The sequence below is a fragment of the Pseudomonas sp. PHC1 genome, assembly GCF_046487845.1.
Classification (GTDB): Bacteria; Pseudomonadota; Gammaproteobacteria; order Pseudomonadales; family Pseudomonadaceae; genus Aquipseudomonas; species Aquipseudomonas sputi.
Genome location: NZ_JBJXHJ010000009.1, coordinates 1 through 57,671 on the forward strand (window position 1 = coordinate 1; position 57,671 = coordinate 57,671).

A 57,671-nucleotide genomic window follows, 5' to 3' on the forward strand; every position below is an offset into this window, starting at 1 on the left:
GCGTCCCCTAGGGGACTCGAACCCCTGTTACCGCCGTGAAAGGGCGGTGTCCTAGGCCACTAGACGAAGGGGACACAAACCTTCTATACAACTGATCAGCGCTGAGAACTGATCGATTCAAGGCCGGTGTGGCCAGACCTTGAACTGTAAATTGGTGGAGCTAAGCGGGATCGAACCGCTGACCTCCTGCATGCCATGCAGGCGCTCTCCCAGCTGAGCTATAGCCCCGGACTTTTCGCCTCTCGGCGGAGCGACATCTTGCAACATCGCTTCTGTAAAACTGGCGTCCCCTAGGGGACTCGAACCCCTGTTACCGCCGTGAAAGGGCGGTGTCCTAGGCCACTAGACGAAGGGGACGCAAACCCTTCCATACAACCGATCAACGCTGAGTGTTGATCGCTTCGAAGCCGGCGTGGCCAGACTTCGAAGTGTAAATTGGTGGAGCTAGACGGGATCGAACCGTCGACCTCTTGCATGCCATGCAAGCGCTCTCCCAGCTGAGCTATAGCCCCTCATCGTTGATGTCATCGCTGAGGACGGGGCGAATCTTAAGGGCGTATCGAAAGGCTGTCAAACTTATTTTTGAAAAATTTCAAAATTTTTTGTCGGCATAACAATCACTTACCGCCCTCCCCCCGTAAATTCGGGGGAAAACGCCGAAGGACGGGATCAAAAGATCCTGGCCTGCGGCGCGTCCTGCAGCGTCAAACGCGATCAGGCGATAGTGCCCAACAGCTTTTCCCACTCTTTGTTTTCTTTCTTCGACACGCCGCCCAGCAGGTCAATCGCCTGGCGCAGACGGAAACGGGTCAGGTCCGGCCCGAGGATTTCCATCGCATCGAGCACCGACACCGAACTCGCCTGCCCCGTGATCGCGGCAAACATCAGCGGCATCGCGTCACGCAGCTTCAGCTCAAGGGATTCGACCACCGCCTGAATCGTCGCGGTGATGCTGTCCTTCTCCCACTGACGCAGGCTCTCAAGCTTCCACAGGATCAACTGCATCAGTTGACGCACCTGATCGCCCGACAGCTTTTTCGATTCGAACAGCTTGGCATCCGGGTTCACGCCACCGGCGAAGAAGAACCCGGCCAGCGGTGCAACCTGGCTGAAGGTTTCAACGCGGCCCTGAACGTGCGGCGCGATCTTCATCATGTATTCGGAATTGAACGCCCACTTCTGCACGCGAGCGGCGAACTCTTCCACCGGCAGATCACGCAGCCACTGGCCGTTGAGCCACGACAGTTTCTCGATATCGAAGATCGGCCCACCCAGCGATACACGCTTGAGGTCGAAATTGTCGACCATTTCCTGCAGCGAGAACTTCTCGCGCTCGTCCGGCATCGACCAGCCCATGCGGCCCAGGTAGTTAAGCATCGCCTCAGGCATGAAGCCCATGCGCTCGTAGAACGTCACCGAAGTCGGGTTCTTGCGCTTGGACAGCTTGCTCTTGTCCGGGTTACGCAGCAGCGGCATGTAGCACAGCTCCGGTTGTTCCCAGCCGAAGTACTCATAAAGCAGGATCAGTTTCGGCGCCGATGGCAGCCACTCTTCACCACGCAATACGTGGGTGATGCCCATCAGGTGGTCGTCGACCACGTTGGCCAGGAAGTAGGTTGGCAGGCCGTCGGTTTTCATCAGCACTTGCATGTCCATGCGATCCCACGGGATCTCGACATCGCCACGCAGCATGTCCGGCACCACGCAGACGCCTTCGCTCGGCACTTTCATGCGGATCACGTGCGGCTCGCCGGCAGCCAGGCGACGGGCAACTTCTTCCTTGGACAGCAGCAGCGCACGGCCGTCGTAACGCGGGGTTTCGCCGCGAGCCATTTGCTCGGCGCGCATCTGGTCCAGCTCTTCGGCGGTGCAGAAGCACGGGAAGGCATGGCCCATGTCGACCAGTTGCTGGCAGTACTTCTGGTAGATATCGCCGCGCTCGCTCTGCCGGTACGGGCCGTGCGGGCCGCCGACGTCCGGGCCTTCGCTCCAGTCGATGCCCAGCCAGCGCAGGGCGTCGAAGATCTGCTGTTCGGACTCGCGGGTCGAACGCAATTGATCGGTGTCTTCAATGCGCAGGATGAACTCACCGCCGTGCTGCTTGGCAAAGCAGTAGTTGAACAGTGCGATGTAAGCGGTACCTACGTGGGGATCCCCGGTAGGCGATGGCGCGATGCGAGTGCGGACGGTGGTCATGGCATGTCTCGAAAAGAATGAAAAGCAAAGAACGATCAAGCGGCGAATGGTAACAGGCGACACCCGCCCCGCTCCAGCGGGCAGGGCATTTAAGCCAAGGTTGCGTCTGGAACGCCCGTTGGCCGTGGTGAATGGCCGAATATCACCAGACGGCATTTACCGTTCATCGGCTGTATGCCAGATTCGCCCGCTGATAACTTTCCTTACAATTACTCGACTGCAGTTTGCCCATGCCTGTCCAACTCAAGCGTCGCCTGTTGATTTTCCTGCTGCTGGTCCTGTTGATTGCCGGGGGCTTTTTCGCCCATTGGTTTTTCAAGGGACGCTTTTATGAAAGCACCGACAACGCCTATGTCCAGGGTGAAATCACCCGCGTGTCGAGCCAGTTGAGCGCACGCATCGACGAAGTGCTGGTGCAGGACAACCAGCATGTGGAAAAAGGCCAGTTGCTGATCCGTCTCGAACCGAATGATTTCCGTCTCGCCGTCGATCGCGCCAATGCCGCCCTCGCCACCCGCGAAGCCGAACGCCTGCAGGCCCAGAGCAAATTGACTCAGCAATCGAGCCTGATCGCCGCCAGCGATGCGCAAGTGGCATCCACACAAGCCACCCTCGGGCGCTCGCAGATGGATTTGTCGCGGGCAGAAACCCTGCGCAAACCCGGCTACGTCTCCGAGGAGCGGGTCACCACCCTCTCCGCCGACGCCCATATTGCCCGCTCGCAAGTGGCCAAGGCCCAGGCCGATGCCCAAAGCCAGCGCCAGCAAGTCAACGCGCTGACGGCCGAGATCAAACGCCTCGATGCGCAGATCGCCAACGCCCGCGCCGACCTCGCCCAGGCTGAACTGAACCTGACCCGCAGTGAAATCCATGCACCGATCAGCGGCCTGATCGGTCAGCGTGCCGCGCGCAATGGTCAAGTGGTGCAGGCCGGGGCCTATCTTTTGTCGATCGTTCCGGACGAAGACATCTGGGTGCAGGCCAACTTCAAGGAAACCCAGATCGGTCACATGCAGCCGGGCCAGAAGGCCGAACTGGTCTTCGATGCCTATGGCGATACGCCGATCGAAGCCCGGGTCGACAGCCTGTTCGCAGCCTCCGGCGCGCAGTTCAGCCTGTTGCCGCCGGACAACGCCACCGGCAACTTCACCAAGGTGGTACAGCGGATTCCGGTCAAGCTGACCTTCAAGGCCGATAACCCGCTGCACGGCAAGATCCGTCCGGGCATGTCCGTCACCGCCACCGTGAACATCAAAGACGCCCCGGACAATGTCCGGTGATTCGCTGATCCGCCCGGTCGGCGAACCGACCCGGCGGGACTGGATCGCGGTGATGAGCGTGATGCTCGGCGCCTTCATGGCGGTGCTCGACATCCAGATCACCAACTCCTCGCTCAAGGACATTCAGGGCGCCCTGTCGGCGACGCTGGAAGAAGGCTCGTGGATTTCCACCTCTTATCTGGTGGCGGAAATCATCATGATTCCGCTGACCGCCTGGCTGGTGCAGTTGCTGTCGGCCCGGCGACTGGCGGTGTGGGTGTCGCTGGGTTTTCTGATTTCTTCGCTGTTGTGCTCGATGGCCTGGAGCCTGGAGAGCATGATCGTGTTTCGCGCCATGCAGGGCTTCACCGGCGGCGCGCTGATCCCGCTGGCGTTCACCCTGACCCTGATCAAACTCCCCGAACACCACCGCGCCAAAGGTATGGCGATGTTTGCCATGACCGCCACCTTCGCCCCGTCCATCGGCCCGACGCTGGGCGGCTGGCTCACGGAAAACTGGGGCTGGGAGTACATCTTCTATATCAACATTCCGCCGGGACTGATCATGATCGCCGGGCTGATGTACGGCCTGGAGAAGAAAGAAGCGCACTGGGAGCTGCTGAAAAGCACCGATTACACCGGCATTCTGACGCTAGGTGTCGGCCTCGGTTGTCTGCAGGTTTTTCTTGAGGAAGGCCATCGCAAGGACTGGCTCGAGTCGAGCCTGATCGTGACGCTGGGCAGCGTCGCCCTGCTGAGCCTGATCACCTTCGTCATCGTGCAGATTTCCAAACCCAACCCGCTGATCAACCTCGGCATCCTGCGCAATCGCAATTTCGGGCTGTCGAGTATTTCCAGCCTCGGCATGGGCGTTGGGCTGTACGGTTCGATCTATCTGCTGCCGCTGTACCTGGCGCAGATCCAGAACTACAACGCCCTGCAGATCGGCGAAGTGATCATGTGGATGGGCGTGCCACAGCTGTTCCTGATTCCGCTGGTGCCGAAACTGATGAAATTCGTCTCGCCGAAATGGCTGTGCACGATCGGATTCGGCCTGTTCGGGCTGGCGAGTTTTTCATCCGGGGTGCTCAACCCGGATTTCGCCGGGCCGCAGTTCAACCAGATCCAGATCATCCGCGCGCTGGGTCAGCCGCTGATCATGGTGACCATTTCGCTGATCGCCACGGCGTACATCCTGCCGCAGGACGCGGGCTCGGCATCGAGCCTGTTCAACATTTTGCGCAACCTCGGCGGCGCCATCGGCATCGCGCTGCTCGCCACCCTGCTGGATGCGCGCACCAAGACCTACTTCGATTACCTGCGTGAAGCGGTGGTGCCGACCAATCCGCAGGTGGCCGAACGCCTGGCCTCGATGACTGATCGGTTCGGCAGTGACACGGCGGCTTTGGGCAAGTTGAGTGAAATCGTTCATCAGCAGGCACTGATCATGGCCTACAACGATGCGTTTCATTTTGTCGGGATTGCGCTGGGAATCAGCATGTTGGCGATTTTGCTGACCAAGAAACTGCCCGCCGGACTGAAGGCCGGCGAGGCACATTAACCTTGAGCGGACGCAGAGCGTCCAGGGCTGCATTCCCACGCAGAACGTGAGAACGATCCGTCAGACGGCCAACAGCCGCTCACGCAGCTTGGCGATTTCGTCGCGCATCTGTGCTGCCGCTTCGAATTCCAGGTCGCGGGCCAGCTGGTACATCTTCTCTTCCAGTTGGCGGATGCGCTTGGTGATCTCGCTCGGCGAGCGCAGTTCGGCCTCGTACTTGGCGTTTTCTTCGGCGGCCTTGGCCATGCCTTTGCGCTTCTTGCTGCGCGAACCGGGCACGGTGGCGCCTTCCATGATGTCGGCGACGTCCTTGAACACGCCCTTCGGCGTGATGCCGTTGGCCAGGTTGAAGGCGATCTGCTTGTCGCGACGGCGCTCGGTTTCGCCAATCGCCCGCTCCATCGAACCGGTGATGCGATCAGCATAGAGAATCGCCCGGCCATTGAGGTTACGCGCCGCCCGGCCGATGGTCTGGATCAGCGAACGCTCGGAACGCAGGAAGCCTTCCTTGTCCGCATCGAGGATCGCCACCAGCGACACCTCCGGCATGTCCAGGCCTTCACGCAGCAGGTTGATCCCCACCAGCACGTCAAAGGTGCCCAGACGCAGGTCACGGATGATTTCGACCCGCTCGACGGTGTCGATGTCCGAGTGCAGATAACGCACGCGCACGCCGTGATCGGCCAGGTAATCGGTCAGGTCTTCGGCCATGCGTTTGGTCAGCGTGGTGACCAGAACCCGCTCCTCCACGGCCACGCGCTTGGTGATTTCCGACAAGAGATCGTCGACCTGAGTCAACGCCGGGCGCACTTCAACCTGCGGGTCGACCAGCCCGGTCGGGCGCACAACCTGTTCGATCACCCGCCCGGCGTGCTCGGCTTCGTAGTTGCCGGGGGTGGCCGAAACGAAGATCGTCTGCGGGCTCACGCCTTCCCACTCGTCGAAGCGCATCGGCCGGTTGTCCAGTGCCGATGGCAGGCGGAAACCGTACTCCACCAGCGTCTCTTTGCGCGAGCGGTCGCCCTTATACATTGCGCCGACCTGCGGCACGCTGACGTGGGATTCGTCGATCACCAGCAACGCGTCGGCGGGCAGGTAATCGTAGAGCGTCGGCGGCGCCGCACCGGCCGGACGGCCCGACAGGTAGCGCGAGTAGTTTTCGATGCCGTTGCAGTAACCGAGTTCGAGGATCATCTCCAGGTCGAAGCGGGTGCGCTGTTCCAGACGCTGGGCTTCCACCAGTTTGTTGTTGTTGCGCAGGTATTCCAGGCGCTCCTGCAACTCGACCTTGATCCCCTCGATGGCGTCGAGCAGGGTTTCCCGGGGCGTCACGTAGTGGCTTTTCGGGTAAAAGGTGAAGCGCGGCAGCTTGCGGATGACTTCGCCGGTCAACGGGTCAAATGCGGAAATACTTTCTACTTCGTCATCGAACAACTCGATACGGATCGCTTCGAGGTCGGATTCGGCCGGGTAGATGTCGATCACATCGCCGCGCACACGGAAGGTTGCGCGGGCGAAATCCATGTCGTTGCGGGTGTATTGCAGGTCTGCCAGACGCCGCACCAGCGCACGCTGGTCGAGCTTGTCGCCGCGATCGACGTGCAAGACCATTTTCAAATAGGTTTCCGGGCTGCCCAGACCGTAGATACACGACACCGTGGTGACGATGATCGCGTCCTTGCGCTCCAGCAACGCCTTGGTGGCCGACAGACGCATCTGCTCGATGTGATCGTTGATCGACGCATCCTTCTCGATGAAGGTGTCGGACGACGGCACGTAGGCTTCGGGCTGGTAGTAGTCGTAGTAGGAAACGAAGTACTCGACGGCGTTGTTCGGGAAGAACGACTTGAACTCGCCGTACAACTGCGCGGCCAGGGTCTTGTTCGGCGCCAGCACCAGGGTCGGACGCTGCACCTGGGCGATCACGTTGGCGATGCTGAAGGTCTTGCCCGACCCGGTCACCCCGAGCAGCGTCTGGTGCGACAGCCCGGCTTCGATGCCTTCGACCATCAGGCGAATGGCTTCCGGTTGATCGCCGGCGGGGTCGAAACGGGTGACGAGCTGGAATTCAGACATAAACACCTCTGGAATCGAGACGCGACGGGCAAACCGCAGCACCACGAGAAAGACCGCAAACGACCGATGTCGCGCAAGAAAAAACGAAGATTGTGCTGAATGTGGAGCCGATTGCCTCGCCTTTCAAGGCAAACGTCCTACATCCGGTAAAGTCTCCGACAGATCCATTCGACTAACGGTCGAGAAATAATCGGAAAAACTTACCTTAAAAGCCGAATCGCCTGTCGCCATCGATCGATGATGGCCTCTATACTAGCTCCCCGTTTGTGCACCGCTCTAGTGCATTCGGCTGGAGCGCGACACGTCCCTCCACTCTCCATTCAGAGCCGCCGTAAAAATGAGCCTGTTCTCCGCTGTCGAAATGGCACCCCGCGATCCAATCCTGGGCCTCAACGAAGCATTCAACGCCGATACCCGGACCAATAAGGTCAATCTCGGGGTGGGTGTGTACTGCAACGAAGAGGGGCGAATTCCACTCCTGCGCGCCGTCATCGAAGCCGAAACCCTTCGCGCCGCTCAGCACGCCTCGCGCGGCTACCTGCCGATCGACGGTATCGCGGCCTACGACCAGGCCGTGCAAAAACTGCTGTTCGGCAATGACTCGCCGCTGCTGGCGGCGGGCCGCGTTGTCACCACCCAGGCCGTAGGCGGCACCGGCGCACTGAAAATCGGTGCCGACTTCCTCAAGCAACTGCTGCCCAATGCCGTCGTGGCGATCAGCGACCCGAGCTGGGAAAACCATCGCGCGCTGTTCGAAACCGCCGGTTTCCCGGTGCAGAACTACCGCTACTACGACGCCGCCACCCACGACGTGAACCGTGCCGGCCTGCTGGAAGACCTCAATGCCCTGCCGAACGGCTCGATCGTCGTACTGCACGCTTGCTGCCACAACCCGACCGGCGTCGATTTGAGCCCGGCGGACTGGAACAACGTGCTGGAAGCAGTCAAGACCAAAGGTCACGTGCCGTTCCTCGACATGGCTTACCAGGGTTTCGGTGACGGCATCGCCGAAGACGCCGCTGCCGTGCGTCTGTTCGCCGAGTCCGGCCTGACCTTCTTCGTATCGAGTTCATTCTCCAAGTCGTTCTCGCTGTACGGCGAGCGCGTCGGTGCGTTGTCAATCATCAGCGAATCGAAAGAAGAAAGCGCCCGCGTACTGTCGCAAGTCAAACGCGTGATCCGCACCAACTACTCCAACCCGCCTACTCACGGCGCAAGCATCGTCGCCGCTGTGCTCAACAGCCCGGAACTGCGCGCTCAGTGGGAAGCCGAACTGGCTGAAATGCGCCTGCGCATTCGCGGCATGCGCGAGCAGATGGTTGCTCTGCTGGCGAAGAAAGCCCCGCAGCGTGACTTCAGCTTCGTCGGTCGTCAGCGCGGCATGTTCTCCTACTCCGGCCTGACCACCGAACAGGTTCACCGCCTGCGCAACGAGTTCGGCATCTACGCCCTGGACACCGGCCGCATCTGCGTCGCCGCGCTGAACCAGAGCAACATTGAAGCCGTGACGGACGCCATCGTTCAGGTCATCTGATCCGGCGCAGCACTGAAAACGGGAAGCCTTCGGGCCTCCCGTTTTTATTTGTCTGAAGAAATACCGCTACAGCCTCTAGACTGCACACAGACGATATTTCAGAGAACCGACATGAAAAACGATGACCTGCGCGCCGACCGCGACGATCTGGATGACTTCATCCCTCGCGCCCCGGCCAAACGCGGCAATAATCTGGTACTGCAAGTCGCTGCCGGGGTGTTTCTCGGCGGGCTGGCGCTGTGGCTGGTGCAACTGGGCGCGACGATGCTCTACGCCAAGCTGATGCTCGGCACCTTCACCTTCGGCGGTTAAACCAGCTCCGCTGCACGCTGAGTCGCCGCGTCGTCATAAACGACATAGAGCGATTCGGCGACCTGGCTTTTGATCGCCTTGGTGCTTTCCAGGCCGAGGACAAAACCTTCGGCCTTGCCGCCTGCGCGGTTCAGCTCTTCAGCCGTACCGGCCTGAGTGATCGCGTCGTAAAGCTTTTCGGCGTGCGGGCCAACGCCTTTGGGCAGACTGATTTGCGCGGTGCTCATGCGAACACCTCGACAGGACAATGGGTGAGGATGGGGCTATTCATGGCGCATACCTTTTCGGCGAATGGCCGGCAGCGCGTGTCACCACTTCCGGGCAGCCATGGTAGACCTCTGGTGGCCTTCTGGTAACCGCCAATTGCCGATAAAGCGCCGCCCGTCCTGACCTTTCCAACAAATTTACATCTCGCGCTTGACTAGTCTTTTTAAATCAGTAACATACGCACCAATTCCGCAATAGCTCAGTTGGTAGAGCAAGTGACTGTTAATCACTGGGTCCCTGGTTCGAGTCCAGGTTGTGGAGCCAAATACAGAACCCCTGAATCGAAAGATTCAGGGGTTTTTTGTGGGCGCTGAAAAAGCGGCGCCATAGAAAAAGGGCCGATCAGTTTCGCAACTGATCGGCCCTTTTCTATTCAGGAACAGCAGTCAGACGTGCTCGCTGCTCTTGGCATGCGCCTTCGGCGCGCCATGACCGTGGTCCGAATCCGGATCGATCACCGGCACTTCGTTGCCGTCGCAGTCATGCAGCTTGCCGTCGCTGAAGTAGTCGCCTTCACGCAGCGCCGCCAGATCGCGATAACGCAGGGTCCGCTCTTCTGCCGCCGCAAACACCGACTGCTGATCCGAGTTGCCCGCCGTGAAGTGGTTGAACGCCAGGTTCAACAGGATCGCCATGATCGCCGACGAACTGATGCCCGAATGGAAAATGGTCGCGAACCAGCTCGGGAAGTGGTCGTAGAAGTTCGGCGCGGCAATCGGGATCATGCCGAAGCCGATCGAGGTGGCGACGATGATCAGGTTGACGTTGTTGCGGTAATCGACCTTGGACAGCGTACGAATACCGCTCGCCGCCACGGTGCCGAACAGCACGATACCGGCACCGCCGAGTACCGAAGTCGGCACGGCTGCGATGACCCGGCCCATGAACGGCAGCAGGCCGAGGATCACCAGGAAGATGCCGCCGGTTGCCACCACATAGCGGCTCTTGATGCCGGTCACCGCCACCAGCCCGACGTTCTGGGCGAAGGCGCTTTGAGTGAACGAGCCGAAGATCGGCGCGAACATGCTCGACAGCATGTCCGCCCGCAGGCCGTTGCCCAGGCGTTTGGAATCGACCTTGGTGCCGATGATTTCACCGACCGCCAGGATGTCCGCCGAGGTTTCCACCAGGGTCACCATGACCACGATGCACATCGACAGGATCGCGGCGAAGTGGAAGGTCGGCATGCCGAAATGGAACGGTGTCGGGAAGCCGAACATCGGGCCTTGGGTGACGTTGGAGAAGTCCGCCATGCCGAGGAACACCGCCAGCACCGTGCCGATCACCATGGCCAACAGGATCGACAGACGCGAAATGGTGGAGCTGCCGACCTTGCTCAGCAACAACACCAGCACCAGCGTGACCGCCGCCAGACCGATGTTCTGCATGCTGCCGAAGTCAGGCGCATGACTGTTGCCGCCCATGGCCCAGCGTGCGGCCACCGGCATCAGCGTCAGGCCGATGGTGGTGATCACGATACCCGTGACCAGCGGCGGGAAGAACTTGGTGATGCGCGAGAACACCGGGGTGATCAGCAAGCCGATCAACGACGCCGCAATCACCGCGCCGAGCACCGACTGGAAGCCGCCCTCCCCGCCGCTGCTGACAATCGCCACCATCGTGGCAACGCCAGAGAACGACACGCCCTGCACCAGCGGCAACTGACATCCGAAAAACGGTAAACCCAGGGTTTGCAGCAACGTAGCCAGCCCCCCCGCAAACAATGAAGCAGCAATCAACAGACCGATGTCCGCCGGCGACAGCCCGGCGGCCTGACCGATGATCAGTGGCACCGCGACGATACCGCCATACATGGTCAGAACGTGTTGCAGGCCGTAAGCCATATTCGCGCCGACCCCGAGATTCTCGTCCTCGGGCCGTTGGTGTGAAACATGGGGCGTTTTCATGGTGGGGGAGTTCCCTGGTTTTTGTTATGCACACACTGTATGCAAGAGTCAGGACAAATGTCCATAGACTTGTATACAACTTATCAGTCACATAATGGTTAGCCAGCCACCCCACCTTCTATCCCGCTGCTTTCATCCCCCCACAAATCCGGCAACACATCCCCAATCGAGTTCACGTTTTATCCGCCCAGGCTGAAGTGTTCACGGCGACCGACGGCGCGGCCGCACTTTTTTATACATATAAAGTATGCATACTGAATTCATTCAAGATTCAGTTCGACAAAAGCAAGAATGCTGCCAACGCGTTCGAGCCCAGCGAGCAATGGCAACTTTGCGCAGAGGTGATCAATGAAAGATGAATACGATTTCAGCGAAGGTAAACGCGGCGCCAGTGCGCCCACCAAGGGTAAAACGCGCATCACCATCATGCTTGATGATGCGGTCATCGAAGCGGCACGTACGGTCGCCAAAAAGGAAGGGTTTGGGTATCAGACGGTGATCAACAACACCCTGCGCCACGCATTGCTTAACAGCCGTGGCGCAACCGATGAACTCGAACATTCCAGCGGGCAATTCAAGCAAGGCATCACCGCCACCGACCTCAAGAGCCTTGAGAAAAAACTGTCGGCGGCCGTGAACGAGATCCGGCGGGTACTGGAACCGGACGTCAAACCGTAGCGTTCAAACTGGCTGAATCAAGCGCGCCAGAGCCTCTCGCGCACCAGGCTGGTGCGGCAAGCGCAGGCCAAATTCCCGTTCCAGCAATTCAATCAACTCATCGACATCCGTCACTTCGCGCCGCTCGCTCTCGGCGCCGATGCGGTGAATGGCGAAACTGCCGTTGTTCATCGTACGCCGCCAGCCGTCGCCGGTACGCGCCACCATCAGGCGCTGGGCGAATGGCGAGTCCGGGTGGGTCGAGACGTACCAATTGCCGAGGGTGTAATCGATGTCTTCCTGGCGTTGCAGGTCGAACAGGTACATCGGCCGCCATTCGCCAGCGACCCTGGCCCGCAGCATGTAGCCATCGGCCTGCACTTCGATGCGATACGGCTCGTGCGGCGTGGATTGCTCAGCCTCGGTATCGAGCACCAGTGGCGCGGTCGGCACCATGCCGCCGAAGCCGACGTCGGTGATGTAGCGCACGCCGTCAATGGTCACCAGACTCAAGCGGTGGGTGCGCGCTGTCCAACTGCCCTCGGGCTGATTCATGACCACTCGCCCGCTGATCCCCCGCGCATCGAACCCCAGCTCCAGCAACAACGCCAGAAACAGGTTGTTGAGTTCGTAGCAATAACCACCACGGGCATCGTTCAACACCTTGCGCTCAATGGAGGGCAGATCGATCAGCACAGGTTCGCCACTGAGCGTCGACAGGTTTTCGAAAACAAAGGCGCCGGTATGGCGCAGTTGCAACAGGCGCAGGGTTTCAAGGGTCGGTGTCGGGGGCACATCGAATCCCAGGCGTTGCAAATACTGTTTCAGATTCGTCAGGCGTGGCTCGCTCATTGCTGGGTCCTTTTGCATGGGGGCGCGGATCGTTCCGCCGATGTTCGCCCTGTATACGGGATCCTGGCCTCGAATCGACAATTGAATTAACCAATCACCGGCTAGCGTCTTTTACGCGAGTCGATGCGAATCCACGTCGGCGCGTGATCGCTGGCATGCGGTTCATTACGCACCCAGGCATCCACACCGGCCTCGTGCAGATAAGGTCTCAGCTTTGGATTGAGCAGCAGATGGTCGATCCGCAGCCCGGAGTTCTTCTGCCAGTGCTGACGGAAATAGTCCCAGAAGGTGTACAGCCGATCTTCGGGATGCAGATGCCGCAAAGAGTCCGTCCAGCCCTGATCCAGCAGACGCTGGTAGCACTCGCGGCTTTGCGGTTGCAACAGCGCATCCTTGAGCCACGAGCGGGTGTTGTAGATATCCAGATCCGTCGGCACCACGTTGTAATCGCCGGCCAGCACCACGGGGTGATCGCTGCTTTGCAGATCCCGGGCGTATTTGATCAGGCGCTCGAACCAGGCCAGTTTGTAGTCGAACTTCGGCCCCGGTTGCGGGTTGCCATTGGGCAGGTACAGGCACCCCACCAACACCCCGTGCACCGCCGCTTCGAGGTAGCGACTGTGTTTATCGTCGGGATCGCCGGGCAGACCGCGCCGGCTCTCCAGCGGTTGCGCATCACGGGCAAGAATCGCCACACCGTTCCATGACGCCTGGCCGTGCCAGATGGCACCGTAGCCGGCGGCCTCCAGCTCGGCGGCAGGAAACGCACTGTCCACCAGCTTGAGCTCCTGCAGACAGGCGATGTCCGGCTGCTCGCGCTTGAGCCACTCCAGCAGGTTCGGCAGACGGGCACGCAGACCGTTGACGTTGAACGTGGCAATGCGCATTTTTTTCATCGTCCGGGCTCCTGCCATTGACCGATAAAAACTGTGACATCAGCCCTGCGCAACGGTTGCGTCGGATCCACCACTCACACGCGGTTGCGCAGCCACTGCAGGAAACCTTTTTTCGGCACCGCCACCGGCATTTCTTCCGTCAGGGATTGCGCCTTGTGCAGGCGGAAATCGAGCAGCGCCTTCATCGCGTCGTTGATGTCGTGGCGGGCGTCCAGGCACGGTTTGAGATAGGACTTCTCGATGCGGTACAACGCGCAAAAGGTTTTTGCCGAGAAGTCGGCCGGCAACGACGTATCGGACACAATACCCGCCTCGCCGATCACTTCACCCGGCCCCATCCGCCCGGACTCGAACGGCGTGCCGTGGCGTTTGAGCGTCACCGACACCACGCCGGACTCGATGATGAACAGGTGATCGCTGACCTCGCCGCCCGCCAGGATCATCTCGCCGGCACGGAAGGTCTGCAGGGTCATGTTCTGGCTGAACGTTTCTTTCTCTTCCTGACGCAGCGTGGAAAAAATCGGCGAACTGTCGAGCAGCGCCCGCGGGCGTGAGAGATTGCTCGGCACGCCGGGCTCATTGCTCGACAGCAGATTGACCCCGGATGCTTGCAGATGCCGGTACGCCAGGTCGAACAGCTGATTGCGCACCACGCGCTTTTCGCTCATCGAGGCGACAAACCCGCTGATTTCATATTCGCTGCCGGCACTGCTGGAGCTCTTCAGCGCGACACTTGGCGCGGGGCTCTCCAGCAATTGGCGACAGCCCTGCATCGCCCGCTCCAGGGCATCGATCACCGAACCGGGCCGCGCATGCGGGCTGACCTGCACGCTGACGGCAACCCCGAACATATTGCTCGGCCGGCTGAAGTTGATGATCTTGGCCTTGGCCGCCAGCGAGTTGGGAATCACCGCCATGCTGCCCTGACTGGTTTGCAGGCGCGTGGCGCGCCAGTCGATGTCGGTAACCCGGCCTTCGGTGCCGTCGATGGAAATCCAGTCATCCAGTTGATAAGGCTTGGTGGTGTTGAGCACGATCCCGGAAAACACGTCGCTCAAAGTGCTCTGCAACGCCAGCCCGACGATGATCGCCAGCGCCCCGGACGTTGCCAGCACGCCCTTGACCGGCAGATCCAGTACGTAGGCCAGTGCCGCGATGATCGCAATCAGGAAGATCACCGCACCGAGCAGATCCTGCAACAACCGCCCAGTGTGCCCGACCCGCTGCATCATCACCGCGCCGATCAACACCGTCAGGGTACGCGCGCCGAACAGCCACCAGCCGATCTGCAGCCCGGTCGCCGCCAGGTGCAACGGTACGTTGTCGGCCCACGGTGCGGGCTCCATCGGGTTGAGCCCTTCGTTGAACAACAAGATGCTGAACAGGGCAAAAATCAGCACCCGCACCAACAGTTTCCACGCGCTGCCGTGGGCGCTGATCAGGCGCCACAGACCGAGATCGATCAGGATCAGAATCAGGGCGCAAAACAACGGATGATCGGTGAGCAGAGACAGCATCAAACAACTCCGACAGGGGCCAGTCGCGAGAAGATCGCACAGATTGGGCTCAGTGTAGGAGTAATTGATTTGGCGAGATGAACGCCGCTGCGCACGCTCAAAAAAAGCCGGCCGGCGCACGTGGCGCCTGCCGGGATTTTCAGCCGTGCATCTGGCCGAAGCGGCCGGACTGGAAGTCGGCGAAGGCCTGGTGGATTTCCTGCTCGGTGTTCATCACGAACGGGCCGTGGCCGACGATCGGTTCGTCGATCGGCTCGCCGCTGAGCAGCAGCACCACCGCGTCCTGGCTGGCTTCAAGGGTGATGCGATCGCCATCACGCTCGAACAGCGCCAACTGGCCTTCGCGCATCGACTCCCCACCGTTGATCTGTACCGAACCCTTCAAGACCACCAATGCGGTGTTACGGCCTTCATGCAGATTCAGCGAGAGCAACTTGCCAGCGTTCAGCCGCAGATCCCACACATCGATGGGCGTGAACGTGCGGGACGGGCCCTTGTGACCGTCGAACTCACCGGCGATCAGGCGCAGGCTGCCGGCGCCGCCCGTGAGTGCGATGTTCGGGATGTCACTGTCCAGAATGGTCTGGTAGCCGGGCGCGGCCATTTTGTCCTTGGCCGGCAGGTTGACCCACAGTTGCACCATTTCCAGGTTACCGCCGGTTCGGGCGAAGTTTTCCGAGTGGAATTCCTCGTGCAGGATTCCGGAAGCGGCGGTCATCCACTGCACATCCCCCGGGCCGATGGTGCCGCCGCTGCCGGTGGAGTCGCGGTGCTGCACTTCGCCTTCGTAAACGATGGTCACGGTTTCGAAGCCACGGTGCGGATGCTGACCCACGCCGCGGCGTTCAGTAGTCGGGGTGAATTGCGCAGGCCCGGCGTGATCCAGCAGCAGGAACGGGCTGATGTGCTGACCAAGGTTGTCGTAGGAAAACAGGGTACGCACCGGGAACCCATCGCCGACCCAATGGCCGCGAGGGCTGGTGTAAATACCGATGAGTTTTTTCATGGTGGACTCCGCAATCAGGTTGATCATGGGTCGATCATAAATTCGCCACGTATTGAGTACTAGTCAGCCAAAACCGCCCTCATCGTCCTACTGATAGAACAATATCCAACTGTCGTGATTCGTGACTTTCAGTCAACAGTACTTTGCCCCGACAGCGGTTTTTCCCAAGGAATCAGACGCGGATACTCCTGCCCATTCCCACTGCTACCCTGGAGTCCTGCATGTCTGTTCCCGCTTTCGGTCTTGGTACGTTTCGCTTGCAAGGCCAGGTGGTCATCGATTCGGTGAGCACTGCCCTTGAACTCGGTTACCGGGTCATCGACACCGCGCAGATCTACGAAAACGAAGCCGACGTAGGCGAGGCCATTGCCGCCAGTGGCATCGCCCGCGATGAACTGTTCATCACCAGCAAGATCTGGATCGCCAACTTCGCCAAGGATCGTCTGATCGAAAGCCTCAGGGAGAGCCTGCAAAAGCTGCAGACCGACTACCTCGACCTGACGCTGATCCACTGGCCGTCGCCGGAAGACCAGGTACCGGTCGAAGCATTCATGGGCGCGCTGCTGGAAGCCAGACGCCTGGGCCTGACCCGACAGATCGGCGTGTCCAACTTCACCATCGACCTGATGAACCAGGCGATTGCTGCGGTCGGCGCGCAAAACATCGCCACCAACCAGATCGAGCTGCACCCGTATCTGCAAAACCGTAGGGTCGTGGAGTTCGCCCAGAGTCAGGGCATTCAGATCACGTCGTACATGACCCTGGCCTACGGCGAAGTGCTGAAGGATCCGCTGATCGTGCAGATCGCCGAACGCCTGCAAGCCACCGCGGCGCAGGTCACCCTGGCATGGGCGATGCAGTCGGGTTACGCGGTGATTCCGTCGTCGACCAAACGCGCCAACCTGCAAGGCAACCTCGGCGCCACGGCGCTGACCCTGAGCGACGCCGACATGGCGCTGATCGCCACACTGGATCGCGGCCATCGCCTGACCAGCCCCAAAGGCATTGCGCCACAGTGGGACTGATCGATCAGGCCTGAAGCTGCTGCGCGAGGTCGTGCATGGCCACGCGCAGCGAATCGATGGCGGCCTTCAATGCCGCTTCGGGCTCATCGGTCCGGCAGGCCTGCTCGAGTACCCGACATGCCGAGACCACCCGCTCGGCACCGATCATGTGCGCCCCGCCTGTGACGTGGTGCGCCAGATCACGCAAACCGGCGCGGTCACCTTTGCGACCTGATTCGTCCAGACGCTCGAGGTCAATGCGCAGGCTGCCCAGCACCTCCTCACGCAATTGCTCGATCAGCGGGTTATCCGCGCCTGCCAGTTGTAACAGCGCACTCAGATCGAACTCGGCCACTGCCGGATCGTCCACACTCTCGACCTGTGTTCCCCCGGATGTGGCGACCATCAGCGCCTGGCTCAATTCGCGCAGCAGAACCGGCTTGAACAGGCAATCATCCATTCCGGCCGCCAGGCATCGCTGCTTTTCTTCCATCTGCGCATTGGCGGTGAATCCGAGGATCAGACAAGGCGCCCTGCCCGTCGCGGCTTCTTCCTGACGCACTGCTCTTGTCAGCGCATAACCGTTGAGCCCCGGCATGTTGCAGTCGGTGATCAATGCATCGAAGGATTGCCCGCGCCACAGCGCCAGCCCCTCTTCACCGCCAGCAGAGTCAATGGCGCAATGCCCGAGCTCACTCAACTGTCGGCACAGCAACAGGCGATTTACCGGATGGTCATCCACCACCAGCACGTTCAGCGACTTTACCGTCGCCGTCGCCGTCGCTGACGCGGGCGCCACCTCTTGCACGAGCGGCTGCGGCACAGGCAATTCCAGCCGCAGCATGACCTGCGTACCCCTTCCCGGCTCGCTGCTCATCCACAGCTCCCCCCCCATCATCCGGCACAGGCTGCGGCTGATCACCAGCCCCAGACCAGAACCGCCATGCACTACAGACTGATGTTCGCCGACCTGTACAAACGGGCTGAACAACCGCTGCTGATCCTCGGCACTGATGCCCCGGCCACTGTCTTCAATGATCACCCCCGCATCCAACTGCCCGCCCTGCTCGCTGAACACTCGCAAGCGCAGGCTGACCTCGCCGTCGTCGGTGAACTTGATCGCATTGCTCAGCAGATTCGACAATATCTGCTTGAAACGCAGGGGATCGAGCATCACGTCGACGTCGCTGCGCTCATCCAGTTCTACATTCCACAATAAGGGCTTCTGCCGGGCCAGGCCTTCGAAGATCCGACACACCGACGCCACCACCTCACGCAGATTGACCCGTTCGGGCACCAGCGACAAATGCCCCGCCTCGATGCGTGCGATATCGAGAATATCGCCGATCAGTGCCAGCAGCTGCTGCCCGGCGCTGGACGCCACTTCGATCGCCTGGCGATCGGTCACACCTTCATCGGCACGCTTGAGGGCCAGTTCGAGCATGCCGATCAGGGCATTCATCGGTGTACGGATTTCATGGCTCATGGTCGCCAGGAACGTGCTCTTGGCACGATTGGCGTCATCGGCTGCCTCCTTGGCCTCCTGCAACTGCCGCAGCCATTGCTGGCGCAGGCGGATCTGCCTGCGCTGAAAGCCTATCCAGACCAGAGCCAGCAACAGCAACCCTGCGGCCACGGCAAACCCGCGCAGGATTTGCTCTCGATGACGCTGCCAATAGCTGTCCTGCAACACCACGTTATGACTCCAGCGCGCAACCAGCTCGTCCATTTCCTGTGGCGCAATGCTCAGCAGTGCCTTGTTCAGAATCGAATGCAACTGGGGGGCATCGAGCGCTGTGGCTATGGCAACCCGGGCCGGCTGATCGCCCAGCGTGGAGACAATCCGCAAGCGACCGCGGTACTGGCGGTCAATCTGGTAGCGCGCCACCAGCAACGAATTCAATGTCGCATCGGCCTGCCCGGCAAGCAGCGCCTGCGTGCCGTCGGCCGGGCTGGACAACTCGATCAGGCGAATCTGTGGCACGTGGTCCAACAGGTAATCGCGCAGCGGATTGCCGCGATAGAGCGCCAGACGTTTGCCCGTCATCTCGTCCAGACTGCGCGGCGCCTGCTCCTTCGAGTCGGTGATCAGAACAAAGGGACTGTTGACGTACGACCGGGTAAACCGCATCTGCATTTCGCGCTCGCGACTCGGTGTCAGCACCGGCAACAGATCCAGCTCCCCGCTCTTGAGTTGTTCAACCTGACGATCCAGAGACTGACCGCGCACCACCCGGAATGTGAGGCCACTGCGCTGACTGATCAGGTTGAGCAGTTGGGCAGCCAAGCCACTGAAGTGGCCATCGGCGTCGAAGAATGTCAGTGGCGCAAAATCCTCGACAGCGCCGACCCACACCACCGGATGCTGATCCAGCCACTGTTGCTCGATGTCACTCAGGCTCACCCGCGACTGCGCCGCCCTGTCAGCGCGACCGGCACTCCAGCGCAGCTCCATCGCCAGGCGCTGTTCCATGGGAATCGCCAGCAGGGCTTTGTCGACGAGGCGCTTCAAACGCGTGTTGCTGCGAGCCAGGGAAAAGCCGAACGGGTTGGCGTCAAGGCCCGAAGTACCGGCCAGTCGCAGGTCGTTGTGAAAATGAGTGTTGATCAGATAGCTGGCGCTGATGAAGTCGCCCAGGTACAGATCATCCCGACCGAACGCCACGGCACCGAGAGCATCGAAAATCGAGCGGTAATGCTGCAGGGAGGCTTGCGGGTATGCCGCTTCGATGGTCGAGGCTGGCAGGTAGTCATCCACCATGGCGATGCGTTTGCCGACCAGGTCGCCCGGCAACGAGTCTTCGAGCCGGGTTACCCACATCGGCTGATCCTCGGCGTAGGCGCGGGACAACATCAAGTCCGGGTCGGCGAGTTCGAAGTTGTTCGACGTCCCCAGCAGGTCCACTTCCCCGGCCTTGAGCGCGGCCATGGCGCTTCCCCGGTCGGCGTAGCACCAGACTTCAACGCGGATGTTCAGAATCTGTGCAATCGCGTCAGCGTAATCGGCCGTCAGCCCCTCCAGCTCATGGCGCTTGCGGGTCAACTCGAAGGGCGGGTAATCCGGCCAGGAGGCACCGATACGCAATACCGGGTGCGCGCTCAGCCACTGTCTGTCCTGCTCATCAAGGCGAATCTGCACGCCTTCCAGCCGGGTGCGCGAGACGATTTCCAGCCTTTGCGCACTTGTCGCCGCCTGCACTGCGCCTGCAAACAACAGCATCAGCAGGAGGATGAATCGCCAAGTCCTCATCGTGCGAATCCTTTCAGAGCAGACGGTGGCGAAGGGCAATCTCTCGCAACATCACTGTCGATTTGATCCCGAGCTTGAGCATCAAACGGGTCTTGTAGGTACTGATGGTTTTGTGGCTGCGGTTCATCTCCGCGGCAATCTGCTTGTTCGATATGCCTTGCGCCAGCTTCTTCAGGATTTCCATTTCGCGATCGGACAGCGATTCAATCAGCCGGCCTTCATCACTGTGCCCATCGAGTTGCCCTGCGCTGTCCACCGACGAGGCAGGAAAAAAGCAGTAGCCCGAACGGACGGCCTTGATGGCATTCTCCAGTTGTTTCAAATCGGCAGACTTGTCGACAAATGCCATTGCACCGGCATGCCGGCAGCGTCTCAGGAACGTTTCCGCAGGCGCCGAGGTAAAAACCACGGTCTTGCAGACCAGTCCGACCGCCTTGATATGCTCCAATACTTGCAGACCGCCCATTTTATCGAGCCCCAGGTCGAGCAGAACCAGATCGGGTTGATGTGCACGGATCATCGGCACGACGCCGGCGCCACTCGACACTTCGTAAATCTCTTTGTAGCCCAACCCCTGCAGCAGAATTCGGATAGCAATGACAACCACCGGATGGTCTTCGGCTATCAGTACTGAACTCATGGCCACTCCAAGTGCAAATACATGACAATGACGCCACCGCTCTCGCTGAACGGGACGATATGTAGCTGCGTAACGACTGTTGCACGGGACGTACCGCGAATCACCTGTCAGATCTGACAGGTGCGCCATCTGCGGCTCTGTGATAAAGCGCGCGATCGCCCCAGAGAATCGCCGAGCAGGCGGACGAAGAACGCTGCGGCGACGACTCGACCGAGGCCATCAACTGTTTGATGGTGCCCATGGAAGGCAAGGCTTCAGGGCTGGTGATGATCCTTGGCCCAAGATGCCCTGGAACACATGAGCAATCCGCCGGCTCACCGTAGATCAGCGCCCACCGGATTTGTGATTGATCGAACAGAAGGCCACGCAGGTCCGCGATCCCGGCCGCCAGCTCGGCGTTGACCACCAGGACATCGAACGGCTGGCAGGCGTAATCGACCAGCGTCAGCAGCTCGGCAAGGTTTTGCGCCGGTGCAATGCGGTAGTAATCGAGGCCATTGAACAGGCGCTCGATCCTCATCCGGTGAAAATGCTGCAGGTCGGCGATCAGGATGCGCAGGGTTTTGTCGGTCAACGTGAGAGTCCGGGTAGTCACTTCAAGTGGCGGCAAGACTACCCAAGCATCGGGGATGTACTCTGTAGGACTTTTCCGAAAAGCACTGTCACTCATCCGGATTGAAAAAGTTACTCCGTGGTGCTCGGACTCCAGAACGCCTGCACTACCAGCGTCGAGGTCGAGATTCGTGCCACCAGCGCATCCAATTCATCACCGTCCACCGAAGTGGTCGCCAGTGTCGCTTCGATTTCGATTTCATCGGCACCGAACGCGTGCACATCGACATCGCTGGCCGGATAGTTGCTGCGTTCCAGCTCGGCTTCAAGCAAGGCGAACACGGCTTTCTGCTGCGAGCGCCGGGCGATGACGTAAACGATGTTGGTGACTTCGGCCGACACCACATCCAGCGGCTGACGGTTGATGTTGTTGACGATCGGCCGCAGCAAGGTATTGGCGGCGAGCACGAACAAGGTGCCCAGCACCGCTTCGGCCAGCAGGTCGGCACCGGCGCAGGCGCCGACCGCTGCCGAGGTCCACAGCGTGGCGGCGGTGTTGAGCCCGCGTACGTTACCCTCTTCGCGCATGATCACCCCGGCACCGAGAAAACCGATGCCGGAGACCACATACGCGACCACCCGCACCGCGCCATCGGCGCCGCCGAGCCGGTTGGCCATGTCGACGAAAATCGCCGCACCGACCGCCACCAGCACGTTGGTGCGCAAACCCGCCGTGCGTTGCCGGTACTGACGTTCGAAGCCGATCAGGCCGCCGAGGGTGAAGGCCGCCCCGAGGCTGACCAGCGTGTCGAGCAATGAGCCGAGGTTGAGATTGTTGATTGCTTGCATGTCGAACTCCCTGAGACCGCCCCCCTTGCTCCCACAAGGGGGGAATCTTTCCTGTTACTGCCAGCCGAACCGACGGATGTAGAAACCTTTGACGGCCTGAGTCAGCGCCATGTACGCCAGCAGGATCATCGGCAGGAACACGAAGTACATCGACGGCAGTGCCTGCAATTTGAAGTAGTGCGCCAGCGGTCCCATCGGCAGGAAGATGCCCACGGCCATGATGATTGCGGTCATCACCAGCAACGGCATGGCCGCGCGGCTTTGCAGGAACGGAATCTTCGGCGTGCGGATCATGTGCACGATCAGCGTCTGGGTCAGCAGCCCGACCACGAACCAGCCGGACTGGAACAGGGTCTGGTGATCCGGGGTGTTGGCATCGAACACGTACCACATCAAGGCGAACGTGGTGATATCGAAGATCGAACTGATCGGGCCGAAGAACAGCATGAAGCGCCCGACGTCCCCTGGCTGCCAGCGTTGCGGCTGTTTCAGCATCTCGTCATCGACGTTGTCGAACGGGATCGCGATCTGCGAAATGTCATAGAGCAGGTTCTGCACCAGCAGGTGCATCGGAAGCATCGGCAGGAACGGAATGAACGCACTGGCGACCAGTACCGAGAACACGTTGCCGAAGTTCGAGCTGGCGGTCATCTTGATGTACTTGAGCATGTTGGCGAAGGTGCGGCGCCCTTCCAGCACGCCCTCCTCCAGCACCATCAGGCTCTTTTCCAGCAGGATGATGTCGGCCGCTTCCTTGGCGATGTCCACCGCGCTGTCCACGGAAATCCCGATGTCTGCGGTGCGCAGTGCCGGTGCGTCGTTGATGCCGTCGCCCATGAACCCGACCACGTGGCCGTTGCCCTTGAGGATGCGCACAATGCGCTCCTTGTGCGACGGCGTCAGCTTGGCAAACACGTTGGTGGTCTCTACCGCCACTGCCAGTTCGGCGTCGCTCATGCGCTCGATGTCGTTGCCCATCAGCAGGCCTTGCTGGGCCAGGCCCACTTCGCGGCAGATCTTGGCGGTCACCAGTTCGTTGTCGCCGGTCAGCACTTTCACCGCCACGCCATGCTCGGCCAGGGCCTTGAGCGCGGGGGCCGTGCTTTCCTTCGGCGGATCGAGGAACGCCACGTAACCGATCAGCGTCAGTTCCTGCTCGTCGCTCAGGCTATAAGTGTCACGACCTTGCGGCATCGAGCGTGCCGCCACCGCCACCACGCGCAAGCCTTCAGCGTTGAATGCTGCTGTGACCTGGCGGATTTTCGCCAGCAATTCATCGCTCAAGGCTTCGTCGACCTCACCGTGACGCACCCGGCTGCACACCGCCAGCACCTCTTCCACCGCGCCTTTGCAGATCAGTTGATGGGGCTGACCGCGCCCTTCGACCACCACCGACATGCGCCGGCGGTTGAAGTCGAACGGGATTTCGTCGACCTTGCGAAACGCCGTCCCGACCTTCAGCTCACGGTGGATTTCCACATGCTCCAGCACCGCCACGTCGAGCAGGTTTTTCAGGCCGGTCTGGTAGTAGCTGTTGAGGTAGGCCATTTCCAGCACGTCATCGGAGTCTTCGCCCCAGACGTCGACGTTGCGTGCCAGGAAGATCCTGTCCTGAGTCAAAGTGCCGGTCTTGTCGGTGCACAGCACGTCCATGGCGCCGAAGTTCTGAATGGCGTCGAGGCGTTTGACGATGACTTTCTTGCGCGACAGGAACACCGCCCCCTTGGCCAGCGTCGAGGTGACGATCATCGGCAGCATTTCCGGGGTCAGGCCCACGGCAATCGACAATGCGAACAGCAGCGCTTCGGTCCAGTCGCCCTTGGTGAAGCCGTTGATGAACAACACCAGCGGCGCCATGACGAACATGAAACGGATCAATAGCCAGCTGACTTTGTTCACGCCTTGCTGGAACGAAGTCACCGCGCGATCAGTCGCCCCGACCCGCTGTGCCAGTGCACCGAAATAGGTGCTGTTGCCGGTGGTAAGAATCACCGCCACCGCCGTGCCGGACACCACGTTGGTGCCCATGAACAGGATGTTGTCGAGCTCCAGCGGATTGCGCGTGTCGCGATCGGCCTGACGGGGGAATTTTTCCACCGGCATCGACTCGCCGGTCATCGCGGCCTGGCTGACGAACAGGTCCTTGGCACTGAGCACTCGGCAATCGGCAGGAATCATGTCGCCGGCCGAGAGTACGATCAGATCGCCGGGCACCAATTGCTTGATCGGTAATTCAGCGCGCGGCGCATCCCGACGCAGCACGGTGGCGGTGTTGCTGACCATCGCCTTGAGCGCATCGGCGGCCTGGTTGGATTTGCTTTCCTGCCAGAAGCGCAGCAGGGTCGAGAGCACCACCATCGAGAAAATCACGATGGCGGCCTTGAGGTCCTCGGTCAGCCACGAGATCACCGCCAGCAGGGTCAGCAGCAGGTTGAACGGGTTCTTGTAGCAGTGCCACAGGTGGGTCCACCACGGCAGCGGTTGCTCGTGTTCGACTTCGTTGAGGCCATGCTGCGCACGCAACACATCGACTTCGAAATCGGTGAGACCGTCGCTGTGGGTGCCGAGGTTCGACAGCAGCACGCCGCTGTCGCAATGGGCGGCGTCCACCAGTGTATTGGCCAGGGTGGGCGGCACTTCACGGCTGACCGTGGTGTCGTTGAGGGTTTCCAGCAAGGCCAGGCGACGGAAGTGCCGGGCGATGTGGCGGGTCCGCAGGAAGCCTGCGAAAAATTCCTTGAGCGTAAGTTTCATGGCTGTTGCCCCTATGGTCAGCCGGGAAACCGTCAAGCAGGTAGGTCCTCGCCCCGGGCACCGGAAAACCGGCACGGCAAGGCGTGGCGCGCCGGTCATAAAAGACAGGCGTGTCGATAGGGCTGCAATGACGACGATGAAGTCGACTTCACAGGCTTTTCAGTGTCGATGAGAAGGACGTCGGGACATGACCGGACCGGTCATGATCGGGATGCCGCTGCTCGCTGTTCGGCGAGACAACGGCACAAAGGAATGCGCGTTATCTTGCCGAGAATCCGCCGGTTACAAGGACCGGCCGACAACTGTCACTCGAACAAGTACCCACTGTGGGTCTCCGCTATTGATGAAAACGCGCGAAGCTTACGCCCCGATGTCTGGAGAGTAAACCTGCAAAAGGACGTATGTCGGGGAATGTGGCGGGTGTTCAGGAAGGGTTCAGGATTGATCCCGAGATCGTTCCTACGCTCCGCGTGGGAACGCCTCAAGGGACGCTCCGCGTTCCAATGGGACGCAGAGCGTCCCCCGGCGTGGGAACGATCAACGGTCTGGTTTAGCTGGCGGTAGCCAGCAACAAGTCCATCACCGAACGGCTGTGTCCGCGGTTCCTGCCATGCTCATACAGCGAGCCGGCAATCTCATCCGCGCGGATCGGCAGGATCGACAGCAGTGTATCGCTCAGACCGTGGCTGGCCTGGCAGAAGCCCTGCATGTACAGACCGGCCTTGCAGCGCTCGTCGGTGATCAACCGGTAATTGCGGTCGACCTCGAAGTCGCCCAGGTACTCTTCCAGCGGCGCCAGCAGTTTGCGGTGCATCTGGCGCTCGTAACCGGTAGCCAGCACGACCGCGTCGTAGGCACGCACGGTGACTTCGCCGGTGGCGTTGTTGCGCACGGTCAGCTCGATACCCTGCTCGGTGGCGGCGGCTTTCTCGACCGCGGTCAGGGTGCGGAACGCATGGCGGGCAACACCGGAAACCTTCTGGCGATAGAAGATGCCGTAGATGCGCTCGATCAGATCGATGTCGACCACCGAATAGTTGGTGTTGTGGTACTCGTTGACCAGACGCTCACGCTCGCTGCTGTCCTGCTGGAAGATCAGGTCAGTGAACTCGGGCGAGAACACTTCGTTGACGAACGGGCTGTCGTCCGCCGGCTTCAGCGCCGAGCCGCGCAGGATCATGTCGACCTGCACCGACGGGAACGAATCGTTCAGGTCGATGAAGGCTTCCGCCGCGCTCTGTCCGCCGCCGATGATCGCGATGCTCATCGGCTGGTTGTTGATGCACGGCTGTTTGGCCATTTGCGCCAGGTACTGCGAGTGATGGAACACCCGACCGTCGCCCTTCAGCGCCTTGAACGCTTCGGGAATGCGCGGCGTGCCGCCGGCGCTGACCACCACCGAGCGCGCGGTGCGCACAAACTGCTGGCCTTCGGTATCACGGGAAATCACCCGCAAGGCTTCGACCTGATGGTTGTGCAGCACCGGCTCGATGGTCAGCACTTCCTCGCCATAGCGGCTCTGTTCGGTGAACTGCGCGGCCACCCAGCGCAGGTAGTCGTTGTACTCCATGCGGCATGGATAGAAGGTGCCGAGGTTGATGAAGTCCACCAGACGGCCGTGGTGCTTGAGGTAGTTGACGAACGAGTACGGGCTGGTCGGATTGCGCAAGGTGACCAGATCCTTGAGAAAGGAAATCTGCAACTCGCTCTGGGTCGACAGGGTGTTGCCGTGCCAGCTGTAGTTGGGTTGTTTGTCGAGAAACAGAACATCCAGTTCCCCCTGGGTCGGGCCGCGCTCTTGCAGAGCGATGGCCAGCGCCAGGTTCGAAGGGCCGAAACCGACGCCGATCAAGTCGTGGATGATGGGCGATGCAATTGCCTGTGTCATTTCCAGTGTCCTCTGGACGAAAAGCCTGAGTGACCTGACCGGCCTTGAGCAGGACAGCAGATCGTCTGTTGAGTAGGAACGAGGACAGTGAAAAAAAATTTAACGACGACGGCTCAATGGGCATCCCATTGTTTGATGCGCAGGCGGCAATGCTTCATCGCGTTGACGATGTGCTTTTCCACCAGAGCCTTGGAAATCCCGAGGTGCTGCGCGATTTCGGGGTGCGACAGGCCTTCGATCTTGCGCAACAGAAAACTTTCGCGGCACAGCGGCGAAAGTTCTGCCAGGGCACGCTGGAGCATCTCCAGTCGTTGACCGTGATCGAAGGTGTTGTGGGGGGACGGGGTGAAATAGCGCTCTTCGCTGTCGAGCACTTCCAGCGACTCGGCCTGACGCAGGGCATTGCGCCGATGATCATCGATCACCAGGTTCAGCGCCGTGCGATAAAGAAATGCCCGGGGTTGCTCGATCGGCGTTTCGCTGGACCGTTCCAGCACCCGCAGATAGGCGTCATGCACCACGTCTTCGGCCACCTGACGATTGCCGAGCCTGGCGTTCAGGAAACACACCAACTCGCGATAGTAGTTTTCCAACATGACTCCCCGCCGCCGCGTGCGGTTTCGATCCTTGAGCCAGATCGGCGACGGCCGGAACAGGCAGTGGCACGATGGTGGCAAATTCAGTGCGTAATTTATAGTAATTCTCATATAGATTTAAAGTACTGTTTCGGTTTGCCCGACAAATTGTTCTCGCCTATACCTGTTACCGCGTTTTTCAGCGCTTAAATTCGCCGCCCCTTCTGTCGTTTAACCAACAGCCCTCCCGTGTCTGTCGTGCCCTGCGACAGCATCCGGTCGTGCCCGCTTGCGGTGCCCGGCGGATGACGGGCCGATTCACACTGGCCGGAACCCCGCATGAAACGTCCCCGCCCCGCCCGACGCGCCCTGCTTATCGCTCTTTGCCTGATCCCCGTCCTTGCCATTGCGGCGTGGCAAGTCCTGCCGCCCGGTCGCGATCAATTCGCCACCGTCTCCGTCAGCCGCGGCGACATCGAAAGCAGCGTCACCGCGCTGGGCACGCTGCAGCCAAGGCGTTATGTGGACGTCGGCGCCCAGGCGTCGGGGCAGATCCGCAAAATCCACGTCGAAGTCGGTGACGTGGTCAAGGAAGGTCAACTGCTGGTGGAGATCGATCCGTCCACGCAAAAGGCCAAACTCGACGCCGGGCGTTTTTCCATCGAAAACCTCAAGGCCCAATTGCAGGAACAGAAAGCCCAGCACGAACTCGCGCAACAGAAATACCGGCGCCAGCAGAATCTCGCGGCCGGCGGAGCGACCCGCGAAGAAGACGTACAGACCGCCCGCGCCGAACTGAAAGCCACCCAGGCGCGCATCGACATGTTCCAGGCCCAGATCCGTCAGGCCGAAGCCAGCCTGCGCAGCGATCAGGCCGAACTCGGCTACACCCGCATTTATGCGCCGATGGCCGGCACCGTGGTTGCTCTCGATGCCCGCGAAGGCCAGACCCTCAACGCCCAGCAGCAGACACCGCTGATCCTGCGGATCGCCAAGCTGTCGCCGATGACCGTGTGGGCGGAAGTTTCCGAAGCCGACATCGGCCACGTCAAACCGGGCATGACCGCCTACTTCACCACACTCAGCGGCGGTAACCGACGCTGGAGCAGCACCGTACGGCAGATCCTGCCCGTGCCGCCCAAGCCACTGGACCAGACCAGCCAGGGCGGCGGCAGCCCCGCCAGTACCAGCAAGAGCGGCAGTGCCCGCGTGGTGCTGTACACCGTATTGCTGGACGTCGACAACGCCGACAACGCGCTGATGGCGGAGATGACCACGCAAGTCTTTTTCGTCGCCCACCAGGCGCAAAATGTGCTCACCGCACCGGTGGCCGCACTGCAGGGCAGCACCAGCGACAACCTGCAGACCGCGCAGGTGATCGGCGCCAACGGCAAGATCGAAACCCGCGAAGTGCGCACCGGCATCAGCGACCGCCTCAAAGTGCAGATTATCGAAGGCCTCAACGAGGGCGATCACCTGGTGATCGGCCCGGCCACCGGCAGCGGAGGTTAAATGCAAACGCCTCTGATCGACCTGCAGGACATCCGCAAATCCTACGGCGGCGGCGACGCACCCGAGGTTCATGTCCTGCGCGGCATCGACCTGTCGATTCACGCCGGCGAATTCGTGGCAATTGTCGGCGCTTCCGGCTCCGGCAAATCGACGCTGATGAACATCCTCGGCTGCCTCGACCGACCGACCTCCGGCGAATACCGTTTCGCCGGGGAAAACGTCGCCGGCCTGGACACCGACGAACTGGCCTGGCTACGACGCGAGGCCTTTGGTTTCGTGTTCCAGGGTTATCACCTGATTCCGTCCGGCTCGGCCCAGGAAAACGTCGAGATGCCGGCGATCTACGCCGGCACACCTGCCGCCGAACGCCACGCCCGCGCCGCCGCCCTGCTCGACCGCCTGGGCCTTGCCTCGCGCACCCGCAACCGTCCGCATCAGCTCTCCGGCGGCCAGCAACAACGGGTGTCGATTGCCCGGGCATTGATGAACGGCGGGCACATCATTCTCGCCGACGAACCCACCGGCGCCCTCGACAGTCACAGCGGCAAAGAGGTCATGGCGCTGCTCGACGAACTGGCAAGCCAGGGCCATGTGGTCATCCTGATCACCCACGACCGCGAAGTGGCCGCACGGGCCAAACGCATCATCGAAATCAGCGACGGCCTGATCGTCAGCGACAGCGCCCGCCACAACCCCGAGGTCCAGACCAGCGCCAACCCCGGCGCCTTGCAGGCGGTGGATCTGCGCAAACGCCTGAGCGAAGGCGCGCAAGCTTCCGGCGCCTGGAAAGGCGAGCTGGTGGACGCCCTGCATGCCGCCTGGCGGGTGATGTGGATCAACCGCTTCCGCACCGCCCTGACCTTGCTGGGGATCATCATCGGCGTGGCGTCGGTGGTGGTCATGCTCGCCGTCGGCGAAGGCAGCAAGCGCCAGGTCATGGCGCAAATGGGCGCCTTCGGTTCGAACATCATTTACCTCAGCGGCTCGTCACCCAACCCGCGCACACCGCAAGGCATCGTCACCCTCGATGACGTGGCGGCGCTGGCGAGCCTGCCGCAGGTCATGCGGATCATGCCGGTCAACGGCGCCGAGGCCGGGGTACGTTTCGGCAATGCCGACTACCTGAGTTACGTCGGCGGCAACGACACCCACTTCCCGGCGATCCTCAACTGGCCCGTGGTGCAGGGCAGTTACTTCACCGAGGCCGATGAACGCAATGCCGCAGCGGTCGCCGTGATCGGTCACAAAGTCCGCACCAAATTGCTCAAGGACGTCGCCAACCCCATCGGCCAATACATCCTGATCGAGAACGTGCCGTTCCAGGTCGTAGGCGTACTGGCGGAAAAAGGCGCCAGCTCCGGCGACTCCGACAGCGACAACCGGATCGCCGTGCCCTACTCCGCCGCCAGCGTCCGCCTGTTCGGCACACGCAATCCGGAATACGTGGCGATCGCCGCCGCCGATGCGCGCAAGGTCAAGGAAGCCGAACACGCCATCGAACAACTGATGCTGCGCCTGCACAACGGCAAGAAGGATTTCGAGCTGACCAACAACGCCGCGATGATCCAGGCTGAAGCCCGCACGCAAAACACCCTGTCGCTGATGCTCGGCTCGATTGCCGCGATTTCGCTGCTGGTAGGCGGCATCGGGGTGATGAACATCATGCTGATGACCGTGCGCGAACGCACCCGCGAGATCGGCATCCGCATGGCCACTGGTGCCCGTCAGCGCGACATCCTGCGCCAGTTTCTGACCGAAGCGGTGATGCTCTCGGTGGTCGGCGGGATTGCCGGCATCGCCCTGGCGCTGATCGTCGGCGGCGTGCTGATCCTCAGCGAAGTCGCCGTGGCGTTTTCCTTGATGGCGGTGTTCGGCGCCTTCGGCTGCGCCCTCGTGACCGGTGTTGTCTTCGGCTTCATGCCGGCCCGCAAAGCCGCCCGGCTCGACCCGGTGACGGCCCTTACCAGTGAATGATCGATCTATGAAATCGTGCCTCAGCCTGTTGACCGTGTGCCTGATGCTCAGCGCCTGCGGCAGTCCCGTCCAGCGCCCCGACAGCGGCCTGCAACCGCCCGCCACCTGGCAGTCGCCTCACGACGCCAGCGTTGCCCGCGTCGATCCGCAATGGTGGAAGCAGTTCGGCAGCCCCGAGCTCGACCGCCTGATCGAACAGGCCCGCCTCGGCAGCTTCGACCTCGCGGCCGCCGTTGCCCGAGTGCGCCAGGCCCAGGCCGGCACGGTGATTGCCGGCGGCTCGCAGTTGCCGGAAATCAAGGCCGGGGCCAACGCCAATCGGCAGAAACTGCTGCGCGGCAATGGCTACTCCCAGCTCGACGCGGACAGCAGCAACAAGGCGGTGGATTATTTCGATGCCAACCTGAGCGCGTCCTACGAAATCGACTTCTGGGGCGGCAAACGCGCCTCACGCGACAGCGCGCAGTTTGCCCTGCAAGCCAGCGAGTTCGACCGGGCGACCGTGGAACTGACCTTGCTCAGCGGCGTGGCCAACACCTATGCGCAAGCCTTGTCGCTGCGTGAGCAAAGTCGCATCGCCGAACTGAACCTGGCCAACGCACAAAACGTGCTGAAACTGGTGCAGACCCGCTACGACTCAGGCTCGGCCACCGCTTTGGAGCTGGCCCAGCAGAAAAGTCTGGTGGCTGCGCAACAACGGCAACTGCCACAGGTGCAACAACAGGCCCGGGATGCCCTGATCAGCCTCGCCGCCCTGCTCGGCCGGCCGGTGCAGGAGCTGCAAACCGGCGCGGAACCGTTCGACCGCCTGCAATGGCCGACCATCGATGCCGGCGTGCCCAGCGATCTGCTCAGTCGTCGCCCGGACATTGCCCGCGCCGAAGCGCAACTGGCGGCGGCCGAGGCCGATGTCACAGTCGCCCGCGCCGCCATGCTGCCGACCGTGACCCTTACCGCCCAACTGGGCTCCGGGGCCAACCAGTTCGATGACATGATTCGCAGCCCTTTCTACAACCTCACCGCCGGACTGGTTGCACCGATCTTCAACAATGGTCGCCTGAGCGCCGAACGCGACAAGGCCACGGCTCGCCAGAAAGAACTGCTGGAAACCTATCGCGGGGCGATCATCAACGGTTTCGCCGACGTCGAAAAAGCCTTGAACGGGATTCGCGGGCTCGACGAACAGCGGCAATGGCAAAGTGAAGAATTGAATCAGGCGCAGGCCGCGTTCGATATCGCCCGGCGCCGCTATCAGGCCGGCGCCGAGGATTTGCTGACGGTACTGGAAACCCAGCGCACGCTGTACGCGGCGCAGGATCTGAATGTGCAACTGCGCCTGTTGCGATTGCAGGCAAGTATCGGGTTGTACAAGGCACTGGGTGGAGGGTGGCAGGCGCTGTAATCGTGCGCCACCGCGAATGCCGCCCGAAGCGGACTGGCTTCGGGCGGCGTTGCGACGCTTGAACGATAACGCGGTTCTCAGACCGCGCTGTTTCTGGCCTTCAGGTTACGCGCGTACCACGGCCGCTCAGGCACCCGCCGGAACAACCCTTCGAGTTTCTTCTCGTCCTCGCCAAAGGTGATGCGCAGCGCGAGCTTCATGGTTTCCGGGTCCATCTCCACCGACTTGCCCACCTGCAAGCCCGGCACCGTGCTGCAACCATGAGTGGTGGGGCCCAGCCACGGATCCGCCACTTCAACCCAGCGCCCCGGGGCAAACCATTGCACGCCATTGACTTCAAGCCGTGTGACCTGCCCCGGATGGAAACGCTCGTGAGCACGGAACCAGTCCTCCACACGGTCATCGATCCAGCCATGGAACGCCCAGAACACCGGGTTTACATGGGAGGAAAACGGATCGCCGAGGAAGTCGTTCTCCGGGGCAAACCAGCGTGCGGCGAAATCGTCCAGATCCCGGGCCAGGGGCACCGGTTGACCGTTGGACGGATCGCGCGGCACCGACGCCCAGCGCATGTGCAGCCAGTCGTGCAGCCCCAGTTCGACTTCGGAGCCAAACTGGCCGAGGGTCAGCTTCGACAGGTATTGCGGATCGCGGTACTGCGACTCCCAGACTTCGAAGTTGCTCTGGTAGGTCTCGGCGGTCTTGATGTCGCTGACCCATTGCGCGTACTCATCATCACCTTCGGCCAGCCAGGTCGGCGGCAGCGAAGTGCCGTCGTGGTTATCGAAGTACCGGGCAAACCCGACACGGTCGCGCACCAGCTCCGGCTGCGGCAACGGGAAGAACCTCCACGACGGCAGATCCTGCATCGAGCGCGCCGTGCCGAGCATGTGTCGGTGCATGAAGAAGAAGTCGATACCCGAACCATTACGATCCTTGCGCGGACCGCGGGCATCACGTTCCAGGTCGCGTGGGCCGGGCTGCCAGCCGAGGCCGCGCAAGGCATTGCGCTTGTCCTCGGACAGGGTGTGCCATTTATCCCGCGTCGCATGCCAGACCTGGTGGAACAGCCGATGCTCGGGCGACACCAGCCACGCCAGCAGCGTCGGGTTCAACGGCGTACGCTGTCGCGCTTCGGGGAACAGGCATTTGACCGCCACGAAACGGTGATCCTGCGCTGGCAGGGACAGCGAGCGATCGAGACGTTGCACGGTGCCGCTCAGGGTGCCGCTGCCGGCATTGCCGAAATCGGCCCAGACCTCATCGAGGATCATGTTCAGTTCGTAGTCCACACTGCCGCCGGCACCCAGCAGTCGCCAACTGAGTGTGGATGCCTCGGCCCCGGCCAGATCGCCGAGAATCCGGTAACGGGGGGTGTCGGCAGAGCGCAGACGCTCCGGCGTGTCGAGAAAACCGCACACGCCCCGGCCTTTCTGGCCGATGTCGATGAACACTTCCAGGCCCTGGGTCGGCAAGCCGTCCAGGCCCGCGTCACGCCCCGTGAAACGGATCTTCCAGACCCCGCGCAACGCATTCGCCAGGCGCTGCCCGGCCACGTCGGCGACATCGAACGACGCCTCACCGGGGGTGATCGTCGGGTCGGGCTTCGTCCATTCGCGATGCCCGAAATAAGCTGCAGGTACGGCAGCGCCGGTCAGCGCCAGGCCTGCCATGAACCATCGTCGAGAAATCCTCATTGCCCTACCTGTGTTCAGCCCTGAAGCAGGCTTTATCCAAGCTAGAACGTTTGCTGGCCGAACAAATTTAAGCGCCACCGGGGCGGACTAATTTTCTGCCGCGCCCGCTCGTTCTTCCCAGATAGCAAAGGCCTCTGTGCCTGCACCTCGACGGCGAACCTGACTGAGATGGCAATGACAAAACCACGTTCGAAAAAGGCTCTATTCATCGGCCTGCCACTGGCCCTGGCGCTCAGCGCCGGCGCCGGTTTCGCAGTCTGGGACATCGGGTTCAGGGACAACCCCGGCTACCCGGTCAAAGTCATGCAGCAGGCCGAAGAACTGCACGAGCACATGCTTTCGTTCGACAGCCACATCACCATCACCCAGAACTTCGGCACCACCGGCCACGAAGTCGACAGGGACGGCAGCGACCAGTTCGACCTGGTCAAGGCCAATCGCGGGCGGCTGTCCGGTGCGGCACTGACGATCTTTGGCTGGCCGGAAATCTGGAACGGCCCGAACGCTCCGCACAAGCCCACCGCAGGCTTCGTCGACGAGGCGCGCAACCAGCAGGAAATCCGCTACAAGATCATTTCCGGGATGGTCCGCGACTTTCCCAACCAGGTCGGCATCGCCTACACCGCCAACGACTTCCGGCGCCTGCACGGCGAAGGCAAGTTCGCGATCTTCATCAGCATGCTCAACGCCTATCCGCTGGGTCACGACCTGAACCAATTGGACCTGTGGGCCGCGCGCGGCATGCGCATGTTCGGCTTCAGCTATATCGGCAACAACGACTGGGCCGACTCGTCGCGCCCGCTGCCGTTCTTCAATGACTCGCCGGACGCCCTCGACGGCCTTTCGGACCTGGGCAAGCAAGCGGTCAAGCGCCTGAACGACCTGGGCGTGATCATCGACGTGTCGCAGATGTCGACCAAGGCCCTGGAGCAAGTCGCGCAACTGAGCCGTACCCCGCTGGTGGCGTCACACTCGGCGCCGCGGGCCATGGTCGATATCCCGCGCAACCTCAGCGACAAGGAAATGCAGCTGATCAAGAACAGCGGCGGCGTGGTGCAGATCGTCGGCTTCTCGCAATACCTGCGGCCCCTGACCCAAGGCACCCAGGACAAGCTCAACGAACTGCGTAAACGCTTCGACCTGCCGCCGCTGCCGAACCTGGCCGTGGCCCTGATGCCGGGCGATCCGATCATCGCGGCCTGGTCGGAGCAGAAATTCGGCGAGTATGCCGGCCAGCTCTACGCGATCCTCGAAGAAGAGCCGAAAGCCAGCCTCAAAGACCTGGGCGACGCCATTGATTACGCGGTCCGCAAGATCGGCATCGACCACGTCGGCATCAGCTCGGACTTCAACGAAGGCGGCGGCGTCAAAGGCTGGGAAAATGTCGGCGAGATCCGCAACGTGACTGCTGAACTGCTGTCGCGCGGCTACTCGGAAGCGGACATCGCCAAGCTCTGGGGCGGCAACTTCCTGCGGGTCTGGGATCAGGTCGAGAAATCCGCCAAACCGGCACTGGCCACTGCCCGGGAAGCCGCCAAGCCATGAGCAACCGTCGTGACTTTCTCAAGCAGGCCGGAGTTCTTGCCGCCGCATTGCCACTGGGCGCCAGCCTGCCGAACCTCGCCAGCGCTTCGACCGCCGCCGCCCCGACGCCACGTAACAAATGGGTGCAGTTGCAGCAACTGTTCGATCAGGATCCGGCGTGGCTGCACTTCTCCAACTTTCTGATCACCACCCACCCGCGCCCGGTGCGCGAGGCGATCGAAATGCACCGCGCCGCCCTCGACAAGAACCCTGGGCTGGCGATGGACTGGGACCGCGGCGTCACCGAAAAACGCGAGGAAGCCGTGCGCGTGCTGGCCGGCCAATACGTGCAGGCCGATGCCCGGCAGATTGCGCTCACCGGCAGCACCACCGAAGGGCTGGCGATGATTTACGGCGGTGTCCAGGTGCGCCCCGATCAGGAAATCCTCACCACCGAACACGAACACTACGCGACCCACACCATCCTCGAACTGCGCACCCAGCGGGACGGCACCAAGGTGCGCAAGATCCGCCTGTTCAAGGATCCGTACCAGATCAGCAAGGAAGAGCTGCTGGCAAACATCGACCGCAGCATCCGCCCGCAGACCCGCGTGCTCGGCATGTGCTGGGTGCATTCGGGCAGCGGCGTGAAACTGCCCCTCGCCGACATCGGTGCGCTGGTCGACAAACACAACCGAGGGCGCAGCGAAGCTGATCGCATCGTGTATGTCGTCGACGGGGTGCATGGTTTCGGCGTGGAGGACCTGAGCTTCCCGGCCATGAACTGCGACTTCTTCATCGCCGGCACCCACAAGTGGATGTTCGGACCGCGCGGCACCGGGATCGTGGTCAGCCGCACGCCGGAAGTGAAATACATCACGCCGATCATCCCGACCTTTTCCGAGGCCGAGCACTTCTCCACCACCATGACGCCGGGCGGCTACCACGCCTTCGAACATCGCTGGGCGCTGACCGAGGCATTCAAGTTGCACCTGCAACTGGGCAAGGCCGACGTGCAGGCGCGCATTCATGAGCTCAATACCTACCTGAAAACGCGCCTGCTGCAACGTCCGCAGATCGAGCTGGTCACGCCGTTGAGCCCGGAATTTTCCGCCGGCTTCACCTTCTTCCGGGTCAGGGGCAAGAACAGCGACACGATCGCGGCGCACCTGATGACCAACAAGGTCGTGGCCGACGCGGTCGAGCGCGATGTCGGGCCGGTGATCCGTACCGCGCCGGGCCTGCTCAACGACGAAGCCCAGATCGACCGCCTGCTGGCGGTGCTGGATCAGGTGCTGTGAGCCGAACCTTTTTCCTTTTGACGAGATTCGAAATGAACAGTGAACTGCCTCGCTCTGCCCTGAAAACCCTGCCGGCGCTGATGTTCGCCGCCCTCGCCGCCAGCCTGCTGCCGAATGCTGCACAGGCCGCCACTCCGCCGGCACCGGGCAAGGTGTTCAAGGACTGCAAGGACTGCCCGGAAATGGTCGTGCTGCCCACCGGCACGTTCACCATGGGCACCCCGGAAGACGAAGTCGGCCGTGAGCCCGACGAAGGCCCGATGCACCCGGTGACATTCGCCAGGCCGCTGGCGATCAGCCGCTTCCAGGTACTCAAGGGCGAATGGTTCGCCTACCTCAAGGACACCGGCTACCAAATGCCCGACGGCGATGACCGCCCGGGCCGCGCATGCAAGGCCGGGATCCCGGATTACGCCGGCAGCGACCCGCGCAAGCAGTACACCGACAGGCACCCGGCGGTGTGCATGGACTTCGCCGAGGCCAACGCCTATGTGGCGTGGCTGTCGAAGAAAACCGGCAAGTCATACCGGCTGGTCAGTGAGTCCCTGCGCGAATACGCCGCCCGAGGCGGCACCAGCGGGCCGTTCCCTTTCCCGTTCGATGAAGGCAAGGAATACAGCATCGCCAAGCACGCCAATACCTACGGCGCAGCCGACGGCTACAATTTCACCGCGCCGGCCGGCAGCTTCCCTCCCAACGCCTTCGGTGTGTACGACATGCACGGCAACGTCTACGAATGGACCGCCGATTGCTACAACGATAACTACGAAGGCGCGCCGAGCGACGGCAGTGCGTGGCAGACCGGCAAGTGCCAGTTCAAGCGCATTCGCGGCAACGACTGGGGCGAGGCACCGGTGTTCTCTCGCTCCGGCAACCGCAATGCGCTGGTGCCGACCGAGCGCGGCGACTGGATCGGTTTCCGGGTCGCGCGGGATCTGTAACGCCCCCGCCGCCACGCTAAATTAACCCTCCCGCCAGTCGTTCTACAGATGGCGCGCTCCATTGCGACGCGCCACTGCCCTCTACGTCACCCAGGCGAAGCCCGCAGCCCATCCCGGACCTCGCCGCTCTTTCACGCAGGGAACCTCCATGAGCAAACCAACACGCGGGGTGATCAATGAATTGTTCGCCCTGCTCAAACCCTTTCGGCTGATCGTTGTCGGTTCGATCCTGCTCGGCATGGTCGGCGGCCTGAGCGTCACGGCGCTGCTGGCGACGATCAACAACGCGCTGCACTCCGAAGCCGGCCTGACCAGCACCGTGGTCGCGGTGTTCGCCGGCCTGTGCCTGCTGGCCCTGGCCAGTTCGATCTTCTCCGACATCGGCACCAACTTCGTCGGCCAGCACATCATCGCCAGACTGCGCAAAGAGCTGGGCGAAAAAGTGCTGTCGGCGCCCATCGAGCAGATCGAACGCTATCGCAGTCATCGGTTGATCCCGGTGCTGACCCACGACGTCGACACCATCAGCGATTTCGCCTTCTCGTTTTCGCCGCTGGCGATTTCCATGACCGTCACCCTCGGCTGCATGGGTTATCTGGCGATGCTGTCGTGGCCGATGTTCCTGATGATGGCGGTGGCGGTGCTGATCGGCACGATCATCCAGTACATTGCCCAGGGCCGTGGCATGCAGGGTTTCATGAAGGCCCGCGACCATGAAGACGACCTGCAGAAGCACTACAACGCGATTGCCGAAGGCGCCAAGGAGCTGCGCATCCACCGCCCGCGTCGCAATCGCATGTTCGTTTCGGGCATTCAGACCACCGCCGACCAGATCTGCGAGACCCAGGTGCGCTCGGTGAACATTTACGTGGTCGCCAAGACCCTCGGCTCGATGTTGTTCTTTGTGGTGATCGGCCTGGCGCTGGCCCTGCAATCGCTGTGGCCAAGCGCCGACAAAGCGGTGATGAGCGGCTTCGTGCTGGTGCTGCTGTACATGAAGGGCCCACTGGAACATGTCATGGCGGCTTTGCCGATCGTGGGTCGTGCGCAGATCGCGTTCCGGCGGATCGCTGAGTTGTCCGAGCAGTTTTCGTCGCCTGAACCGCACTTGCTGCTCAGTGATCAGGGCAACCAGAAAACCCCGGTGCACAGCCTGGAACTGACCGACGTCTCGTACAGCTTCCCGGCCGTGGACGGCGCTGCGCCGTTCCGCCTGGGGCCGGTGAACCTGAAGATCGATCAGGGCGACATCATCTTCATCGTCGGTGAAAACGGCTGCGGCAAGACCACCCTGATCAAGTTGCTGCTGGGCCTGTATGCGCCGCAGCAGGGTGAGATCCGCCTCAACGATCAAGTGGTGACCGCCCTCACCCGCGACGACTATCGCCAGTTGTTCACCACGATCTTCGCCGACTATTACCTGTTCGACGACGTGGTGCAGGGCGATACGCATATTCCGCAAGACGCCAACAAATACCTCGAGCGCCTGGAGATTGCGCACAAGGTCAGCGTGCGCGACGGCTCATTCACCACCACCGATCTGTCGACCGGCCAGCGCAAGCGTCTGGCGTTGATCAACGCGTGGCTGGAAGAGCGCCCGGTGCTGGTGTTCGACGAATGGGCCGCCGACCAGGACCCGACGTTCCGGCGGATTTTCTACACCGAACTGCTGCCGGACCTGAAGCGTCTGGGCAAGACCATCATCGTCATTTCCCACGACGACCGTTACTTCGACGTCGCCGACCAACTGGTGCGCATGAGCGCCGGCAAAGTGGTCACCGAGCTGCTACCCGCCTGATTGTGAAAATTTTGTAAAAAAATGCGTTGAGCCTTTCCGGTTTTCGGAAGGCTCAACGTCTTACTTACAGTTAATAGAAATAGTTCTCAGTCAATACTTTGAAGAGTAGAAGAACAATGCCCGCACCGCACGGACTCCACCCACTCGCCAAGGCTCTGCTGATCCGCCGCTCCTTGCGCACCACCCTTCCCGCCGTATGTGCCCTGGCCCTCACCCTGCCGATGATCGGCCAGGCGCAGGCAGCGGCCGTGGCGATCGATATTCCTGCTCAGTCGCTGGGGAGCGCACTGCAGGAATTCGGCCGTCAGACCAATCTGCAAGTGCTGTACAGCCCGGACGAAGTGAGCGGCCTGCGGAGCGCCGCCGTCAGCGGCAACCTGGAACCGACCGCGGCGATCGCGCAATTGCTGCAGGGCACCGGCATCGCCTACAGCGTCCAGGGCAACAACGTTGCGTTGCGCGCCAGCGGCAACAGCGCAAGCCTGGACCTGGCGCCGACCAACATTACAGCAGCCCAGGAATCGGCGTGGGGCCCGGTTGACGGGATCGTCGCGAAACGCAGCGCCACCGGCTCGAAAACCGATACCGCGCTCAAGGAAATCCCGCAGACCATCAACGTCGTCACCCAGGACGAAATCAAGATGCGCGGTTCGCAGTCGGTCACCGAGGCCTTGCGCTACACCGCAGGCATGACCGGCGGCGGCTTCTCCGACCGGGTGAAAATCTTCGACGAACCGACGTCCCGCGGCTTCTCGCCTACCCCGCTCTACCTCGACGGCCTGCACCTGCCTTACGGCGGCGGCAGCACCGGCGGTTCGCTGCAGATCGACCCGTACAGCCTGGAGCGCATCGAAGTGCTCAAAGGCCCGGCATCGGTACTGTACGGCCAGAACCAGCCCGGCGGCATCGTCAACATGGTCGGCAAGCGTCCGACCGCCACACCGTTGCACGAAGTGATCCTGGGTGGCGGCAGCTATGACCGCAAATACGGCGCCTTCGACCTGGGCGGCCCGATCGACGACCAGGGCGAATTTCTCTATCGCCTGACCGGTGTGGTCAACGACAGCAACTCGCAGATCGACCACGCCGACCAGAACCGCATGATGCTCGCGCCCAGCCTGACGTGGCTGCCGAACGACCGCACCAGCATCACCTTCTACGGCCAGTACCAGAAAGACCGCGACACCCCGGAAGCCCAGGGTCTGCCGGCCGACGGCACCGTGCACCGCAGCAGTGCCGGGCGCATCAGCCGCAGCCTGTTCATCGGCGAGCCGGGCGTGAACAAGTACGACCGCGAACAGTTCGTGATCGGCTACGAGATCGCCCACGAACTCAACGACGTCTGGACCCTCAAGCAGAACGCCCGCTACGCCGACCTCAACGACCGTTACGTTGCGCCGCTGCACGGCTACTCGTTCGAAACAAACCCGGTCACCGGTGACGAAAACAGCTACCAGACCCGTTACGGCGTGGACTGGGCGCAGCACAACAAGGTCTTCGGCATCGATAACATCGCCCAGGCCAAGTTCAAGACCGGCGAACTGGACCACACCCTGCTGCTGGGCGTGGACTACTACCACTTCAACTCCAAGTTCCTCGGTCGCTATGACCGCACGGGCCCGGCCATCGACCTGTACAACCCGGTCTACGGCAGCGAGTTCAATTTCCGCCAGCCTTACAAGTGGGACAACACCGTCAAGCAGACCGGCCTGTACACCCAGGATCAGATGCGCTGGAACCAGTGGTTCCTGACCCTTGGCGGTCGTTATGACTTCGCCGAGACCATCAACAAGGAACCGTTGGGCGGCAACCGTTCGAACCTCAAGGACGAGAAGTTCACCGGTCGTGCAGGCTTTGGCTACGAGTTCGAGAACGGCATGACGCCGTACGTGAGCTATGCCGAATCGTTCCTGCCGCAAACCGGTGCCGACATGAACGGTCGCGGGTTCGAGCCGACTGAAGGCAAGCAATACGAAGTCGGCATCAAGTACGAGCCGAAGTCGATCGACGGTTTCATCCAGCTGTCGGCCTATCAGATCGACCAGAACAACATGCTGACCAACGACCTGCAAAACCCGGGCTTCAGCATCCAGAGCGGTTCGGTGCGTTCGCGCGGTGTGGAGCTGGAAGGCAAGGTCAACGTCACGCAGAATCTGCGCGTGCTGGCCTCGGTGTCGCGTAACCAGATCAAATGGCGCAGCGTCAACGATGGTCGCGAAGGTCGCACCCTGGCCATGAGCCCGCCGCTGACCGCCTCCGCGTGGATCAACTACGACTTCGACATCTCGACGTCGCTGGCCGGTCTGGGCATGGGCCTGGGCACCCGTTACGTGCGCAGCAGCTACGGCTCGGACTACGAGGAGGACTCCTTCCAGATCCCGTCCTACACCGTGTATGACGCCATGGTCTCCTACGACCTGGAAAAATCGCCACTGCACGTCAAAGGCGTGAAGGTGAAGATGAACCTGGAAAACCTCACCGACGAGAAATACGTCGCCAGCTGCAACAGCACGCTGGACTGCTACTACGGCGAAGGCCGGACCATGACCGCCGACGTGACCTACAACTGGTAACACGCTCAGCGTCAAACAAAACGCCGGCACCTGCCGGCGTTTTGCTGTCTGCGCGAAAGCAATGCCCGGGCAAAACAAAAGGGCCGCGGTCAGCGGCCCTTTTTCAGTCCCTCACAAACGCGTGTCACCGCGCCGCAAACACCTCCACCAAGCGCTCGGCAATGTGCTGCTGCGCCTCTTCGGCCTCATCGATGATTGCGCCCATGCGCATGAAGTCATGCGTCATGCCTGCGTACACTTTCAACTCGACCTCGACGCCCGCCGCCTGCAAATGCCGGGCATACGCCACGCCTTCGTCGTGCAGGGGATCGCACTCGGCCACTACCAGCAGCACCGGTGCCACATCGGCTGAGACCTCACCCAGCAACGGCGAAAAACGTGGATCGAGACGGTCGGCCACCTCACGCTGATAGTGGTTGTAAAACCAGTTCAGCGATGCCTTTTCCAGCAGATAACCCTCGGCGTAGCGCTCGATGGACGGGGTGCTGCGGCTGGCGTCGGTGACCGGATAGATCAGCACCTGCAAACGCGGCTGCACCGGGGCACCCGCCAATTGTGCGGCCAGCACCGTGGCCAGGCTGCCGCCGACGCTGTCACCGGCAATCGCCAGACGTGCGCTGTCCAGGCCCAGGTCCTGAGCGCTGGCGACCAGCCAGTGCCAGGCATCCTGTGCATCGTCGGCGGCGGTCGGGAAGCGGAATGGCGGCGCCAGTCGATAGGCCACCGACACCACCACGCAATCGGCCATCGACGCCAGCGCCCGGCACAGCGAATCATGGGAATCCAGGCTGCCGACCACATAGCCGCCGCCATGGAAATACAACAGTGCCGGACGCCCTGCCCCGGCTTTCAAGGGCTGATGGCTGTAGACCCGCGCCTTTAACAGCGAGCCGTCGCGCACCGGCAATTGCAGTTCATCGACTACCGCAAGCTCTTCGCCGCCAGCGTCCATCAACAATGAAGACTGATCGAACTGCTCGCGGGCCTGTTCCGGGCTCAGCTCATGCATGCCCACGCGTTTGCCGCTGGCCCGGCCGTTGCCGACCAATTGCAGAAATGCGGCGATATCAGGATTCAACGACATTCAATTTCTCCAAAGCACTCGGGCGCCTTAAGCGCCCGAGTGGTGTTTGCGGTTACACAGCAGGTTTCAGGACATGGCTACTGATTCAACGATCTCGCCGAGCATTTCTTCAGCCTCGGACAGGAAAGTTTCATCCCGCGGGATCTGGAAGTGCCCGCAATCGAGCCATTCACCGCCCATGCCCGGTTGTTCGAGTTGCGCCGCCAGTTCGGCCGCCTCCTCTTCCCGGCCCAGCGTCCACCAGCAGACCGGCTGCACCGCCAGCGGCGGACAGCGGTCGAGCTGCAGCGACAACTGTTTGAGCCGGCGCGCCACGCTGAACACATGGGCCAGTTCATCGGCCCCCAGCGCGACGTAGGTCGACGTCCCGGACTCGGTGCCCATCGCGGCGTTGAACACTGCACGCAGGTTCTGTGCTGTTTCCTCGCCGTCGATGGCCACGTTGGCAGCATCCGGCAGGGTGACCCGCAGGAAGTCGCGCAAGTCGGCTCGCCAGTCATCCACAACACCGGCATTGATCGCCGCCGAGGCCACGAAACTGTCCACCAGGCCGACGAACTGCACCTGCTGCCCTTCCCGCTCAAGCTGCGCCGCCATGAGCATCGCCAGCGTCCCGCCGAGCGACCAGCCCAACAGGTGATACGGCCCCTGCGGTTGTTTCTCGCGAATCTGCGTCACGTAATCACTCGCCATGCTTTCCAGCGACGTATCGCTGAAGGCCGGGTCAAGCAACATCCGCGACTGGATCGCCAGCACCTGGCGCTGACCGCTCAGACGACGGGCCAATGGCTCGTAGTCAAACACCGTGCCGAAGCCGGCATGGATGCAGAACAACGGCGCCCGGCCCTTGACCTCGGCATTCATCGCCAGCAGACCGGAAGCTTTCTCGGCAGCGCCCTGAACACTGGCCACCAGTTCGGCGATGCTCGGTTTCTGCATCAGGTCGCGCAGTTTCAGGCTCAGGCCCTGGGACTTGAGCACACGGCTGCGAGCGACCACCTGCAGGCTGAGGATCGAGTCGCCGCCCAGTTCGAAGAAGTTGTCGGTGAGGCCGACGCGTTCGATCTTCAGCACCTCCTGCCAGATTTTCGCCAGGGCTTTTTCCAGCTCGGTGCGCGGCGCCACGTAATCCTGACGCTGTTCGGCGTCCGGATCCGGCAAGGCCTTGCGATCGAGTTTGCCGTTCGGCGTCAGCGGCATGCGCTCGAGCAACATCAGGTGCGCAGGCACCATGTAGTCCGGCAGACTGGCCTTGAGCTGTTCGCGCAGGCGTTCGCACAGACCGTCTACCGATGCGTCGGCACTGGCCAGCACATAACCAAGCAGTTGTTTGCCACTGACGCCCTCGCGAGCGACCACGGCTGCATCGCGCACGCCCGGTTGTTGCTTGAGGCGCGCTTCGACTTCGCCCAGTTCGATACGGAAACCCCGGATCTTCACCTGATGGTCGATCCGCCCAAGGTAGTCGACCGTACCGTCGGCGCGCTGGCGCACCAGGTCGCCGGTGCGATACAGGCGGCTGCCATCGGCGCTGAACGGGTTGGCCACGAAGCGCTCGGCGGTGCCACCGGCGCGTCCCAGATAACCACGGGCCAGCGCGCCACCCAGGTACAACTCACCGGCAATACCGACCGGCAGACGGTTGAGATCGCTGTCGAGCACGTAACCGCTGCGCTCACCGACCACGCTGCCGATCGGTGCGTAGGCGGCGCCGCAGACATCCTCGACACCGGCCTTCCAGATCAGCGGCGTGACCACGGTTTCGGTCGGCCCATAGCCGTTGATGATGTACTGCGGTTTCAGCGCACGCTTGGCCAGCTCGAAACTCGCCACCGGCACCGCATCGCCGCCGAAGCAATAGATCCGCACCGGCGGTGGGTTGCCGTGTTGCTCGGCGTGCTCGGCCAGTTGTTGCAGGTACACCGGCGGGAACGCCGCCACGGTCACGCCGTGTTGATGCATGGCGTTGAAGGTCTGCTCGGCAGTCCACAGGCTGTCGTCACGGATCAGCAGGCGTGCGCCGTGAGTCAGGGTGGTCAGCCAGCGCTCGTGGGCGCCGTCGAACGCGAACGACATGAAGTGCAGTTCGCAATCGGCTTCGCTCATTTCATAACGCTGACCGATCGCCTCGCAGTGCATCGCCAGCGGCCCGTGAGCCACACCGACGCCTTTGGGCAACCCGCTGGAACCGGAGGTGTAGATCACGTACGCGAGGTTGCCCGGTTCGACCGAAACCTGCGGCGCAGTGTCCGGCCGGGCGCTGAGGTCCAGTTGATCCAGTTCCAGCACATGCAGGTTGTCCTGCGGCGGCATCACCTGACGCAGGCTCGAATCGCTGAGCAGCAACGCGATCCCGGAATCGCGCATCAGGTAACTCAAACGCTCGCGAGGATAGGTCGCGTCCAGCGGCACGTAGGCACCGCCGGCCTTGAGCACCGCCAACAGCGCGACAATCATGTTTTCACTGCGCGGCAACGCCACGCCGACTCGCACTTCCGGGCCGACGCCTTCGGCGATCAGCGCATGGGCCAAACGATTGGCCCGGGCCTCGATCTGACCGTAGCTGAATGCCTGATCGTTGAAGACCACGGCAGTCTGCTCGCGGCGCTGTGCGGCCCACTGACCGATGCGCTGATGCACCGCCAGCGCGGGTGGCTGCACGGCAACCACCGTCGAATCCGCGACCTGCGCAGTCGGCAGGCCGATACGGCCCAGCGGTTGCGCAGCGTCCTCGGTGAGCGCGGTCAGCAGCCCTTCCATATTGCTGCGGATGCCTTCCACGGTCGCCCGGTCGAAATGCTCGCGCAGGAACATGTACTCGATCACCAAGCCTTCTTCGAGCGTGACCATCAGGTCCATCGGGAAGTTGGTCAGGCCGGCGCTGGCGCTCTCGCCGAACTTGAGCGAGTCGTCGCGCCACTCACGCAGCGCCTGATCGATCGGATGGTTCTCGAACACGATGATGCTGTCGAACAGCGACTGCCCGGTACGCCCGGCCCAACGCTGAACGTCGGACAGCGGCGTGTATTCGCGCTCGCGCATTTCCAGGTTGAAGTCCTGCAGGTCGCGCAACCAGTCACCGACCGCTTGTTCGGCCGGTACGTCCTTGATCACCGGCAAGGTGTTGATGAACAGGCCGAGGATCGATTCCGACGCCGGCAGGCTCGCCGGACGCCCCGCCACCGTGGCACCGAACGCCACGCAGCGCTGGCCGCTGTAACGGCTCAGCAGCATCAGCCACGCGCCCTGCACCAGCGTGTTGAGGGTGATCTGCTGGGACTGGGCGAAGGCTTTGAGCTGTTCGGTGCGGGTTTCGCCCAGACGGCTGTACAGCGCTTCGTGACCGCGACCTTCGCCGCTGCGGGCAACCGCATCAGCCAGATACGTCGGCTCGTCGAGCAGGCTCAGGTGTTCGCGCCAGAATCCTTCGCTGGCGCTGGCATCCTGCTGTTGCAGCCAGTTGATGTAGCGACGGTATGGCACCGCTTCGGCGAGCGGCTGGCCGGAATACTGGCTCAGCACTTCACCGATCAACTGCGAACTGCTCCAGCCGTCGATCAGGAGGTGGTGATAAGTCCAGATCAGCTGATGGCTGCCCTCGCCCACTTGCACCAGCGTCAGGCGTTGCAGCGGCGGACGGTCGAGGTCGAAACCCTTGGCCCGTTCGCTGGCGGCCAGTGCCTGCAAGGCTTGTTCCGAGTGATCCTGATCGCGCCAGTCGAGCAGGCTGACCGGCAGCTGCGGATCGGCGAGCACGAATTGCAGCGGCTCGGCCATGTCCTGCCAGAGAAAACCGGTGCGCAGAATGTCGTGACGACGGCTCACCGCTTCCCATGCCGCCTTGAAGCGCGCCGGCTCCAGGCCCTGCACCGGTATGCTCACCTGGTTGATGTAGAGGTCGGCTTCCGGCGAGTTCAAACCGAGGAACAGCATGCCCTGCTGCATCGGCGACAAGCGGTACAACCCGTCCAGTTGCCCTTCCGGCAGAGGCAGCTCGGCAATCTGCGCCTCGCTCAGACCGTGCAACGGCAGGTCGATCAGCGCGGCCACCGGAGCCTGAGTGCCTTCGGTCGCCTGGGCACGCACGGCCAGCTGCTGAATGGTCGGCTGCTGGAACAGGTCTTTCGGGCTCAACTCGATGCCTTGCTGACGGGCGCGGCTGACCACCTGGATCGAGACGATCGAATCGCCGCCCAACGCAAAGAAACTGTCGGTGGTGCTGATCCGCTCAAGGCCCAGCACGTCTTTCCAGATGTCCACCAGCGTCTGTTCGATGGCGCTGGCCGGCTCGACGTGTTGCTGCGCAGCCGAGAACGCCAGCGCCGGCAGACGCTTGCGGTCGAGCTTGCCGTTGGGGCTCAGGGGCATCTGCGCCAGCCACATCCGGTGCGCCGGCACCATGTAATCCGGCAGGCTCGCGCCCAGCCAGGTCGACAGGCTGTCGTGCAGTTCATTGCGCGCGGCATCGCTGGCGTCGACAGTCGCCGGATCACTTGGCACCAGGTACGCCACCAGTTGCTGGCTGCCCAGCACGTCCCGGGCCACCACCACCGCTTCGCGCACGGCGGCGTGTTCCATCAGGCGCGCTTCGATTTCGCCCAGCTCGATCCGCAGACCGCGCAATTTGACCTGGTGGTCGATGCGCCCGACGTACTCGATCACGCCGTCGGCGCGGTAGCGCGCCAGGTCGCCGGTGCGGTACATCCGCTCACCGGCCGCGAACGGGTTGGCGACGAACCGCTCGGCGCTCAGCCCCGGGCGACGCTGATAACCACGGGCCAGGCCGACACCGCCGAGGTACAACTCACCCGCCACACCCACCGGCAGCGGATTGAGGCCGCTGTCGAGAATGAAGGTCGACAGATTGGCAATCGGCTGACCGATCGGCACGCCGTCGCGACCTTCGTCGCGGCAGGTCCAGTGGGTCACGTCGATCGCGGCTTCGGTCGGACCGTACAGGTTGAACAGACCGGCCTGCGGCAGTTTGGCGAACACCTGCACCTGCGCATCCACCGGCAGCGCTTCACCGCTGCAGACGATGCGCTTCAGACCGGCGCAGCTCGATACGCTGGCGTCCTGCAGGAAGGCCTGCAGCATCGACGGCACGAAGTGCAGCGTGGTGACGCGTTCGGCGTTGATCAGCGCGATCAGTTTCGCCGGATCGCGGTGATCGCCCGGTGCCGCGACCACCAGTCGGGCACCGGTCATCAGCGGCCAGAAGAACTCCCACACCGACACGTCGAAGCTGAACGGGGTTTTCTGCAACACCGTGTCGCTGGCGTCCAGACCATAGGCCTGCTGCATCCACATCAGGCGGTTGGTCAGGGCACGATGGGCGTTGCCGGCGCCTTTCGGCATACCGGTGGAGCCGGAGGTGTAGATCACGTAGGCCAGGTTGCTGGCGTCGTATTCGACCTGCGGATTGTGCGTCGGCCACTCGGCGAAGTCCGCACCGGACGGTTCCAGGCACAGGGTCTGTACGCCGTCGGGAACCGGCAGGCTGGCCAGCAGGTGCGGCTGGGTCAGCAACTGGTCGATGCCGCTGTCGGCGATCATGTAGCTCAGGCGATCGCGCGGGTATTCCGGGTCCAGCGGCACGTAGGCGCCGCCGGCCTTGAGGATTGCCAGCAGGCCGATGACCATTTCCAGGCTGCGCTCGACCGCAATCCCCACCAGTACATCCGGGCCGACCCCACGGGCGATCAAGCCATGGGCCAACTGGTTGGCGCGGGCATTGAGTTGCGCGTAGCTCAGGGTCTGGCCGGCGAACACCAGCGCCGGCGCGTCCGGGGTGCGCAGGGCCTGGGTTTCGATCAGCGTGTGTACGCCCTGCTCCAGCGGATAGTCGATGCCGGTGGCGTTCCACTGCTCGACCATCAAACGGCGGTCGGCGGTGTCGAGCAAGTCCAGCGCGCCGAGCATGGCATCGCCCGACTGCAGCATTTGCTGCAACAGGTTTTGCAGTTGCGCGCTCAACTGCACGATCACCGAATCGGTGAACTGCCCGCGCTGGTAGCTGTAGTGCAGCGACAGTTCATCGCTGACGTTCACCGCCAGGGTCAGCGGGTAGTTGGTCTGCTCGTGGTTGTTGACCTCGCCGAAGCGCAATTCCTGCGGCGCACCCTCTTCCAGGGCCTGGGACACGGGATAGTTCTCGAACACCAGAATGTTGTCGAACAGCGCTTCACCGCTCTGCCCGGCCCAGCGCTGGATGTCGAACAGCGGCGTGTGTTCGTGTTCACGCAGGCCGATGTTTTGCGCCTGGACGCTCTGCAACCACTGGCCGACGCTGTATTCCGAACGCGGGCTGGCGATCACCGGCAAGGTGTTAATGAACAGGCCGATCTGCTGCTCGACGCCTTTGAGCTCGGTCGGACGACCGGCCACGGTGGCGCCGAATGCCACGCTTTCCTGACCGGTCAGGCGCTGCAACAGCAGCAGCCATGCGGCCTGGATCAGGGTGTTGAGGGTGACCTTCTGCTGCCGGGCGAATTCGCCCAGGCGTCGAGTCTGTTCGGCGTCGATAAACACGTAACGCTGGCCATGACCTTCACGCGGCTCGTCGCTGCGCTGGGCCTGAATCGCCTGGGCCAGACGGGTCGGTTCCTGCAGATTGGCCAGTTGCGCAGTCCAGTAATGCTCGCTGACCTTGACGTCCTGGCGTTGCAGCCATTCGATGTAGTCACGATAACGCCCGGTCAGTGCCGGCAGAGTCTCACCGGCATAGCGCTGGAGGACTTCGCCGAGCAACTGCGAGTTGCTCCAGCCGTCCATCAGGATGTGGTGGTTGGTGTAGATCAGGTGGCAACGCTGATCGTCCAGACGCACCACGACCATGCGCAGCAGCGGGCCGTGGCTCAGGTCGAAACCCTGTGCCTGCTCGCTGACGGCCAACTGATCCAGGGTTGCCGGATCGGCGTGGCGTTCACGCCAGTCGAGCACGCTGAACGGCATTTCCAGCTGCTTGTGCACCACTTGCACCGGGCGCGCCACCTGGCCTTGCCAGACGAAACGGGTGCGCAGGATGTCGTGGTTGTCCACCGCCGCTTGCCAGGCTTGCTGGAAGCGCTGCGGGTCGAGGCCTTCGACGTCCAGGCGAACCTGGTTGATGTAGTCGCCGGACGCCTGCTCGTAAAGACTGTGGAACAGCATGCCCTGCTGCATTGCCGACAGCGGATAGATGTCGGCAATCTGCGCAGCCGGCAGCGACAGGCTGTCGAGTTGTGCCTGGGTCAGGCCCGCCAGCGGGAAGTCCGACGGGGTCAGGCCTTCCACGCCCGGCGTCAGGCAGTGTGCGATCAGCGCGCTAAGTTCATCGGCGTAGTCGCGGGCCAGCGCTTCAATGGTGGCGCTGTCGAAACGCTCTTGGCTGAAGGTCCAGCCGACGCTCAATTCGCCGCCATACACCTGACCGTTCAAGGTCAACCAGTTACCCAGCGGCGCGTCCGGGCTCTGTTCCAGACCGGCATTGTCCGGCGCCGGCGCGAACAGCGCGCCGTCATCGGCTTCGAAACTGCCATCGAACTGGCCGAGGTAGTTGAAGGTGATGCGCGGGGTCGGCAACGCCCGCAGGCAGCTTTGCGCATCGGCATCACCGAGGTGACGCAGCGCTCCGAAACCGATGCCCTTGTTCGGGATCGAGCGCAGTTGTTCCTTGATCCGCTTGATCGATTCGCCCGCGTCTTCGGCCGGAGTCAGGCGCACCGGAAACAGGCTGGTGAACCAACCCACGGTGCGAGTCAGGTCAACGCCGTCGAACAGCTCTTCGCGACCGTGACCTTCCAGTTGAATCAGGGTAGACGGCTGCCCGCTCCAGCGCCCGATCACCCGGGCCAGCGCGGTCAGCAGCAGGTCGTTGACCTGGGTGCGATAGGCCGCCGGGGCTTCCTGCAGCAGTTGCCGGGTCAGGTCCGCATTGAGGCGGGTCTGCACGGTTTGCGCCAGACGGTTGTGCTGGCCGGCGTCGAGACGTTTGCACGGCAGATCGGTGCTGACATCGCTCAGGCAGGCCTGCCAGTACGCCAGCTCTTCCTGCAACGCCGGACCGTTGGCGTAGCGCTGCAAGTGTTCGCTCCAGTCCTTGAAGGCACTGGTCTTGGTCGGCAGGTTCGGGGCTTGACCGTCGATGGCTTGCTGATACGCGGTTTGCAGGTCTTCCAGCAGAATCCGCCACGACACGCCGTCCACCGCCAGGTGATGGATTACCAGCAACAGGCGTTGGCTGCCATCGGCCAGATCGACCAGCACCGCCCGCAGCAACGGGCCGTTTTGCAAGTCGAGGCTGCGCTGGGCGCGGTTGCCCAAGGCTTCAAGATCCGCGATATCGGCAATGGTTTCGTGCCAGAGCAGGTCTTGCGGCAAGGCGTCGACCGCCAGGTGCTCGGCCAGCCAGACGTTGCCCTGCTGGCTGAAACTCAGGCGCAAGGCATCGTGATGGATGACCAGCGCACGCAACGCTTGCTCGACCTTTTCGCCCGCCAGTGGCTGACGTGGCTTGAGCAGCACCGACTGGTTCCAGTGGTGACGCTCGGGGATTTCATCCTCAAAGAACTGCTGCTGAATCGGCAGCAACAACGCCGGGCCAGTAACCGGTTGCTGATCGATGCTCGATTCGCTGTCGCCGAGCTGCGCGACCCGCGCCAGCTGCTGCACGGTCTGGTGCTGGAACAAGTCTTTGGGGTTCAGACGGATACCGGCCTGACGGGCGCGGCTGACCACTTGAATCGAGATGATCGAATCGCCGCCCAACTCGAAGAAGTTGTCGTTCAGACCGACCTGCGGCAGCTTCAGCACGTCCTGCCAGATCTCGGCCAGCCGCTGTTCCAGTTCACTTTGCGGTGCCTGATAGGCCTGCTGCGCCTGACGCGCGTCCGGCGACGGCAAGGCACTGCGGTTGAGTTTGCCGTTGGCGGTCAATGGCAATTGTTCGAGCAGCAACAGGTGCGCCGGGATCATGTGATCCGGCAGGTTTTCCTTGAGCGCGGCCCGCACGTTGTCGCGCCACTGGCCCTGTACGGCAGCGCCGGCGGCAAGCAAGGCAGCCTCGCTCGGCACCAGGTACGCCACCAGTTGCTGACCACTGAGGCCCGGTTGCGCCAGCACTACGGCCTGGCGCACGGCGGCCTGTTCGAGCAACTGCGCTTCGATCTCGCCGAGTTCGATGCGAAAGCCGCGAATCTTCACCTGATGGTCGATCCGCCCGATGTATTCGATCACCCCGTCGGCGCGATAACGCGCCAGGTCACCGGTGCGGTACAGACGCCCGCCATCGGCCGCAAACGGATCGGGAATGAAGCGCAGCGTGGTCAGGTCCGGACGATTCAGATAACCCCGGGCCAGACCGGCGCGACCGACGTACAGCTCGCCGATGCAACCCTTGGCGACCGGGTTCAGGTCGCCGTCGAGCAAATACCACGACAGGTCCGGAATCGGCTCGCCGATCGGGCTGCTGGCATCGCGTTGCAGGTCGGCCAGGGAGATCGGGCGCCAGGTCACGTGGACCGTGGTTTCGGTGATGCCGTACATGTTGATCAGTTGCGGGGCCTGATCGCCGAAGCGCTCGAACCACGGGCGCAGGCTCTTGACCTCCAGCGCCTCGCCGCCGAACACCACGTAACGCAGGGCCGGTTGCGGCGCCGCGTGTTCCGGGGCGCAGGCCACTTGCATCAATTGCTTGAACGCCGACGGCGTCTGGTTGAGGACGGTGATCCCTTCACGGCACAGCAAGGCGTAGAAATCTTCCGGCGAACGGCTGGTCTCGTACGGCACCACCACCAGTTTGCCGCCGTACAGCAGCGCACCGAAGATCTCCCACACCGAGAAGTCGAACGCGTAGGAATGGAACAGGCTCCAGACATCCTGCGGGCCGAAATCGAACCAGGCATCGGTGGCCTTGAACAGCCGCAGCACGTTGTGATGGGCGAGCAAGGTGCCTTTTGGCTGACCGGTGGAACCGGAGGTGTAGATCACGTAAGCCAGGTTGTCCGGGCTCATGGACACCTGCGGGTTGCTGTCGCTGTAGCCTTCGAGGCCGTCGCGCTCCTGATCGAGCATCACGCTGCGCACCGAGTCCGGCACTGGCAGACGGCCGAGCAGATGACTCTGGGTCAACAGCAGAGCGATGCCGCTGTCACCGATCATGTAGGCCAGACGGTCTTCCGGATAGGTCGGGTCAAGCGGCACATAGGCGCCGCCGGCCTTGAGAATCGCCAGCAGGCCGACCAGCATTTCCAGGCTGCGCTCCACCGCCAGACCGACGCGCACGTCCGGCCCGACACCGCTGGCCATCAGCTTGTGGGCCAACTGGTTGGCGCGGCTGTTGAGCTCGCCATAGCTCAGGCTCTGTTCGCCATAGGTTACGGCCACCGCTTGCGGCGCACGCGCAGCCTGCGCTTCGATCAATTGATGCAGGCACGCCTCGCTCGGGAAATCGGCCACGGCCGGGTTCCATTGCAACAACGTGGCCTGACGTTCGGCCGCGTCCTGCAACGGCAGCTCGGCGATTCGCCGGGCGCAATCGGCGACGATGCCGCGTAGCAGATTCGTCCAGTGCTGCGCCAGGCGCTGCATGGTCACCGCGTCGAACAGGTCGGTGGCGTAGGTCAGTTCGGCCCAGACGTTGTCCGCCGATTCGAAGGTGTCCAGGGTCAAGTCGAACTGCGCGGTGTGCGACACCCAGCTCAGGCCTTCGATCTCGATTTTCGGCAGTCGTGTCGCGCCTTTGGCCTGACGGGCCTGACTCTGGTGGTTGTGCAGCACCTGGAACAGCGGGCTGTGGCTCAGGCTGCGCTCCGGTTGCAGCGCATCGACCAGTTGCTCGAACGGCAGGTCCTGATGGGCCTGAGCGCCGAGCACGGTGTTTTTCACTTGCTGCAGCAGGCTGCGGAAACTCTGCTGACTGTCGAACTCGGCCTTCAACACCTGAGTGTTGACGAAGAAACCGATCAGGCCTTCAGTCTCGACCCTATTGCGGTTGGCTACCGGCACGCCAACCCGAATGTCGGCCTGGCCGCTGTAGCGGTGCAACAGGGTCTGGAACGACGCCAGCAGCAGCGCGAACAGGGTGACGTTTTCCCGTTGTGCAACCTGCTTGAGGCCGGCGGCCAGTTCGGCGCTCAGCGGGATGTCCTGACGCGCGCCCCGGTAGCTTTGCTCCGGCGGACGCGGACGGTCGGTCGGCAGCTCCAGCAACGGCTGATCGCCATCGCCCAGTTGCGCAGTCCAGTAACTCAATTGACGCTCGCGCTCACCGGCGTCCATCCACTGACGCTGCCACACGGCGTAGTCGGCGTATTGCACCGGCAATGTCGGCAACTGCGCGGCCTTGCCTTCACTGTGCGCGGCATACAACGCCACCAGCTCGTTGACCATGATCCCCATCGACCAGCCATCGGACACGATGTGGTGCAAGGTGATGATCAGCGCGTGGTCATCGGCGGCCAGACGCAGCAGTTTGACCCGCAGCAGTGGGCCTTTCTGCAAGTCAAACAGGTGCAGGGTTTCGGCAGCGACCAGGGCTTGCAGCTCGGATTCGTCGATTTCTCGGTCGATGCTTTCGACGGCGATGTCCAGCGCTGCCTGAGCCTGGATCACTTGCAGGGTCTGGCCCTGCTCCTCGACAAAGCAGGTGCGCAGGGATTCGTGGCGGGCGATCAGCGCGTCGAAGCTGCGCTGCAAGGCTGGCAGGTCCAGTTCGCCGCGCAGGCGCAGTGCGGCCGGCACGTGGTAGGCGGTGCTGGTCGGTTCCAGTTGCCAGAGGAACCACTGACGTTCCTGAGCGTAGGACAGCGTCAGCGGTTGCAGACGCGGCAGCGCCACGATCGGCGGCTCCTGCTGCACCTGCTCCACCCCGAGGGCGGCGACGAAATCCACCAGCGTGCTGTGTTCGAACAAGGTGCGCAGCGGCACCTGCACGTTGAGCGCCTGACGCACCCGGGAAACGACCTGGGTCACCAGCAGCGAATGGCCGCCGAGTTCGAAGAAGTTGTCGCCCAGCCCCACCTGCTCCAGTTTCAGCACCGCTTGCCAGATGTCGGCGACGGTGTGCTGGGTGGCGGTCTGCGGCGCGATGTAGGTCGATTGCCACTGGCTGGTGTCGGGCGCCGGCAAGGCCTTGCGGTCGACTTTGCCGTTGGGGGTCAGCGGCAGTTGCGCAAGGAACAACAGGTGCGCCGGCACCATGTATTCCGGCAATTCAGCCTTGAGGCTGGCCTTGAGCGCAGTGCGCAATGCGGCTTCGCCATCGGAATCCAGCACCTCGCCGGACGTCGGCACCACGTAGCCCACCAGTTGCGGGCCGGTCGGGCCGTCCTGGGCGACGACCACGGTTTCGCGCACGCTGTCGAGCGCCAGCAGGCGCGCTTCGATTTCGCCCAGCTCGATACGGAAACCACGGATTTTCACCTGATGGTCGATCCGCCCGATGTATTCGATCACGCCTTCGGCGCGGTAACGGGTCAGGTCACCGGTGCGATACAGGCGCTCGCCAGCGCTCGAGAACGGGTCCGGTACAAAGCGTTCGGCGGTCAGCGCAGGACGCTGGAAATAACCCCGCGCCAGGCCTTCGCCACCGATCAACAATTCGCCCGGCGCGCCGAGCGGATTGAGTTCCAGATCACTGCCAAGAATGTACAGCGCGGTGTTGTCGATCGGTTTACCGAGGAAGGGACGGCTGTTGTCCACGCTCAGCGGATGCAGCGCCGACCAGATCGTGGTTTCGGTGGGGCCGTAAAGGTTCCAGACCTTCGGCGAGCGCGCCAGCATGCGTTGCGCCAGTTCTCGGGGCAGCGCTTCACCGCCACACAGGAAAGTGCGGCCGTCTAGAATCGCGGCGTGCTCGTTGTCCAGCAGCATGCGCCAGCTCGAAGGCGTGGCTTGCAGCAGAGTCACGCCGTGGCGGTCGATCAGTTCGAGCACCGCTTGCGGGTCCTGGTGCACGTCCTTGCCGGTCAGCACCACGGCAGCGCCGGCCAGCAACGGGCCGTAGATTTCCAGGCCGAAAATATCGAACGAGAACGTGGTCAGCGACAGCATGCGATCAGCGGCGGCGATGCCCGGTTGCTCAACCATGCTCGCGACAAAGTTGCTCAGGGCGGCGTGGTGGACCATCACGCCTTTAGGCTTGCCGGTCGAGCCGGAGGTGTAAATCGTGTAGGCCAGATGATCGCCGTTCACGGCCACGTCAGGCGCGGTGGTCGGGTACGCCGCCAGCCAGTCCTGCGGCTGATCCAGCAGCACTGTGGCAAGGCCGGCCGGGATCGGCAGCCGCGTCTGCAAATGCGCTTGGGTCAGCAGCCATTCGATGCCGCTGTCCTCGATCATGTAGGCCAGACGGTCTTGCGGATACGCCGGGTCCAGCGGCACATACGCGCCGCCGGCCTTGAGGATCGCCAGCAGGCCGACGATCATTTCGACGCTGCGCTCGACCGCGATGCCGACCAGTCGATCCGGGCCTACACCCAGCTCGACCAGCTTGTGCGCGAGCTGGTTGGCGCGGGCATTCAGCTGGCCGTAAGTCAGCCGGTCTTCGCCGATGATCAACGCGATGGCGTCAGGCGTTTGCCCGGCCTGCAAGGCGATGCGTTGCTGCACGCACGGCGCCGACGCGGCGTGAGCGACCACGCTTTTCCAGTCCTGCAACAGCACTTGCTGTTCGCTGGTTTCCAGCAGCGGCAGTTCGCCGACACGCTGATTCGGCGCAGCGACGATGCCGTGCAGCAGGTTCAGCCAGTGGCGCGCCAGGCGCTCGATGGTTTCGGGCTTGAACAGGTCGGTGGCGTAAGTCAGTTCCGCCGCCACGCCTTCGCTGGATTCGTAGGTGCCGAGGGTCAGGTCGAACTGTGCGGTGCGGCCCTCCCAGACAATGTCCTCGACGCTCAGTTGCGGCAGTTGCACCTGGCTCTGACGCTGGGTCTGGTCGTTGACCGCCTGGTGGTTGTACATCACCTGGAACACCGGGCTGTGGCTCAGGCTGCGCTCCGGTTGCAGGGCTTCGATCAGTTGCTCGAACGGCAGATCCTGATGGGCCTGGGCCGCCATCGCCGATTGCTTGACCTGAGCCAGCAGTTGATTGAACGGCAGTTGCCCGTGGACGTCCGCGCTCAGCACCTGAGTGTTGACGAAGAAGCCGATCAGGCCTTCGGTCTCCACCCGGTTGCGGTTGGCGGTCGGTACGCCGACGCGGATCTGCGACTGGCCGCTGTAGCGGTGCAGCAAGGCCTGGAACGACGCCAGCAGCACCATGAACAAGCTCGCGCCTTCGCGCTGGGCCAGTTGCCTGAGGGCATCGCCCAGCGCCGCCGGCAGGTTCAGATC

Annotated in this window: 32 protein-coding genes and 5 tRNA genes (1 of these 37 running past the window's edge); 15 read left to right on the forward strand and 22 right to left on the reverse strand. The window is 62.3% G+C overall.

Annotated elements, in window-relative coordinates:
• Position 1: 1 nt before the first annotated feature.
• From ACKJSM_RS14400 to gltX, 5 genes are all read right to left on the reverse strand, one after another.
• Positions 2-74 (reverse strand) — tRNA-Glu (locus tag ACKJSM_RS14400).
• 78 nt (positions 75-152) lie between these two features.
• Positions 153-228 (reverse strand) — tRNA-Ala (locus ACKJSM_RS14405).
• A 53-nt stretch (positions 229-281) separates the two neighbouring features.
• Positions 282-357 (reverse strand) — tRNA-Glu (locus tag ACKJSM_RS14410).
• A gap of 79 nt (positions 358-436) precedes the next feature.
• Positions 437-512 (reverse strand) — tRNA-Ala (locus ACKJSM_RS14415).
• A 202-nt stretch (positions 513-714) separates the two neighbouring features.
• The gene (gltX, locus tag ACKJSM_RS14420) at positions 715-2,196 is read right to left on the reverse strand and encodes a glutamate--tRNA ligase (RefSeq protein ID WP_057396157.1); all 1,482 of its coding nucleotides are present in this window, start codon (positions 2,194-2,196) and stop codon (positions 715-717) included.
• Positions 2,197-2,426: 230 nt separating this feature from the next.
• Between gltX and ACKJSM_RS14425 the strand changes: the two genes are divergently transcribed.
• Both ACKJSM_RS14425 and ACKJSM_RS14430 read left to right on the forward strand, forming a co-directional pair.
• Positions 2,427-3,476, forward strand: coding sequence for an HlyD family secretion protein (locus ACKJSM_RS14425; RefSeq protein ID WP_410238036.1), 1,050 nt, complete (start codon positions 2,427-2,429; stop codon positions 3,474-3,476).
• A gap of 49 nt (positions 3,477-3,525) precedes the next feature.
• On the forward strand, positions 3,526-5,016 hold the full coding sequence (locus ACKJSM_RS14430) for an MDR family MFS transporter (RefSeq protein ID WP_410238151.1): 1,491 nt from the start codon (positions 3,526-3,528) through the stop codon (positions 5,014-5,016).
• A gap of 60 nt (positions 5,017-5,076) precedes the next feature.
• On the opposite strand, the gene uvrB is transcribed toward ACKJSM_RS14430, so the two are convergent.
• Positions 5,077-7,092, reverse strand: a complete 2,016-nt coding sequence (gene uvrB, locus ACKJSM_RS14435) for an excinuclease ABC subunit UvrB (RefSeq protein WP_011333338.1) — start codon at positions 7,090-7,092, stop codon at positions 5,077-5,079.
• A gap of 337 nt (positions 7,093-7,429) precedes the next feature.
• Between uvrB and ACKJSM_RS14440 the strand changes: the two genes are divergently transcribed.
• A complete protein-coding gene (locus tag ACKJSM_RS14440) occupies positions 7,430-8,626 on the forward strand; it encodes an amino acid aminotransferase (protein WP_410238039.1) in 1,197 nt (398 codons plus the stop codon).
• A 111-nt stretch (positions 8,627-8,737) separates the two neighbouring features.
• Positions 8,738-8,938, forward strand: coding sequence for a hypothetical protein (locus tag ACKJSM_RS14445; protein ID WP_007956421.1), 201 nt, complete (start codon positions 8,738-8,740; stop codon positions 8,936-8,938).
• On the opposite strand, the gene ACKJSM_RS14450 is transcribed toward ACKJSM_RS14445, so the two are convergent.
• Positions 8,935-9,165, reverse strand: a complete 231-nt coding sequence (locus ACKJSM_RS14450) for a hypothetical protein (RefSeq protein WP_236180465.1) — start codon at positions 9,163-9,165, stop codon at positions 8,935-8,937. The two genes, ACKJSM_RS14445 and ACKJSM_RS14450, sit on opposite strands and share 4 nt — an antisense overlap.
• 228 nt (positions 9,166-9,393) lie before the next feature.
• Here ACKJSM_RS14450 and ACKJSM_RS14455 point away from each other — a divergent pair.
• Positions 9,394-9,469 (forward strand) — tRNA-Asn (locus ACKJSM_RS14455).
• A 122-nt stretch (positions 9,470-9,591) separates the two neighbouring features.
• Here the strand turns inward: ACKJSM_RS14455 and ACKJSM_RS14460 are convergent.
• Complete coding sequence (locus tag ACKJSM_RS14460) at positions 9,592-11,112, reverse strand: nucleobase:cation symporter-2 family protein (protein ID WP_085690393.1); 1,521 nt, start codon at positions 11,110-11,112, stop codon at positions 9,592-9,594.
• Positions 11,113-11,460: 348 nt separating this feature from the next.
• On the opposite strand from ACKJSM_RS14460, the gene ACKJSM_RS14465 reads away from it, so the two are divergent.
• A complete protein-coding gene (locus ACKJSM_RS14465) occupies positions 11,461-11,790 on the forward strand; it encodes a BrnA antitoxin family protein (protein ID WP_410238041.1) in 330 nt (109 codons plus the stop codon).
• Between the two features lie 3 nt (positions 11,791-11,793).
• Here ACKJSM_RS14465 and ACKJSM_RS14470 read toward each other — a convergent pair whose 3' ends face one another.
• From ACKJSM_RS14470 to ACKJSM_RS14485, 4 genes are all read right to left on the reverse strand, one after another.
• Complete coding sequence (locus ACKJSM_RS14470; protein WP_410238043.1) at positions 11,794-12,621, reverse strand: arylamine N-acetyltransferase family protein; 828 nt, start codon at positions 12,619-12,621, stop codon at positions 11,794-11,796.
• Between the two features lie 101 nt (positions 12,622-12,722).
• Entirely contained in the window at positions 12,723-13,517 is a 795-nt protein-coding gene (locus ACKJSM_RS14475) for an exodeoxyribonuclease III (protein WP_410238044.1), read from the reverse strand.
• 74 nt (positions 13,518-13,591) lie between these two features.
• Positions 13,592-15,034: a mechanosensitive ion channel family protein gene (locus ACKJSM_RS14480; protein ID WP_339489926.1), complete on the reverse strand. Its 1,443-nt coding sequence runs from the start codon at positions 15,032-15,034 to the stop codon at positions 13,592-13,594.
• 139 nt (positions 15,035-15,173) lie between these two features.
• Positions 15,174-16,040 (reverse strand): pirin family protein, encoded by an 867-nt coding sequence (locus ACKJSM_RS14485; protein WP_236180454.1) that lies wholly within the window; start codon positions 16,038-16,040, stop codon positions 15,174-15,176.
• Positions 16,041-16,261: 221 nt separating this feature from the next.
• Here ACKJSM_RS14485 and dkgB point away from each other — a divergent pair, with 221 nt between their 5' ends.
• Positions 16,262-17,065: a 2,5-didehydrogluconate reductase DkgB gene (gene dkgB / locus ACKJSM_RS14490; RefSeq protein WP_410238046.1), complete on the forward strand. Its 804-nt coding sequence runs from the start codon at positions 16,262-16,264 to the stop codon at positions 17,063-17,065.
• 4 nt (positions 17,066-17,069) lie between these two features.
• Here the strand turns inward: dkgB and ACKJSM_RS14495 are convergent, their stop codons facing one another.
• The 7 genes from ACKJSM_RS14495 to ACKJSM_RS14525 form a co-directional block, all read right to left on the reverse strand.
• Positions 17,070-20,294 (reverse strand): ATP-binding protein, encoded by a 3,225-nt coding sequence (locus ACKJSM_RS14495; protein ID WP_410238047.1) that lies wholly within the window; start codon positions 20,292-20,294, stop codon positions 17,070-17,072.
• Positions 20,295-20,307: 13 nt separating this feature from the next.
• Positions 20,308-20,934 (reverse strand): response regulator, encoded by a 627-nt coding sequence (locus ACKJSM_RS14500; RefSeq protein WP_410238049.1) that lies wholly within the window; start codon positions 20,932-20,934, stop codon positions 20,308-20,310.
• 100 nt (positions 20,935-21,034) lie between these two features.
• The gene (locus ACKJSM_RS14505; RefSeq protein ID WP_410238051.1) at positions 21,035-21,508 is read right to left on the reverse strand and encodes a chemotaxis protein CheY; all 474 of its coding nucleotides are present in this window, start codon (positions 21,506-21,508) and stop codon (positions 21,035-21,037) included.
• Positions 21,509-21,618: 110 nt separating this feature from the next.
• Positions 21,619-22,335: an MgtC/SapB family protein gene (locus ACKJSM_RS14510; protein ID WP_410238052.1), complete on the reverse strand. Its 717-nt coding sequence runs from the start codon at positions 22,333-22,335 to the stop codon at positions 21,619-21,621.
• Between the two features lie 54 nt (positions 22,336-22,389).
• Positions 22,390-25,089 (reverse strand): magnesium-translocating P-type ATPase, encoded by a 2,700-nt coding sequence (gene mgtA, locus ACKJSM_RS14515; protein WP_236180442.1) that lies wholly within the window; start codon positions 25,087-25,089, stop codon positions 22,390-22,392.
• 550 nt (positions 25,090-25,639) lie between these two features.
• Positions 25,640-26,977 carry a lysine N(6)-hydroxylase/L-ornithine N(5)-oxygenase family protein gene (locus tag ACKJSM_RS14520; protein ID WP_236180440.1) on the reverse strand — a complete coding sequence of 446 codons (1,338 nt, stop codon included), beginning with the start codon at positions 26,975-26,977 and terminating at the stop codon, positions 25,640-25,642.
• A 113-nt stretch (positions 26,978-27,090) separates the two neighbouring features.
• The gene (locus tag ACKJSM_RS14525; RefSeq protein WP_410238054.1) at positions 27,091-27,573 is read right to left on the reverse strand and encodes a sigma-70 family RNA polymerase sigma factor; all 483 of its coding nucleotides are present in this window, start codon (positions 27,571-27,573) and stop codon (positions 27,091-27,093) included.
• A gap of 318 nt (positions 27,574-27,891) precedes the next feature.
• On the opposite strand from ACKJSM_RS14525, the gene ACKJSM_RS14530 reads away from it, so the two are divergent.
• The 3 genes from ACKJSM_RS14530 to ACKJSM_RS14540 are packed head-to-tail and all read left to right on the forward strand — an operon-like array spanning position 27,892 to position 32,440.
• Entirely contained in the window at positions 27,892-29,064 is a 1,173-nt protein-coding gene (locus ACKJSM_RS14530; protein ID WP_236180438.1) for an efflux RND transporter periplasmic adaptor subunit, read from the forward strand.
• A complete protein-coding gene (locus ACKJSM_RS14535) occupies positions 29,065-31,038 on the forward strand; it encodes a MacB family efflux pump subunit (RefSeq protein ID WP_410238056.1) in 1,974 nt (657 codons plus the stop codon).
• 7 nt (positions 31,039-31,045) lie between these two features.
• Entirely contained in the window at positions 31,046-32,440 is a 1,395-nt protein-coding gene (locus tag ACKJSM_RS14540; protein WP_410238058.1) for an efflux transporter outer membrane subunit, read from the forward strand.
• A 77-nt stretch (positions 32,441-32,517) separates the two neighbouring features.
• Here the strand turns inward: ACKJSM_RS14540 and ACKJSM_RS14545 are convergent, their stop codons facing one another.
• Positions 32,518-34,137, reverse strand: coding sequence for a PvdJ/PvdD/PvdP-like protein (locus tag ACKJSM_RS14545; RefSeq protein WP_410238059.1), 1,620 nt, complete (start codon positions 34,135-34,137; stop codon positions 32,518-32,520).
• A 174-nt stretch (positions 34,138-34,311) separates the two neighbouring features.
• Here ACKJSM_RS14545 and pvdM point away from each other — a divergent pair, with 174 nt between their 5' ends.
• From pvdM to ACKJSM_RS14570, 5 genes are all read left to right on the forward strand, one after another.
• Entirely contained in the window at positions 34,312-35,682 is a 1,371-nt protein-coding gene (gene pvdM, locus ACKJSM_RS14550) for a pyoverdine-tailoring dipeptidase-like protein PvdM (RefSeq protein ID WP_410238061.1), read from the forward strand.
• The gene (locus tag ACKJSM_RS14555; protein WP_410238063.1) at positions 35,679-36,962 is read left to right on the forward strand and encodes an aminotransferase class V-fold PLP-dependent enzyme; all 1,284 of its coding nucleotides are present in this window, start codon (positions 35,679-35,681) and stop codon (positions 36,960-36,962) included. Before pvdM ends, ACKJSM_RS14555 begins: the two co-directional genes overlap by 4 nt.
• Positions 36,963-36,994: 32 nt before the next feature.
• Entirely contained in the window at positions 36,995-37,903 is a 909-nt protein-coding gene (locus tag ACKJSM_RS14560) for a formylglycine-generating enzyme family protein (RefSeq protein WP_236180426.1), read from the forward strand.
• A gap of 148 nt (positions 37,904-38,051) precedes the next feature.
• On the forward strand, positions 38,052-39,701 hold the full coding sequence (locus tag ACKJSM_RS14565) for a cyclic peptide export ABC transporter (protein WP_236180424.1): 1,650 nt from the start codon (positions 38,052-38,054) through the stop codon (positions 39,699-39,701).
• Between the two features lie 116 nt (positions 39,702-39,817).
• Positions 39,818-42,274: a TonB-dependent siderophore receptor gene (locus ACKJSM_RS14570; RefSeq protein ID WP_410238064.1), complete on the forward strand. Its 2,457-nt coding sequence runs from the start codon at positions 39,818-39,820 to the stop codon at positions 42,272-42,274.
• Between the two features lie 124 nt (positions 42,275-42,398).
• Here ACKJSM_RS14570 and ACKJSM_RS14575 read toward each other — a convergent pair whose 3' ends face one another.
• Together ACKJSM_RS14575 and ACKJSM_RS14580 are read right to left on the reverse strand one after the other, a co-directional pair.
• Positions 42,399-43,358 carry an alpha/beta hydrolase gene (locus ACKJSM_RS14575; protein ID WP_410238065.1) on the reverse strand — a complete coding sequence of 320 codons (960 nt, stop codon included), beginning with the start codon at positions 43,356-43,358 and terminating at the stop codon, positions 42,399-42,401.
• A gap of 66 nt (positions 43,359-43,424) precedes the next feature.
• Positions 43,425-57,671: the 3' portion of a non-ribosomal peptide synthase/polyketide synthase gene (locus ACKJSM_RS14580; protein ID WP_410238067.1), read on the reverse strand. Its footprint extends 813 nt past the window's final position; 14,247 of the gene's 15,060 nt are visible here — the last part of the coding sequence; its start codon lies beyond the right edge, outside the window; it ends in the stop codon at positions 43,425-43,427.

Bases quoted from the DNA above. Each gene is read 5' to 3' on its own strand.
- gltX (WP_057396157.1), bottom strand. From the start codon at position 2,196: ATGACCACCGTCCGCACTCGCATCGCGCCATCGCCTACCGGGGATCCC.
- ACKJSM_RS14425 (WP_410238036.1), top strand. From the start codon at position 2,427: ATGCCTGTCCAACTCAAGCGTCGCCTGTTGATTTTCCTGCTGCTGGTC.
- uvrB (WP_011333338.1), bottom strand. From the start codon at position 7,092: ATGTCTGAATTCCAGCTCGTCACCCGTTTCGACCCCGCCGGCGATCAA.
- ACKJSM_RS14440 (WP_410238039.1), top strand. From the start codon at position 7,430: ATGAGCCTGTTCTCCGCTGTCGAAATGGCACCCCGCGATCCAATCCTG.
- ACKJSM_RS14445 (WP_007956421.1), top strand. From the start codon at position 8,738: ATGAAAAACGATGACCTGCGCGCCGACCGCGACGATCTGGATGACTTC.
- ACKJSM_RS14450 (WP_236180465.1), bottom strand. From the start codon at position 9,165: ATGAGCACCGCGCAAATCAGTCTGCCCAAAGGCGTTGGCCCGCACGCC.
- ACKJSM_RS14460 (WP_085690393.1), bottom strand. From the start codon at position 11,112: ATGAAAACGCCCCATGTTTCACACCAACGGCCCGAGGACGAGAATCTC.
- ACKJSM_RS14465 (WP_410238041.1), top strand. From the start codon at position 11,461: ATGAAAGATGAATACGATTTCAGCGAAGGTAAACGCGGCGCCAGTGCG.
- ACKJSM_RS14470 (WP_410238043.1), bottom strand. From the start codon at position 12,621: ATGAGCGAGCCACGCCTGACGAATCTGAAACAGTATTTGCAACGCCTG.
- ACKJSM_RS14475 (WP_410238044.1), bottom strand. From the start codon at position 13,517: ATGAAAAAAATGCGCATTGCCACGTTCAACGTCAACGGTCTGCGTGCC.
- ACKJSM_RS14480 (WP_339489926.1), bottom strand. From the start codon at position 15,034: ATGCTGTCTCTGCTCACCGATCATCCGTTGTTTTGCGCCCTGATTCTG.
- ACKJSM_RS14485 (WP_236180454.1), bottom strand. From the start codon at position 16,040: ATGAAAAAACTCATCGGTATTTACACCAGCCCTCGCGGCCATTGGGTC.
- dkgB (WP_410238046.1), top strand. From the start codon at position 16,262: ATGTCTGTTCCCGCTTTCGGTCTTGGTACGTTTCGCTTGCAAGGCCAG.
- ACKJSM_RS14495 (WP_410238047.1), bottom strand. From the start codon at position 20,294: ATGAGGACTTGGCGATTCATCCTCCTGCTGATGCTGTTGTTTGCAGGC.
- ACKJSM_RS14500 (WP_410238049.1), bottom strand. From the start codon at position 20,934: ATGAGTTCAGTACTGATAGCCGAAGACCATCCGGTGGTTGTCATTGCT.
- ACKJSM_RS14510 (WP_410238052.1), bottom strand. From the start codon at position 22,335: ATGCAAGCAATCAACAATCTCAACCTCGGCTCATTGCTCGACACGCTG.
- mgtA (WP_236180442.1), bottom strand. From the start codon at position 25,089: ATGAAACTTACGCTCAAGGAATTTTTCGCAGGCTTCCTGCGGACCCGC.
- ACKJSM_RS14520 (WP_236180440.1), bottom strand. From the start codon at position 26,977: ATGACACAGGCAATTGCATCGCCCATCATCCACGACTTGATCGGCGTC.
- ACKJSM_RS14525 (WP_410238054.1), bottom strand. From the start codon at position 27,573: ATGTTGGAAAACTACTATCGCGAGTTGGTGTGTTTCCTGAACGCCAGG.
- ACKJSM_RS14530 (WP_236180438.1), top strand. From the start codon at position 27,892: ATGAAACGTCCCCGCCCCGCCCGACGCGCCCTGCTTATCGCTCTTTGC.
- ACKJSM_RS14535 (WP_410238056.1), top strand. From the start codon at position 29,065: ATGCAAACGCCTCTGATCGACCTGCAGGACATCCGCAAATCCTACGGC.
- ACKJSM_RS14540 (WP_410238058.1), top strand. From the start codon at position 31,046: ATGAAATCGTGCCTCAGCCTGTTGACCGTGTGCCTGATGCTCAGCGCC.
- ACKJSM_RS14545 (WP_410238059.1), bottom strand. From the start codon at position 34,137: ATGAGGATTTCTCGACGATGGTTCATGGCAGGCCTGGCGCTGACCGGC.
- pvdM (WP_410238061.1), top strand. From the start codon at position 34,312: ATGACAAAACCACGTTCGAAAAAGGCTCTATTCATCGGCCTGCCACTG.
- ACKJSM_RS14555 (WP_410238063.1), top strand. From the start codon at position 35,679: ATGAGCAACCGTCGTGACTTTCTCAAGCAGGCCGGAGTTCTTGCCGCC.
- ACKJSM_RS14560 (WP_236180426.1), top strand. From the start codon at position 36,995: ATGAACAGTGAACTGCCTCGCTCTGCCCTGAAAACCCTGCCGGCGCTG.
- ACKJSM_RS14565 (WP_236180424.1), top strand. From the start codon at position 38,052: ATGAGCAAACCAACACGCGGGGTGATCAATGAATTGTTCGCCCTGCTC.
- ACKJSM_RS14570 (WP_410238064.1), top strand. From the start codon at position 39,818: ATGCCCGCACCGCACGGACTCCACCCACTCGCCAAGGCTCTGCTGATC.
- ACKJSM_RS14575 (WP_410238065.1), bottom strand. From the start codon at position 43,358: ATGTCGTTGAATCCTGATATCGCCGCATTTCTGCAATTGGTCGGCAAC.